Consider the following 51022-nt stretch of genomic DNA (forward strand, 5'->3'; position numbering starts at 1 on the left):
GCCGTCGGCACCGCCCGCGCCGGGACCTGCGGTGCCCGGACCACCGGTGCCGGGCTCCTCGCCGTCGCCGGGCGGCGTCGGCAGCCCGCCGGCGGCGACGACCGTGAACGGCGCGGAGAGCACCTCGGCGCCGGTCGCGCGGGCCGTCACGCGGATGCGGTGCACACCGGGGGCGGTGTCGTCCGGGAGCCTCGTCGTGAGCTCGAACGCGCCGTCGGTGCCGGCCGTGGCCGTCCCGAGCGGGGCCGGCCCGGCGAGCAGCGCGACGTCGTGCCCGGACCCGGGCGCATGGCCGCGCCCCCGCACGACGAGCGGACCGCCGGGCACGAGCGGCTCGTCGCCGAGGACCACGCCCACCTCGGGGACGTCGCGCTCGTCGATCTCGACCGTGACCTGGACGCCCTCGCCGGACGGCCCGGGGTCGCCCCGGTCCTGGGCAGCGACGGCGGTGCCGGTCGTCGTGAGGGCGGCGGTGAGCAGCGCGGCGGCGAGGAGCCGTCTGGTGGTCGTCACGCGGTGAACCTTGTCGTCGAGCCCGGAGGGCAGCCGTGGGCCCCCCGGTCCCGACTGGACGGCCGTCCAGTCGGCGCTCATCCTGCCATGGCGGCACCGCCCGCGCACACCCCCGCGCGAGGGTCTTCCGCGCGCTCACCTGCGACGACGAACGCCCGGCCCGCACCCCCACAAGGGGGCACGTGCCGGGCGCTGTCCGGGCGTCGAGCGTCCGGGAGTCAGCCGCAGGCGAGCGCGTCGAACGCGCTCTCGCGCGACGTCGTCACCTCGGTGCCGTCGACGGTCGCCACGCCGGTGACGGTGACGTTCCCCGCGGGCGCCGACGTCGAGCGCACCGCGAAGGCGTGGTACGCCGACCTCCCCGGCGCGACGTCGTCGAACGTCCGGGTCCCGTACGGGGTCTCCAGCGTGACGTCGACCGGCACGTCCTCGCCGTGCGTCGCGCGGACCGCGACGTACGCCTTGCCGGCGAGGCAGCGCGGCGACACCTCGACGTCGACCGCCAGCTCCGGTGCCGGCTCCTCGTCGCCGTACGCGGCGAGCAGCGCGGCGTGCTCGGCCGCCGTGATCGGCAGCACCGTGCCGTGGCGCGGGCTGCTGGGCAGCTGCGCGTCGACGGACGTCCACACGCCGGACTCCAGGTCCGTGGACTCGAGAGGCATGTAGCCCTGGCCGCCGTGGTAGCTCGGCTGGTCGACGAAGAGGTACCACTTCTCCTCGGTGTTCGACTTGAACACCGTCGGGCCCTCGCCCGCCGTGAGGGTGCCGCCCCACGGGTTCGGCTGGCCGTAGCCGATCTTCTCCGCGATGAGCTCCCAGTCGGTCGAGCGCAGGTCGGTCGACTTCTCGAGGCGCGGGATCATGTACGCCTCGTCCTTGGTGAAGCGGTAGTACGTGCCCTCGTGCTCGACGATCGACGAGTCGATCATGCCGAGGCCGTTGCCGCGCTTCTCGTCGATCCACACCTGCGGCTCGCTGAACGTCACGAAGTCGCGCGTCGTGGCGTACATCATGCGCTGGTAGGAGTCGGCGATGCGGCGGTTCGTCGTGTCCGTCGTCGGGTAGAGCGCGGAGGCCCAGTAGACGATGTACTCGCCGCGCTCGGCGTCCCAGAACGCCTCGGGCGCCCAGGTGTTGCCCGCGTACTCGCTCGAGACGGTGACCATGCGCTGCTCGGACCAGTTCACGAGGTCCGTCGACTCCCAGATCATGAGTGCGCGCGAGCCGCGCTCCTGCGCGTTGGCGAAGTTGTTGCCGCCGTAGATGCGCAGGTCGGTCGCGAGCAGGTAGAACCGGTCGCCCTCGGGCGAGCGGATGATGAACGGGTCGCGCAGGCCCTTCTCGCCGAGCGAGGAGGTGAGCACCGGCTCCGCGTCGTTGAGCTCGAGCCAGCTCAGCGGGTCGTTGCCCTCGCTCACGCTGAAGTAGACGGACTCGCCGTCGGGCGTGCTCTCCCCCTCGAAGTACGGGAAGAAGTACCCCTCGTAGTCGGCGTCCGCCGGGCTCGGGAGCACCGTCGCGTCGTACGTGTGCGTCGCGGTCGCGCCGTCCTTCGTGGCGGTCACCGTGAGCTGCACGACGACGGCCTCCTCGCCGTGCGCAGGGCGCGTCACCTCTCCCGTGGCCGAGACGGTCGCCGCGTCGGACGTCGCCCAGCTGAGGGACGAGCCGTTCTCCCCGGTGGCCGGCAGCGTGAGGTTGCCGCGCACGTCGTCGAGGTGCGGGATCACCACGTGCTCGGCGTCCCACTGCGCGGCCTCGGCGGGCTCGAGCTGCGCGAGCACGGTCACCGCGAAGGTCGCGGTCCGGGTCACGGCGCCGCGCGTCACCGTGGCGGTGAGCGTCACCGTCGCGTCGTCCGCGCCGGCCGCGGGCCGCGTGACCTTCCCGGCCGTGGAGACCACGGCCTCGTCGGACGAGGTCCACGTGATCGCCGAGCCCTGGGCGCCCGTCGTCGGCAGCGCGAGGTCGGCCGTGACCGCGCTCGTGTCGCCCAGGTCGAGCGCCGCGACGTCGGCGTCGGCCGCCGCCGTCGACGTCTCGGCCGCGAGCTGCGAGGCCTCGGCCGCGGTGACCGCCCGGTCGTAGAGGCGGAAGTCGCGGACCTGGCCCTTGAGGTACCGGTCGGCCGAGTACAGCGAGCGCCCGACGTAGTTGGCGGTCGTCTGCCCGCCGCCGATCTGGCCGGGGTCGGTCGTGACGTTCGTGGCCTGGCGGACCTGCACGCCGTCCTCGTAGAGCGTCGCCGTGGTGCCCGAGAGCGTCCACGTGAGCGTCTTCCAGACGCCGCGCGTGAGGTTCGAGCCCTTGGTGACGGTCTGCTCGGTGGACCAGTTGCCGGTCGCGATCGACGTCCGGTACGCGTTGCCCGTCGTGAACAGGTAGCCGTTGCCCGCCGTGCCGCTCGTGTTCCCCAGCCCGTAGACGAAGTACGGCGTGCCCTGGGTCGGGTCGACGAGCACGTCGAGGCTCACCGTGGCGTCGGTGATCCCGGCGAGCAGGTGGTCCGGCAGGTCGACGTAGTCGTCCGTGCCGTCGAGCGCGAGGCCGTCGGGGGTCGCCGTCGCGCCGTGCACAGTGGCCGGGCCGAACGTCGATCCCTCGGCGAGGTTCGCCGTCGTGCTGCCCGTGGTGCTGGCCGCGTCCAGCGGGTACCACGCGACGAGCCCCTCGTCCGTGGGGCCGCCCACGTCGGCGGCCGCCGGCGCGGTGGCGGCCGCGAGCATCGTCGCGGTGAGCGCGCCGACGAGCCCGACGGCGATGCCCGCCGTCCGGCGCCGTGGGGCGCGGGTCCTGAGTCCTGTCATGTCGTCCTTCTCCTCGTCGAGATGGGAAACCGTGCGGTCGTGGACCGCGAGATAGAGGTTTCGCGCCGAGGTAGAGGGATATCTCCCTCTACCTCGGCGGAAGCCCTCTATCTCGCGTCAGCAGGTGGCCGCGTCGTACGCGACCTCGTACTCGGTGGTGACGGGCTTGCCGTCGAGCACCGCGGTGCCCGTGACCGTCGCCGTGCCGGCCGCGACCGACGCCGCGCGGACCGGGAACGACTGGTACGCGGACCTCCCCGGCGCGACGTCGGCGACGACCTTCTCGCCGAACGGCGTCGTGAGCGTGACGTCCGCGGGCACGTCGCCCGCGTTCGTCGCGCGGACCGCGAGGTAGACCTTGCCGGCGAGGCACCGCGGGGCAGCCTCGACGGTGAGCTCGACCTCGGGCTGCGGGGCGACGTCGACCGGGTCGACGCTCTCGAGCGTCGGCGTGACCGTCTCGATGAGGCCGTCCTCACCGAAGGTCAGGCGGTCGATCGTCGTCTCGCGGTTGGTGCCGTTGCCGCCGGGGATCGCGAAGCGGTGGTACGCGATGTACCAGTCGTCCGTGCCGGCGACGTTGAGGATCGAGCTGTGCCCGGTCCCGAGGATGCCCTGCGACGGGTCCTTCTCGAGGATGACGCCGCGGTAGGTCCACGGGCCCTCCATGCTCGTCGCCGTGGCGTACCCCACGCGGTAGTTCGGCGACCCGGTGTCGTCGATCGAGTACGTGAGGTGGTAGATCCCGTCGCGGAAGTTCACGAACAGGCCCTCGCGGAAGTCCGTCAGCCCCGGGATGCGGCGCAGCGTGTCCTGCTCGATCGACGTCATGTCGTCGGACAGCTCGGCCATGACCGGGCCGTTCGACGGGCCGCCGTTGCCCCACAGGAGCCAGTACTTCCCGGTCTGCGGGTCGTGGAACGCCGCCGGGTCGATGGCCTGGCCCGAGGCGATCGCCTCGCCGTTGGTGATCATCGCCGTCGGCTCCGCGGTGAACGGCCCCTCGGGGCTGTCGGCCACCGCGACGCCGATCGTCTTGCGGTTGTACGTCGGGTTGTGGCCCGAGAAGTAGAAGTAGTACTTCCCGTCCCGCTCGATGATCGTCGGCGCCCACGCGTTGCCGGTCGCCCACGGGACGTTCCCGTTCGCGCCGTCGAGCGTGAGGAACGGCTCCTCCGAGCGCTCCCAGTCGACGAGGTCGGTGGACTTCCAGACGTAGAAGTCCTTGCCGCCCCAGCCGGGCGTGCCGTCGGTCGTCGCGTAGAGGTAGAACGTGTCGCCGAACTGCGCGATGTTCGGGTCCGCGTACCTCCCCGGCAGGACCGGGCTGTTCATCTCCTTCGCCTGGACCGTCCACGTGCGCGACGACCCGTCCGGCCCGGTCACGGTGTACTCGACCGGCGCGGTGAAGTCGTGCGTCGACCCGTTCTCCGGCGACACCGTCGCGCGCGGCGAGACGGCGAGCACCGGCGCGAGCGCCGTGAGATCCGTGCCCGGCTCGACCGGGAGCGTGACCGTCGAGCTCGCCCCGTCGACGATCGCGGGCACCTTGAGCGCGTCGAGCTCGGCGCCCGTGACGGCCGTGTGGTCGGCGCCGACCTGGAACACCTCGTCGGCCGTGAGCGCGCGGTCGTAGACCCGGAAGTCGCGCACCGAGCCCTTGAGGTACCGGTCGCCCGAGTACAGCGAGCGGCCGATGTAGTTCGCGAGCGTCGACCCGTTCCCGATGTCCTCGGGGTCGATGGTGACGTTCTGCTGGCGGGCCACCTCGACGCCGTCCTCGTAGAGCACGGCGGTCGTGCCCTCGAGCGTGTACGTGAGGTGCTTCCAGACGCCGCGCTGCAGGTCGGCGTTCTTGCTCACCGTCTGCTCGGTGTTCCAGTTGCCCGTCGCGATGGACGTCCGGTAGGCGTTGCCCGTCGTGAAGAGGTAGCCGTTGCCCGCCGACCCGCTCGAGTTCCCGAGGCCGTAGACGAAGTACGGCGTCGCCTGGTCCGTCGCGATCTTCACGTCGAGGCTCACGGTGATGTCGGTAAGGCCGGCGAGCAGGTGATCGGGCAGGTCGACGTAGTCGTCCGTGCCGTCGAGGGTCACGCCTTCGCCGTTCCCGCTGAAGGCCGCGCCGCCCATGAGCGTCGCCGCGCCGATCCTGGCGTCGGGCGCGGAGTTGGCCGCCGTCGTGCCGCTCGCCTCGTCGAGCGCGTACCGCACGACGAGGCCCGGGATCTCCTCGGTCACCTCCACCGCGACGTACGCGGTGCGCGACCCGTCGGCCGTCGTCGCGGTGACCATGGCGTGGCCCTCGCCGACGCCGCTGACGAGGCCGTCGGCCGAGACCGTGGCGACGGCCTCGTCGTCGGACGCCCACGTGATCGCGCGGGCGCTCGCGTTGGCCGGCGTGACGGTCGCGGTGAGCTGCCGCGTGCCGCCGACCCCCACCTGGACGGACTCGGGGGTGACGCTGAGACCCTCGACCGGCACCGCCTCGTCCGTGACCGTGACGACCGCGCGGGCGCGCACGCTCACGCCGCCGCCCAGCGAGCCGCCGACCTCGAACGTGCCGGGCTGCGCGTACGACGCCGGGTCGACGGCGTCCCACGTGACGTCGGCCGGGCCGGTGGACCCGTCCGCGTAGTGCGCGGTGACCTGCGCGGGCAGGACCGGCTCGGAGCCGGTCTCGACCGTGACCGCGACGTCCTCGACGGACTCGACGAACGCGTCCGGCTGGTACGCCTTCAGCAGGCGGTCATACTCGGCCTGCGTCACCGGGAGCACCGTGCCGTGGCGCGGGCGCGAGGGCATTTGGTAGTCGGTGGACATGGTCCACTCCGCCGCGTCGAGGGAGGTCGACTCGAACGGCACGTAGCCGCGACCGCCGAACTCGTCGATGAACAGGTACCACTTGTCCTCGGTGTTCGACCTGAAGATCGTCGGGCCCTCGCCCTGGTTGATGCCGCCGCTGATCGAGTTCGCCTTGCCGATGCAGTCGGTGACGTACTCCCAGTCGGTCGAGAGCAGCTCCTCCGAGCGCTCCGCGAGGATGAACTTCGAGCACGGCGTGGAGGACGTGTTGTTCCGCTCGTCCTTGGTGAACCGGTAGAACGTGCCGTCGTCGTCCTGCGCGACGGTCGAGTCGATGACCGAGTAGCCCGGGTCGACCCACACCTTCGCCTCGGAGAACGTCACGAAGTCGCGCGTCGTCGCGTACATCATGCGGTTGTAGCTGTTCCCGGTGTGCTGCGGGTCGTCCTCGGCGTAGAGCTTCGACGCCCAGAACACGACGTACGCGTCGATCGACTCGTCGTAGTACGCCTCCGGCGCCCACGTGTTGCCCGCGGTCTCCGGCGAGACCTCGACGAGGCGCTGGTCGGTCCAGTTCACGAGGTCCGTGGACTCCCACACCATGATCGACCGCGAGCCGTGCCGCTGCGCCGCGTCCCAGCCGTTGCCGTCGTAGATCCGCAGGTCGGTGGCGATCTGGTAGAACTTGTCGCCCTCGGGCGAGCGGATGATGAACGGGTCGCGCAGACCCTTCTCGCCGAGCTCCGACGTCAGCACCGGCTGGTTGTCGTTGAGGTTCCGGTACTTCAGCGGGTCGTTGCCCTGGCTCAGGCCGAAGTACACCTGCTCGCCCGTGGCGGTGCCCTCGCCGACGAAGTACGAGAAGAGGTAGCCCTCGAGCTCCTCCTGCTGCGGCAAGGGCGGCACGTGGGCCGTGAGCTCGCGCGTCGCGGTCGCCGCGCCGACGGTGGCCGTCGCGGTGAGCGTGACGGTCTCGGCGTCCTCGCCGTGCGCGGGGCGCGTCACCTCGCCGGTCGGCGTGATCGTGCCCGACGACGACGCCCAGCTCACGCTCGCGCCGTGCAGGCCGGTCGTGGGCAGGGTCAGGTGGCCGCGCACGTCGTCGAGGTTCGGGACCTCGACCGCCGCGACGGCAGCCTCCGCCTTCGCCTGGTCGCCGTCGCCCGGGAGCACGGTGACCTCGAAGGCCCGCGTCGCGCTCGCGCCGCGCAGCGCGACCGTCGCGGTGAGGGTCGCGGTCGCGGGCTCCTCGTCCGCGGCGGGACGGGTCACGGTGCCGTCGGCCGCGACGACGCCGTCGTCCGACGACGCCCACGTCACGGCGGACCCGCCGACGCCCTTCGCGGGCAGCGCGAGGTCCGTGACGACGGCGCTCGTGTCGCCGAGGTCGAGCGCCGCGGCGTCGGCCTGCACGGCGTCTGCCGCGCCGTCGGCGGCGAGCCCGGCGACCTCCTGCGCGGTGAGCGCGCGGTCGTACAGCCGGAAGTCCTTCATGCGGCCCTTGAAGAGGTTGTCCGCGGCGTACGCCGACTTCCCGAGGAAGTTGGCAGTCGTGGTGCCGCCGCCGATCGCACCCGGCGTGATGGTGACCGCGGTGTTCTGCCCGATCTGCGCGCCGTCCTCGTAGAGGCGCGCGGTGCCGCCGGCGAGCGTGTAGGTGATGGTCTTCCACACGCCGCGCTGCAGCGCGCCGGCCGGGGCCTTCGCCGTGTTCTGCTCACGGCCCCACGCGAGGTCGGAGATGCTCGCGCGGTAGTTCGCGTCGCCCGTCGAGAACAGGTAGCCGTTCCCCGACTGCGGGGTGCCGACGGCCGGGTTCCCGAGGTTGTAGAAGAAGTAGTTGCCCGAGAGCGACGGGTCGACCCAGACGTCGGCGCTCACCGTCACGGCGTCCGTGCCGGCGAGCAGGTCGTCGGGCAGGTCCACGTGGTTGGTCCCCGCGAAGGCGAGCCCCTGGCCCTCTCGCCAGCCGCCCCCGCTGCCGGCGAGGGTGGCGTCGAGCCCGTTGCCGGACGCGTCGCGCGCCACGGTCCCCGAGGTCTCGTCGAGCGGCAACCACAGGCGGAGCCCGTCGGCGGGTGCGGCCGCGACCACGTCGGCGGCGAGCGCGGAGGTGGCCGGCCCGGTCGTCGCGGTGGCGTGCGCGGCGGTCGCCAGCGGCGCGACCAGGGCGAGACCGAGGGCGCCGGCGAGCGCGCGCCGACGGGCGCGCGGCGCGGGCCGTCGGACGGGTGGAGGTGCATGGCGTGAGGTCATCGATGACTCCTCGTCGTCGTGCCCCGGCGACGTCGCCGGGCGGCGCGGCCCGTCGTCGGACCGGTGGATGTGAACGCTAACAGGACCGCACAGGAAGGGACAGGCCGCGGCCCGGAGCGATCAGGAACGAACGGTGGGCCCGTGCCGTCCGGCCTCGTGGCCCGTCGGACCGGCCGCGAGGGTGAGGTCAGGTCCCGCGAGGGAGAGCCGCCGGCTGCGGCTCCCCCTCCCGGGCGGCGTCAGCCGCAGTCGAGCGGGTCGTAGGCCACGTCGACGCTCGCCGTGACCTCCTCGCCGTCGACCACCGCGGTCCCTGTCACCGTCGCCGAGCCCGCGGGCGCGGTCGTGGCACGCGCCGGGAACGACTGGTACGCGTTCCGGCCGGGCGCGACGTCGGCGAACACCTTCTCGCCGTACGGCGTCGACAGCGTCACGTCGACCGGCACGTCCTCGCCGTTGGTCGCCCGGACCGCGACGTACACCTTGCCCGCGAGGCAGCGCGGCTGCGCCGTGACCTTGAGGTCGAGCGCGGGCGCCGTCTCCTCGACGTGCAGGCGGACGAACGTGATCGAGTGGGCGGGGAACTCGTACGAGAACTCCTCCCCCACGCCGCTCAGCGTGCGCTCGACCGGCACGACGTGCTCCGGGTCGGCCTTCGTGTTGGTGTCGGACGGCGCACCCACCATCTCGGTGACCGTGGCTTCCTCGCCGATGCTCGCGCCGGCGGCGAGACCCTCCACGTGCACGTCGGTGCGGGCCGCGGTCGAGGTCGGGTTGACGACCTTGACCACGACGTCGCCCGTGTCGTCGTCGCGCGTGACGACCTGGTAGAGCGACTTGGTCGACGCCTGCTCGTACGACATCTGGAGCTCGCCGTCGAGGTACAGCTCGATGGTCGAGCCCTCGACGACGACCTTGACGCGGTACGGCTGGCCGTCCTCGATGCGGTGGTTCTCGACCGCCTTCACCTCGTTCGCGCTCCCGCCCGACGCCCGCTGGAGGGCCTGGCGGGTGTTGTTCCAGCCACCGAGGTTCCACCAGTAGTAGTCGTTCGGCCCGCCGGCCGCGAAGCCGATCAGGAAGCCCTCCGAGCCCGCCGTCTTGCGGGCGTCGAGCTCGAGCGTGTAGCTCGACCAGTCCTTGGCGTACGCGCCGGAGACGATCGAGCGCGCGTCCGTGACGTCCGTCGCGGACTGCACGTACGCACCGTCCTGCGCGGCCCACGTGCCGGACTGCGGCTCCCACTGCTCCGCGCCGTCGGCGAAGTCGTCGGAGAACAGGACCTCGCCCGTGGCGTTGTCGGTGACGCGGACGTTGTCGTACTGCGCCGCGGTGTTCCACGTCGACAGGAAGACCCCGCCGTCGAGGACCGCGTCCGCCGGCGCGGGGCCGGAGTGGGTGCTCGGGACGACCTGGTCCCCGACGTTCTCGGAGAACATCTGCTGGACGTAGTAGTTCACCGAGCCCCACGACTCGTCGTTGTCGAACCAGATCGCGTCCGGCGACCACTGGACGTGGTCCTCGTTGGCGAGCAGCGGCGCGTACGACGCGAGCTCGACGACGTCGGAGTTGCGCTCGAGGCCCGTCATGAACGCCGCCTCCGCGAGCGCGTTGGCGAACGTGTTGCCGCGCGACGCGTACTCGCCGAGGAACACGTGCGGTCCCTCGCGGTCGTAGGAGTCGTAGCGCTCGTCGTTCTCGAGGAACCACTGCGGGTCGTTGTAGTAGTGCTCGTCGACCATCGCGACGCCCTGCTCGCGGTTGAACTCCCACAGCTCGTCGAAGCGCGCGCCCGTGTCGTCCGGCCCGGAGTTGGAGATGATCGTGACGTCCGGGTGCTCCGCCGCGATCGCGTCACGGAAGGCTGGGAAGTTCGCCTCGAACGTCTTCGTGTTCTCCTCGTTGCCGAGCCCGATGTACTTCAGGCCGAACGGCTCCGGGTGGCCGAGCTCGGCGCGCACCGCGCCCCACTCGGTGTCGGTGCCGCCGTTGGCGAACTCGATGAGGTCGAGCGTGTCCTGCACCCAGCGCTGGATCTGCACCGGGTCGGTCATCTCGGGGATCGTGCTGCCGCAGCCGTTTGCGCCGACCGACACCACGGGCAGCGGCGTCGCACCGAGGTCCTCCGCGAAGAGGAAGTACTCGAGGTAGCCGATGCCGTACGACTGGTTGTAGCCCCAGAAGTTCCAGTTGGTGGCGCGCTCCTCGACCGGGCCGATGGTCTCCTTCCACTGGTACGTGCGACGACGGTCGGTGAAGCCCGACTCCTCGTACGTGCGGAACGTGCCGACGTTCGTCACGCAGCCGCCGGGGAACCGCAGGAACTGCGGGTCGAGCGCCTCGATCTTCTCGGCGAGGTCCTTGCGCAGCACGCTGGGCCCGTTGACCGGCCCGACCCACGTGTCCTGCGGGAAGAGCGACACCATGTCGAGGCTCAGCGTGCCGGCGGCCCCCGCGAGCACCGCGAGACGGCCGGCGTTGGTGGTCGCCGACGCGTCGAGCGTCACCTCGTACTTCTTCCACGTGTCCGAGCCGTCCACGGCGACCTCGCCGGTCGCGTACGCGGTGGTCCCGGAGGCGTCCTCGACGCGGACGGTGAGCGTCTGGGCGGTGGCCGACCGTGCCCACACGGAGAAGTCGTAGGACTCCCCCTCCTCGACGAAGACCCCGGTGTTGTACCCGGCGTTGCGCACGCCGGCGCCCGCACCCGTCGTGGTGACCTGCAGGTAGTTGCGATTCGTCGCGTTGAGACGACCGTCGTCGTCGACGACCTGCGTCGCCGCCGTCGCGCCGTCGCGGTTCGCGCCGCTCCACGCCGTCATGCCCGTGAAGGACGCGTTGTCCTGGGTGTTGAACTCGAACGAGCGGTTGCGCACGAGCTCGGCGTACAGGCCGCCGTCAGCGGCGTAGTTGATGTCCTCGTAGAAGATGCCGTAGAGCTCGTCGCTCATCTCGGTGCGCTCGCCGGCGAGGTCGACCGTGAGCTCGTGGTCGGCGACGGCGGCGGGCGAGACGGTGAGCTTCGTGGCGGTGTCGCGCGGGCCCAGGACGAGCGCGCCGTCCTCCGCGCGCAGCCCGACGTGCAGCGCGGGGTCGGCCGCGGAGCGCAGCCAGACCTTCCCGCCGCCGGCGTCGGTGAGGCGCAGCGGCACCGCCTCGGCGCCCGGGTCACCCAGGGCGAGCGCCGAGCCGGTCACGACGACGGGACGGTCGCCGACGGCGAGCGTCACCGGGGCGACACCCTCGGCGGCCTCCCCGGCCGGCGAGGCCTGCAGCACGACGGTCGTCGCGGGTCGCTCGTCGTCGAGGGCGAGCCCGTCCTCGGTCGCGACGAGGTGGCGCGCGTCGCCCGGGCCTGCGAGCGTGAAGCCGCCCTCGGGCACCTGGTCGGCACCCTCCGCCGCCTGGAGCGCGACGTAGTCGAAGGTCGCGGTGTGGCCCGTGCCGTCCTGCGCGGCGAGCGCGTAGACGCCGACCTGCGTGACGGGGAAGTCGACGTCGACCGAGCCCGCGGGCTGCCACGCCGTGCCGTCCCAGTAGGACGTCGCGATCGTGTCGCCCGTGCGCTGCATGCGCAGGGTCTCGCCCGTCGAGCCCGGGCGGTCGGTGAACGCGTTGGCGGCGAACGTGCCGCCGCTCTCCACGTCGTTCTCGATGGCGCGGCCGGACGGCGACAGGCTGCCGACGAACGTCAGGCCGGACCGGACGTAGTTGTCCATGTCCTGCCACGCGATGAGGCCCGCGCCCTGGTAGACGCGGTCGACCGGCGCGTCGACGCGCGTGACGACCGTGAAGTCGCCCGCGGGCACGTCGAGCATCACGACGTTCTTCGCGCTGTTCGCGGTCTGCCAGGTGTCGCCGGCCTGCGACGTGAGCGTCAGCGCGCCGTCGGCGACCGACAGCGCGGACGGCACGGGGTTGACGACGGTCCAGTCGTCGCCGAGCGACGCGCCGTCGAACGTGTCGACCCAGGCACCGTCCGGCAGGTCGGGCTCGGCAGCCGTCGCCGAGCCGGCGACGGGGACCGTCGCGGCGAACGCGCCGACGGCCCCCATCGTCAGGGTGAGCAGCGCCGCCGGGACCGACTGCCGTCGGCGACGGTGGCTGTCCCGAGACCGGGACGTGCTGAGGGGACGTTCCATGGACTTACCTCTCCTCGTCGAGAGACCCAGGCGCTCACACGACCGTGTGAGCGTTCACAACAGGCACCACCGTAGTGTGAACGCTCACATGCCGCAATGGCCCCGTCCTCGGCTCCCGGAGCACGACGATGCCCGGGTACGACGACGCCCGGGTGCGACGACGCCCGGGTGCGACGACGCCCGGGTGCGACGACGCCCCGCCCGGCCGGGCGGCCGAGCGGGGCGTCGTGCGGGGGCCGCTGCGGGCGGACCCGCGACGGCCGGCGTCTAGCGTCGCCGGACGACCAGCACGCGCTGCAGGATGACGAACACGAGGAGCAGCGCGCCGATGACGATCTTCGTCCACCAGGACGACAGCGTGCCCTCGAACGTGATGATCGTCTGGATGAGCCCGAGCACGAGCACGCCGAGGACCGACCCGAGCACGAAGCCCGTGCCGCCGGTGAGCAGCGTGCCACCGATGACCACGGCGGCGATTGCGTCGAGCTCCATGCCGACGCCGGTCAGCGAGTAGCCCGACCGGGAGAACATCGCGAACAGCAGGCCGCCGATCCCGGCGCACGTGCCGCTCACCACGTAGACCAGCACCTTGGTGCGCGCCACGGGCAGACCCATGAGCATCGCGGACTGCTCGCCGCCGCCGATCGCGTACACCGTGCGGCCGAACTGCGTGTAGTGCAGCAGGTAGAACGCGATCGCGACGACGACGAGCGCCACCACGACGGCCGTCGTGACCCGCCACTCGGGGCCGAGCTGCTGGCTCCAGCTCGCGATGGACACGAAGGTCTCGTCGGTGATCGGGATCGACTCGAGGCTGATCACGTAGCACAGGCCGCGCGCGAGGAACATCGCGGCCAGGGTCGCGATGAACGGTTGGATGTCGAAGACGTGCACCATGATGCCGACGACGAACCCGAGCACCGTGCCGATGAGCACGACGAGCGGGATGACGACGGCGGCCGGCCAGCCGGTCTGCAGCAACGACGCGGCGGTGATGCCCGACAGCGCGACGACGGCGCCCACGGACAGGTCGATGCCGCCCGTGAGGATCACGAACGTCATGCCGACGGCGAGCACGATGAGGAACGAGTTGTTGATGAACAGGTTGGAGATGACCCGCCCGGACAGGAAGTTCTCGTACCGGCTCCCGCCGACCACGAGCATGAGCGCGAGGACGACGAACGTGCCGACGACCGGCAGGTAGCGGCGGTCGAGCCGGATCCGGGTGGCGAACCGCTGGGCCATCCCGGCGGTCGTGCCCCCCGCGGTGCTCGGCTCGTTGCCGGGCTCGTGCGGGGAGGTGGGCGTGGGGGTCTGGACGGTGGACATCAGGCGGTCACCTCCGCGGCCTGGGCGGGCGTGCGCGCCGCGCGACGTCGACGTGCCGCGACGACGTCGCGCACCTTCGGGGACTGGGCGAGGCAGACCGCGATGACGACGATCGCCTTGAACAGCGGCGTCACGGACGGCGAGATGCCGAGCATCGTCACCGTGAGCGTGAGCGTCTGGATGACGAGGACGCCGACGAGCGTGCCGGACAGCGAGAACTTCCCGCCCGCGAGGGACGTACCGCCGATGACGACGGCGAGGATCGCGTCGAGCTCGATGAACAGGCCCGCGTTGTTGGCGTCCGCCGCCATGACGTTCGAGCTGATCATCAGGCCCGCGAGGCCGGCGAACAGCGCGCTCACCGCGTACACGGTCCACGTGATGCTGCGCGCCCTGACGCCCGCGAGGCGGCTCGCCTCGGGGTTGATGCCGACCGACTCGATGAGCATCCCGAGCGCGGTGCGCCGGGTCAGGAGCGCGACGGCGGCGAACACGAGGCCGGCGAGCACGACCGCCACCGGCAGGCCGAGCCAGAAGCCCGAGCCGATCGCCTTGAACGGCGCGCTGTTGACGGTCGTGATCTGGCCGCCCGTGATGAGCATCGCCACGCCGCGGCCCGCGGTCATGAGCACGAGCGTGGCGATGATGGGCTGGATCCCGAGCACCGAGACGAGAAAGCCGTTCCACACGCCGAGCACGAAGGACAGCGCGAGGGCGATGCCGACGGCGACGAGCACCGTCGTGAGGCTGCCCGGGTCGGGCGAGGACGCGATGAAGCTCAGCGCGACGGCGCCGGCGATCGCGACCACCGCGCCGACCGACAGGTCGATGCCGCGCGTCGCGATGACGAGCGTCATGCCGAGCGCGACGAGCAGCAGCGGCGCGCCGTTCTTCAGCAGGTTGACGAGCGACCCGAACAGGTGGCCGTCCTGCACGCGGATCGACAGGAAGCTCGGCCGGTTGATCGTGTTGGCGGCCAGCAGCACCACGAGCGCGACGACCGGCCAGAAGAGCCGGTGGTGGAGCACGCGCTGCCAGGGGGACGTCGTGGCGGTCATGACGTGGGGCCTCCGCTCGCGATGAGCTCGACGACGTCATCCACGGTGACGCCGTCGTCGTTGGGGATCTCGGCGACCTTCACGCGGTCGCGCAGGACGGCGATGCGGTGGCTGAGGCGCAGGACCTCCTCGAGCTCCGCCGAGATGAACAGGACGGACATGCCGTCCTGCGCGAGCTCGGCCACGAGCTTCTGGATCTCGGCCTTGGCACCGACGTCGATGCCGCGCGTCGGCTCGTCGAGGATGAGCAGCTTCGGCGCCGTGGCGAGCCACCGCGCGAGGAGCACCTTCTGCTGGTTGCCGCCCGAGAGGTTCTTGATGAGGGCGTCGGGGTTGGCCGGCCGGATGGCGAGCGCCTTGATGTACTTGTCGACGAGCTCGTCCACCTGCTTGCGCGGCAGGCGCCGGGCCCACCCGCGGTCCGCCTGGAGCCCGAGGACGATGTTCTCGCGGATCGTCAGGTCGCCGACGATGCCCTCCGCCTTGCGGTGCTCGGACGAGAACGCGATCTTCTGGCGCATCGCCGCGCGCGGGGTGCGCAGCCGCGAGACGGCGCCGGCGATCCGGGTCTGCCCGGTGTCGGCGTGGTCGGCGCCCGCGAGCAGGCGCGCGAGCTCCGTGCGGCCGGAGCCGAGCAGGCCGGCCAGGCCCACGACCTCGCCCGGGTAGACGTCGAGGTCGAACGGCTGGATCGAGCCCTTGCGCCCGAGGCCGACGGCCTGGACGAACGGGGTCGTGCCGTCACGGTCGGCGACGGCGCGCTTGGGAGCCCCCTCGAGCTCGGACAGGACGTCGAGCGACGTGCCGATCATCTTCGACACGAGCTCGAGGCGCGGGAGCTCCGCGGTGCGGTACTCGCCGACCAGCTTGCCGTTGCGCAGCACGGTCATGCGGTCGGAGATCTCGTAGACCTGCTCGAGGAAGTGGGACACGAAGAGGATCGCCACCCCCTCGTCGCGCAGGCGGCGCACGACGGCGAAGAGCTGGGCGACCTCGTCGGCGTCGAGGCTCGAGGTCGGCTCGTCGAGGATGAGCACCTTGACGTCGACGACGAGCGCGCGGCAGATCGCGACGAGCTGCTGGATCGCGAGCGAGTGGGACGACAGCGACGACGCCGGGTCGATCCGCAGGTTGAGCCGGGCGAGCATCTCGCCGGCGCGGCGCCGCGTGGCCCGCCAGTCGATCGCGCCCAGGCGGCGGACCTCGTGGCCGAGCATGATGTTCTCCGCGACGGAGAGGTTCTCGCAGAGGTTGACCTCCTGGTACACCGTCGAGACGCCGGCGGCCTGCGCCTCGCCGGGGCCGGAGAACGTGTGCTCCGTGCCGTCCACGAGGATGCGTCCGGAGTCGATGGAGTAGACGCCCGTGAGCGCCTTGATGAGCGTGGACTTTCCGGCGCCGTTCTCGCCCATGAGGGCGTGGACCTCGCCGGGGCGCAGGGTGAGGTCCACGCCGTCGAGCGCCTTGACGCCCGGGAACTCGATGGAGATCCCGGTCATCTCGACGACGGGCGCGCCGTCCGGGCTGGGGCTTGTCATCGCTGACCTTCCGTACTGCGGTCGACGTGCGGCGGGCGACGGCTCACGACGGACGCCCGACCGGCCGCACCTGATGGCGGCCGCGCGCCGGGGCCTCGAGGGCACCCGGCGCGCGACCGGTCCGCGGGGGCGGTGGAGCGCTGCGCGCTCCCCCGCCCGAGGGGTGGCGCCCCGGGAGGGGCGCCGTCCGCCGGATCAGTACTCGCGCGTCGGCAGGGCCTCGATGGCCTGCTCCTGCGTGAAGGACTGGTCCTCGACGACGATGCGCTTCTCGACCTCCTCGCCGGCGACGACCTTCTTGATGACCTCGGCGAGGTCCGGGCCGAGCAGCGGGTTGCACTCGACGATGAAGTTGATCTTGCCGTCGGCGAGCGCCTGCATGCCGTCCTTGACGGCGTCGACCGTGACGATCTTGATGTCCTCGCCCGGGACGAGGCCCGCGGCCTCGATCGCCTCGATGGCGCCCAGGCCCATGTCGTCGTTGTGCGCGTAGACGAGGTCGATGTCGTCGTGCGCCTGGAGGAAGCCCTCCATGACGGTCTTGCCCTCGGACCGCGTGAAGTTGCCGGTCTGGGAGTCGATGATCGTGACGTTCGGGTTGTCCGCCGTCGCGTCCTCGAAGCCCTTCTTGCGGTCGATGGCCGGGGCCGCACCGGTGGTGCCCTGCAGCTCGACGACGTTGATCGGCTCGGTGGCGAGGTTCTCGCTGACCCACTCGCCGGCCATCTCGCCCTCGAGGACGAAGTCGGAGCCGATGAACGACTCGTACAGCGTCTCGTCCTCGGAGTCGACCGCGCGGTCCGTGAGGACGACGGGGATGCCGGCCTGCTTGGCCTCCTCGAGCACCGAGTCCCAGCCGGACTCGACCACCGGGGAGAACGCGATGACGTCCACGCCCTGGGCGATGTACGAGCGGATCGCCTGGATCTGGTTCTCCTGCTTCTGCTGCGCGTCGGAGAACTTCAGGTCGAAGCCGTTCTCCTCGGTGAGGGTGTCCTGGATGGACTTGGTGTTGGCCGCGCGCCAGCCGGACTCGGCCCCCACCTGCGAGAAGCCGACGGTGATCAGGTCGCCGCCACCGCCACCGCCCTCGCCGCCGGCGGTGTCGCCACCGCCGTCGCCGCCGCTGCTGCACGCCGCGAGTGCGAGCACCGCCGCGCCGGCGAGGACACCAGTCAGACGCGTGCGCGCCTTGGTCGTGCTGAACATGCTCTCCTCCTTGAGATGCGGTGCCCGGCGCCGTGCCGGGTCCGGTAGACCCGACAGGCAGCGGTGCCTGTTGAGTCTTGTTGGTACGTGTTCAGATGTGTCATTGTCTAGCGTTGTCGGAGCCCCGAGTGCAAGCCCCGCACCGCTGCGACGCATAACTCTTCGGTAACTCCCGCCGCCGCTCACGCGACCCGGCCGGAGGACGTTCGCCGGCCGGGAGTGTGTGAGCGATCACACCGACGTCCGTGTCGATGTTAGCGCTCACACGACGTCGCGGGAAGAGTCCCGCGGTCACGGTCCGGTCACGACGTCGGCGTCGGCGTCGCGCGGACCGGGGGCGGTGCCGGGCGTGCCTCTCGCCGCGGGGCGAGAGGCACGCCCGTGCATGTCAGAGCCCCTGGGCCAGGCGGTAGTACACCTGGTTCCAGCGCACCTGGTCGCGGAAGCCGCGCCGCGTCGTCGACTCGTCGATGACCAGCAGCTCCGTGCCGGCGATCTCGGCGAAGACCTCGAACGCCTCGACGCCGGCCGCGGTCGACAGCACCGTGTGGTGCGCGCCGCCCGCCGTCAGCCACGCCTCCGCGGACGTCGCGAAGTCGGGGCGGGGCTCCCAGACGGCGCGCGCGACGGGCAGGTGCGGCAGCGGCGCGCTCGGCGGGACGACGTCCACGACGTTCGCCGTGAGGCGGAAGCGGTCGCGCATGTCCGCGAGGGACACGACGACGCCCACGCCGGGGTCCGCGTCGAACACCATGCGGACCGGGTCCTCCTTGCCGCCGATCCCGAGCGGGTGGATCTCGACGCGGGGCTTCGCCGTCGTCAGCGACGGGCAGATCTCGAGCATGTGCGCGCCGAGGATCTTCTCGCTGCCGGGCGTGAGGTCGTAGGTGTAGTCCTCCATGAGCGACGCGCCGCCGGGCAGGCCCTCGCCCATGACCTTCGCGGCGCGCACGAGCACGGCCGTCTTCCAGTCGCCCTCCGCGCCGAAGCCGTACCCCTTCGACATGAGCCGCTGCACGGCGATGCCGGGGAGCTGGCGCAGGTCGCCGAGGTCCTCGAAGTTCGTCGTGAACGCCTTGGCGCCGACCGACTCGAGGAACGTCTCGAGCGCGATCTCCTGGCGTGCCGCGTAGCGCAGCGACTCGTGACGGTCGCCGTCCTTGCGCAGCTCCGGCACGACGTCGTACAGGTCCTCGTACTCCGCGACGAGCGCGTCGACGTCCGCGTCCGAGACCGCCTCGACGGCCGCGACGAGGTCGTTGACGCCCCACGTGTTCACCGAGACGCCGAACCGCAGCTCCGCCTCGGTCTTGTCGCCCTCGGTCACGGCGACGTTGCGCATGTTGTCGCCGAAGCGCACGAGGCGCAGCTCGTGCGTGGCCGCCCAGCCCGCCGCGCCGCGCACCCACGCGCCGACGCGCGCCGTGACGGCCGGGTTGGACACGTGGCCCACGACGGTCGTGCGGGCGACCCCGAGGCGCGTCGCGACGTACGCGTACTCGCGGTCGCCGTGCGCGGCCTGGTTGAGGTTCATGAAGTCGAAGTCGATGGTGTCCCAGGGGAGCTCGACGTTCGCCTGCGTGTGCAGGTGCAGCAGCGGCTTGCGCAGCTGGTCCAGCCCGGCGATCCACATCTTGGCGGGGCTGAACGTGTGCATCCACGTGACGACGCCGAGCACGCGGTCGTCCGCGTTGGCGTCGAGCATCGCGCGACGGATCGACGCCGAGTCCTTGAGGACCGGCTTCCACACGACGGTGGCGGGGACGTCGGCGGACGCGTCGAGGGCGCGCGCGACCTCCTGCGACTGCTCGGCGACCTGCCGCAGCGTCTCCTCGCCGTACAGGTCCTGGCTGCCGGTGAGGAACCAGATCTCGCGGTCCGCGTAGGGCTTGCTCATCTCAGTCCACATCTCTCGTGTCGGTGGCTGCGGCGGCCGCGTCGGTGCGGGCGCCGGGTGGTCGTGGCCGGGTGTCGCGGTGGCGGCGACCGGCGTCAGCGCGTGGCGGGCTGCTGGCCGTAGACGTTCTGGTAGCGGGCGTACAGCGAGTCGACGTCGGACTGCGCGATGCGCGTCGGCTCGCCGAGCTGGCGGCTGACGTGCACGGTGCGGGCGACCTCCTCGCACATGACCGCGGCCTTGACCGCCGCTCGGGCGTCCTTGCCGATCGTGAACGGCCCGTGGTTGCGCATGAGCACCGCCGGGCTGCGCGACTCGCGCAGCGTCTCGACGATGCCGCGGCCGATCGAGTCGTCGCCGATGAGGGCGAACGGGCCGACGGGGATGTCGCCGCCGAACTCGTCGGCCATCATCGTCAGGACGCACGGCACGGCCTCGCCGCGGGCGGCCCAGGCCGTCGCGTACGTCGAGTGCGTGTGCACCACCCCGCCCACCTCGGGCATGTGCCGGTACACGTACGCGTGGGCCGCCGTGTCGGACGACGGGGAGCGGTCGCCCTCGACGAGGTTGCCGTCGAGGTCGCACACGACCATCGCCTCGGGCGTGATGTCGTCGTAGGACACGCCCGACGGCTTGATGACGAGCAGGTCCTGGCTCCCGTCCTCGGCAGCGGCGCGCACGCGCTCGGAGACGTTGCCCGCCGTCCACACGACGAGCTCCCAGCGGGGCAGCTCGGCGTGCAGCGCGGCGACGCGCTCCTTGGCCGCGTCGACGGCGGCGCGGAGCTCGGCCGGCACGCCGGCGAGCGGGGTGGCGGATCCGGTCGGGGTCGAGGTGGTCATGCTGCGTGTCTCCTTCGTCGGGGTGAGAGCGCGCGTCGGGTCAGAGCGCGGCGGTCGCGGCCCGCTCGACGGCGAGCCCGGCGTCGTAGCGCTCGAGGTAGGTGGCGAAGCCGGCGACGTCGGCCGCGTCGGGCTCGACGGTGTCGAGCTCCGCCGTGGCGAACACGTGCTCGCGCAGGTACGCGCCGAGGTCGGCGGGACCGCGCGCGTCGCCGTCCCCCTTCCCCGCGTCCAGGCGGTCGCGCAGGTACGCGGCGAGCACGGCGATGCCCCACGCGCCGCCCTCGCCGGCCGTGCGGCCCACGGTCACGGGCGCGTCGATCGCGGCCGCGAGCAGGCGCTGGGCGACGCCCGCGGTGCGGAACATCCCGCCGTGCGCGAACATCGCGTCGACCGCGACGCCCTCCCGCGCGAGGACGCGCATCCCGAGGGCGAGCGTGCCGAACGCGCCGTAGACCTGCGTGCGCGCGAAGTTCGCGAGGGTCAGGCGGCTGTCCGGGGTGCGCACGACGAGCGGGCGCCCCTCCTCGAGGCCGGTGATCGGCTCGCCGGCGAGGTAGTTGTAGGCGAGCAGCCCGCCGCCGTCGGGGTCGCCGTCGAGCGCCGCGCGGAAGAACGCGCCGAACACGTCGTCGGGCGTCGCCGTGCTGCCGAGCGCGGTGGCGAGCTCGCCGAGCATCGAGGCCCACGCGCTGAGCTCGCTCGCGCCGTTGTTGCAGTGGACCATCGCGACGAGGTCGCCCGCGGGCGTCGTCACGACGTCGATCTCGTGGTGCACGCTCGTGAGCGGGCGCTCGAGCACGACCATCGCGAAGATGCTCGTGCCGGCGCTGACGTTGCCGGTGCGGGGCGTGACGGACGCGGTCGCGACCATGCCGGTCCCGGCGTCGCCCTCCGGCGGGCACAGCGGCACGCCGGCCTGCAGCGTGCCCGTCGGGTCGAGCCACGCGGCGCCCTCGGGCGTGAGGGTGCCGGCCTCCTCCCCCGCGACGAGCACCTCGGGCAGCAGCTCCTCGAGCTTCGGCAGCGCGCGGCGGGTCGCGACGCGCTCGTCGAACAGCTCGAGCATGCGCCGGTCGTAGCCGCGCGTGGCCGGGTCGACGGGGAACATGCCCGAGGCGTCGCCGACGCCGAGCACGTGACGGCCCGTGAGCCGGCGGTGGACGTACCCGGCGAGCGTCGTCAGGGACGCGACGTCGCCGACGTGCGGCTCGTCGTCGAGGACCGCCTGGTACCAGTGGGCCACGGACCAGCGCAGCGGCACGTTGTGACCGAGCAGCTCGGTGAGCTCGGCGGCGGCCGGCCCGGTCGACGTGTTGCGCCACGTGCGGAACGGCACGAGGAGCCCGCCGCTCGCGTCGAACGCGAGGTAGCCGTGCATCATGGCCGACACGCCGAGCGCCCCGAAGGTCGTCGGGCGCACGCCGTAGCGCCGCTCGACGTCGGCGACGAGGTCGGCGTAGCACTCGCGCAGCCCGGTCTCGACCGCGTCGAGCGAGTAGGTCCACGTGCGGTCGGCGTACTCGTTCTCCCAGGCGTGGCTGCCGCTCGCGAGCGGCGTCCCGTCCGGTCCGACGAGGCAAGCCTTGATCCGGGTGGACCCGAGCTCGATGCCGAGCGCCGTCGTCCCCGCGGTGACCGCTTCCCTGATCGCCGTCACGTCGTCCTGCTGCACCATCGCCGTCTCTCCTCGCCGCGTCGTCGCGTCAAACGTCTCCTGCCGATGTTAGCGCTCACACGCCGTGCGGCCAACCATGCTCGTCGGCCCGGGCGCGGGGTCCGCGGTCAGCGCGACGGGCTCGTCGTGCTCTCGCGCACCACGAGCTCGGGCGGGATGGACACGGGACGCACCGTCGCCCCGGCGAACGCGTCGAGCATGAGCGCGAGCGCGCGCCGCCCGAGCGCCCCGAACGGCTGGCGCACCGTCGTGAGCGGGGGGATGAAGTGCCCCGCGCCGGCGATGTCGTCGAAGCCCACGACCGACACGTCGTCCGGCACGCGCACCCCCGACTCCCAGAAGGCGCGCAGCAGGCCGAGGGCGAGCTGGTCGTTGCCGGCGAAGACCGCCGTCGGGCCCTCGCCCGCCCGCACCGCGCCGGCGAGCTCGCGGCCCACGGCGTAGCCGCGGTCCGACGACCAGTCGCCGGGGACCGGCTCGGGCACGGGCGCGCCGGCGTCCTCGAGCGCCGAGCGCCACCCGGTCTCGCGCTCGCGCGCGTCGAACCAGTCGAGCGGGCCGGACAGGTGCCAGACGGTGCGGTGCCCGAGACCGAGGAGGTGCTCCGCGGCGAGCCGCGCACCGAGCCGCTGGTCGACGGCGATCGGCAGGATGCTGCCCGCGCCGACGGCGTCGGGCGGCGCGTCCTCGGCGACACCCGGGCGGTCGCGCGCGGCGATCATGATGACGGGCACGGGGGCGCGGAAGGAGTCGACCGCGGCGGCGACGTCCTCCTGCGGCGCGATGACGACGATGCCCTCGACGCCCTGGTCCATGAAGTGCTCGAGCACGCGGTGCATGGTCGCGGCGTCGTAGCGGCGGATCGTCGCGACGCTCACGAAGTAGCCCTGCTCGCGCGCAGCCTCCTCCACGGCGATGAGGGTCGACGTCGGGCCGTAGAGCGCCGACCCCGTCGTCACGACCCCGACCGTCGCCGAGCGCATCGTCACGAGCGCGCGGGCGGCGCTGTTGCGCCGGTACCCCAGCGTCGCGATCGCGTCGAGCACACGGTCGCGCGTCTCCGGCCGCACGCTCGGGTGGTCGTTGAGCACGCGCGAGACCGTCTGGTGCGACACGCCGGCGAGCCGTGCGACGTCGGCCATCGCCGGCGGGCGCGTGCGGGGCGACGGCCCGGTCGTGGTCATCCCGCGGTCCCCCCGCCCAGGGTCCGCGCGAGCTCGGCCGAGCGGTCGCGCGCGGCCTCGAGGGCGTCGAGGAACGCGGCGCGCACGCCGCCCGCGTCGAGCCGGCGCAGCGCCGCGACCGTCGTCCCGCCGGGCGACGACACGCGCTCGCGCAGGATCGCCGGGTGCTCGCCGGTCTCGGCGAGCATGGTCGCCGCGCCGCGCACCGTCGCGGTCGCGAGCTCGAGCGCCGTCGCGCGCGTCAGGCCGAGCAGCACGCCGGCCTCCGCGAGCGCGTCCACGACGTAGAAGACGTACGCCGGCCCCGAGCCCGACAGCGCGCCCACGGCGTCCTGGTCCTTCTCCGCGACGCGGACCACGAGACCGGTGGAGGCGAGCAGCCGCTCGACGAGCGCGAGGTGCTCGTCCGTCGCGGCCGCGCCGCCGCTCAGCGCGCTCACGCCCGCGCCCACGACCGACGGCGTGTTCGGCATGACGCGCACCACGGGCGTCCCCGCGGGCAGCCGCTCCTCGTAGAACGCCGTGGGCAGCCCGACGACGACGCTCACCACGACCGTCCCGACGCCGACCGCGTCGCGCACCTCGGCGAGGAGCGCGTCGACGTCCTTCGGCTTGACCGCGACGACGACCACGCCCGCGCCCCGGACGGCCGCGACGTTGTCCTCGGTGACCTCGACCCCGTGCCGGTCGACGAGCTCGTCGCGACGCGCGGCGCGGCGGACCGTCGCCACGACGTCGCCGGGGTCCCACCCGCCGGCGAGAGCGCCGGCCAGGACGGTCTCGCCCATGACCCCCGCGCCGAGGACGGCGAGGCGTGGACGGTGCGGGGTGTCGGTCATGCGTGGTCAGCTCCGATCAGCGGTGGACAGGGCATTCTTGCGCAGATGCCGTCCCCGCGGAACGCGGCGCGTCGTCGCACGGGGTCGTCACATGGGGTACGCGGCGTAGACGTCCTCGACGACGTCGGCGGGGCCCGTCGCCTGCAGGACCGCGGTGCTGTTGCGCCACGTGACCGTGGCCGCGCCGCCCTCGCCCGGGACGACGACCACGGTCCCGACGGTCTCGCCGTCGACGGTCACGTCCTCCTGCGTGGACGGCTCGGCACCGCCCAGCAGGGCGGCCGCGGCGTTCTCCGCCTCCTCCGGCGTGGGCCACTGGCCGGCGACCACGGTGACCGTCGTGGCGTCCGGGCCCTCGCCGTCGGCGTACACGAGCTCGTACGCCTCGAGCGCGCCGGACTCCGTCCACGCGTCGGTCGCGGCGTCGCTGCGCAGCGCGAGGTCGAGGACGGTCGCGGGCAGCGCCTGGGCGAACGGGGTGCTCGCCGTGCGCTCGACCGGCTCGAGCGTCGGCGTCGCAGGGTCCCCGGTGACGGTCACGGTCGGCGCGGGCTCGACCTCCCCGCCCGACCGCGCGAAGCCGGGCCAGACGAACGCGAGCAGCACGACCACGAGCGCCACGACGAGCACGAGGCCGAGCGCCGCGACGAGGCGGCGGCGCCGGTAGACGGACGTCGGGACGGGTCGGGTGTGCCGACGGTCGCTCGCCCCCACCGCGTCCCGCGGCCGGACGGGACCCTGGGGGGTGCGGCTGCTCGTCGGCTCGCCCATCGGTGCTCCTCCTTCGACGGGCGCCAGCCTAGGGCTCGCGGTGCCTCGCGACCGGCATCTCGCGGCGCGCCTCGCCGGTCGGGTGGACCCGGGGACCGGAGCCCGTCGAGGGCGGACGGCCGTGTCGGGGGCCGTGGCTAGCGTGGGGGCGTGACGTCGACGACGAGCGCGCCCGCCCGGTCCGGGTCCGGCGCCAAGCGGACCCGCCCCGCCTACCGCTGCAGCGAGTGCGGCTGGACCACCGCGAAGTGGGCGGGGCGCTGCGGCGAGTGCCAGGAGTGGGGCACGGTCACCGAGGACGCGCCCGCGGCCGCAGGCCCTCGCACGACGGCGGTCGTGCCCACGCGCTCGCCCGCGCGGCCCATCGCGGAGATCGACGTCGAGGCGGCGCGCGCGGCACCCACCGGCGTCGCCGAGCTCGACCGCGTCCTCGGGGGCGGCATCGTGCCGGGTGCCGTCGTGCTGCTCGCGGGCGAGCCGGGCGTGGGCAAGTCCACGCTCCTGCTCGCGGTCGCGAGCAACGTCGCCGCCGGCGCGTCGGACCTGCCCACGGCGGACCGCGGCGCTGCGCCCGGCACGACGACGCCGCCGAAGCGCGTCCTGTACGTCACCGGCGAGGAGTCGGCCGGCCAGGTGCGCCTGCGGGCGGAACGCGTCGGGGCGCTCGCCCCCGGGCTGCTGCTCGCGGCCGAGACGGACCTCGCGACGGTCCTCGGCCACGTCGAGGCGACGGACCCCGACCTGCTCGTCGTCGACTCGGTCCAGACGATCGCGTCCGCCCAGGTCGAGGGCGCCCCGGGCGGCGTCGGCCAGGTGCGCGAGGTCGCCGCGGCGCTCATCGGCGCCGCGAAGGCCCGCGACCTGCCGGTCATCCTCGTCGGTCACGTGACGAAGGACGGATCGGTCGCGGGGCCGCGCACGCTCGAGCACCTCGTCGACGTCGTGTGCCAGTTCGAGGGCGACCGCCACTCGCGACTGCGCCTCGTGCGCGCCGTGAAGAACCGGTACGGCCCCACGGACGAGGTCGGGTGCTTCGACCTCACCGAGGACGGGATCGTCGGCCTCGCGGACCCGAGCGGGCTGTTCCTCTCGCACACCGGCGCGGGCGTGCCCGGCACGTGCATCTCCGTGACGGTGGAGGGCCGGCGGCCGCTCGCGCTCGAGATCCAGGCGCTCGTCGTGCCGAGCTCGCTGACCAACCCCCGGCGCACGACGAACGGCGTCGACGCGAGCCGCCTCGCGATGATCCTGGCGGTCATGCACCGCCACGCCGGCGTGCGCCTCGTCGACCAGGACGTCTACGTCTCGACCGTCGGTGGCGCGAAGGTCGCCGAGCCCGCCGCCGACCTGTCCATCGCCCTCTCCGTGCTCTCGGCGCGCGAGGACACGGCGCTGCCGGCGGGGACGGTCGCGTTCGGCGAGGTGGGCCTCGCGGGCGACATCCGGCAGGTCACGGGCCTCGACCGGCGCCTCGCCGAGGCCGCCCGGCTGGGCTTCACGCGCGCCGTCGTGCCGCGCGGCTCGTTCCCGAAGCCGGTGGACGGCATGACGGTCCTGCCGGCCCGCCACCTCGGCGAGGCGTTCGAGCTCGCCCGGGCCTGACGAGGGGGGTCCTCGTGACCGGATCGTGACGTTCCCACGGTCGAGATCCGCGTGGTCCCGGGCCTCGCGGGGGCCCGCAGCGTAGGATCGCGTCGTGGCCAACTCCCCCGCGCACCCTGACGAGCTGCTCCGGGAAACCCTTGCCGCCGTGGCGCCCGGAACCGAGCTGCGCGACGGCCTCGAACGCATCCTGCGCGGCCGGACGGGCGCGCTCATCGTGCTCGGTCTCGACAAGGTCGTCGAGGGCATGTGCTCCGGCGGCTTCGAGCTCGACGTCGGCTTCTCGGCGACGCGCCTGCGCGAGCTGTCGAAGATGGACGGTGCGGTCGTCCTCGACCACGAGGCGAACCGCATCCTGCGCGCCGCGGTCCAGCTGCTGCCCGACCCGACCATCGAGACCACGGAGTCCGGGACGCGGCACCGCACCGCCGAGCGCGTCGCCAAGCAGAGCGGCTTCCCCGTCATCTCCGTGAGCCAGTCGATGCGGATCGTCGCGCTGTACGTCGGCGGTCAGCGGCACGTGCTCGAGGACTCCGACACGATCCTCTCGCGCGCCAACCAGGCGCTCGCGACCCTCGAGCGGTACCGCGCACGCCTCGACGAGGTCTCCGGCACGCTGTCGGCGCTCGAGATCGAGGACCTCGTCACCGTGCGCGACGTCTGCTCCGTGGTGCAGCGGCTCGAGATGGTCGCGCGCATCTCCGAGGAGATCGCGGGCTACGTCATCGAGCTCGGCACCGACGGCCGTCTCCTCGCCCTGCAGCTCGACGAGCTCATCGGCGGGATCGGCTCGGACCGCGAGTTCGTGATCCGCGACTACGTCGACCTCGCCCGCAAGGACCGCTCGCTCGCCGACGTGCAGAAGGCGCTCGGCGGCCTCGACTCGACGCAGCTGCTCTCGAGCTCGTCGACGAGGACGTCCTCGGGGAGGCCGACCAGGTGGCGGGCCTGGTGCGCCTGGGCGGCGCCAGGGCCGTCGGGGTGCGGGAGCGGGGGGAGCGTGGTCACGAGCGCCTCACACGTCGGTGCGGTGGAAGTTCTGCCAGGAGCGCGACGCCGTCGGCCCCCGCTGCCCCTGGTAGCGCGAACCGTACACGCTCGCCCCGTACGGGTTCTCCGCCGGTGACGAGAGGCGGAAGAAGCACAGCTGGCCGATCTTCATGCCGGGCCACAGCGTGATGGGGAGCGTCGCGACGTTGCTCAGCTCCAGCGTCACGTGACCGGAGAACCCGGGGTCGATGAAGCCCGCCGTGGAGTGCGTGAGCAGACCCAGGCGGCCGAGGCTCGACTTGCCCTCGAGGCGCGCCGCGACGTCGTCGGGCAGCGTCACCGCCTCGAACGTCGACCCGAGGACGAACTCCCCCGGGTGCAGCACGAACGGCTCCGCGGCGTCGACCTCCACGAGGCGCGTGAGGTCCGGCTGGTCCTGCGAGGGATCGATGTACGGGTACTTGTGGTTGTCGAACAGCCGGAAGAACCGGTCGAGCCGGACGTCGATGCTCGACGGCTGCAGCATCGACGGGTCGTACGGGTCCAGCTGGACGCGACCGGCGTCGAGCTCGGCGCGGATGTCGCGGTCGGAGAGCAGCACGGGGACACGCTAGCCGACGCCGTCGCGCACCCGGCGCGGGTCTCGCGGCGGGCCCGGGCCTGCCCGCGCGAGCAGGCCGACGCGTCGCTACGGTCGCAAGGGAGCGCACTCCGGGGCCCGGCCCCGGCACACCCGAACGAAGGAGACCACCATGAAGTCGAAGCTCGCCCTCGTCGTCGGGATCGGCGTCGGCTACGTCCTCGGCACCCGTGCCGGTCGCGAGCGGTTCGAGGAGCTCCGCGGCAAGGCCAAGGAGCTGTGGCAGTCGGACGACGTGCAGCAGGCGGTGCACACCGCGCAGGAGAAGGTGACGGCCGTCGCCAAGGAGCAGGGCGCGAAGGTCGCCGGCATCGCGAAGGAGCAGGGCGGCAAGATGGCCGAGGCCGTGAAGAGCCAGTCCTCGTCGTCGGAGTCCTCCGGCTCCTCGGAGGCGGGGCACTCGAACGGCACGTCGCCGGACGCGTCGCGCGACGACTACAAGATCTGAGCGGGCGTCACGCCCGCAGGGGACGGCCCGTCGCGTCGACCGCGTAGCTCCCCTGCTTCGCGGTGAGGTACAGGATGCCCTCGACCAGACCCCAGACCCCCACGGCCGGGGCGAGGAAGCCGAACGACAGCACCGTCAGCAGGAGCATGAGCAGCCCGATGCCGGTGTGCCCGAGGTAGAACCGGTGGATCCCGAAGGTGCCGAGGAGGATGCCGAGCAGGCCCGCCGCGAGGCGGGACTTCGCCGCCGGGTCGAGGTTCGGGTCGTAGCCGCCGGGGTGTCCCGGCGGCGGGTACGCGGACGGCCCGCCCGGCGCGTACCCGTACGGCTGGCCGTACCCGGGCGGGGTGCCGTAGGGCGCCTCGGGCCCCGGTGCGGGCTGCTGCTGGTACGGGTCGTCGGGCACGGAGCCTCCTCGGGAGCGGTTCGGACATCCCCGGCGACGTCCGCTATGATCGGGGCGCGCGCTGGTTCGCCGCGATCCTCCCAGAGCGATCAGGGCGAGCGCCACCGGCGCCGCGCGGGTGTAGTTCAATGGTAGAACTTCAGCTTCCCAAGCTGACAGCGCGGGTTCGATTCCCGTCACCCGCTCAGCGCACGAGAGCCCCGCACCACGAGGTGCGGGGCTCTCGTCGTCCCGGGCGACCACCCCTGGAGCGGCGCCCCGGCTCAAAGCTCCTTCGCGAAGTGGTGCGCGACGATGCTCATGCGCTCGCGCAGGTAGAACCGGTGGGCGTCGAACCGCTGGACGCCCGAGTCGAGGTCGAGCACCGTGCACCCCGCCTCTCGCGCGCGCCGCTCGAGCTCGCCGAGGAGCGCCGCGCCGACGCCGCGCGAGCGCGCCTCGGGCGCCGTGACGAGGTCGTCGACGTAGAGCTTGCGGACCGCGCTCGTGCACGCGACCACGCGCCAGCCCGCGACGCCGAGGCACACGTCGCCGTCGAACGCCGCGAGGAAGCGCGGGCCGGGCGCGTCGTCCGCGAGCACCTGCCGCAGGAGCTCGGCCGTGAGGTGCGGGCGCAGGGCCTGGAGCACCGGCAGGGCGGCGGCCCAGCGCGGGTCGTCCGCGGCGAGGTCGACGACGTCGGGACGTGCTCCGGTGCGGACGGCGGTGGGGTCGGTGCTCACGCCCGGCACCCTAGCGGCGCGGACGGCTCAGCCGAGGATCCGGCCCGCCGCTTTCGCGGACGCCGCGAGCGACCCGGTGAGGGGCAGGTCGGGCAGGATCACGGCCTGCGCCGCGTGGTAGACGTCCGGCTTGCCGACCCACGTGAGGCCGCCGGGCCGGTTGTCGGTGTCGAGCTCGTGGTGCCACGACCCGCGCTCGTGGTCGACGAGGAACCGGTCGATCCACGCCCACCAGCCCGCGGCGGCCTCGGCGAACCGCGGGTCGCCCGTGACGCGGCCGAGCACGTCCGCGGCGGCCACGGCCTCCGCCGCGACCCAGTGGTACCGGCGCGGCTCGACGGGCGTGCCGGTCCAGTCCACGGTGTAGACGAAGCCCCCGCCGTGCTCGCCGTCCCAGCCGTCGGCGACCGCGCGGTCGAACAGGCGCACGGCGACGTCGGTGCGTGCGCCGGGCGTGCCCGCGGCCACGTCGAGCTGCAGCAGGAGGCGCGACCACTCGAGGCCGTGCCCCGGCGTCGAGCCGTAGGGCTTGAACGGGTCGCGCGGCCGGTCGGCGTTGTACTCGGGCAGCGGCGTCCACGCGCTGTCGAAGTGCTCGGGGATGCGCCACCCGTTCTCCGCCGCCCAGCCCACCACGCGGTCGGCGATCGACGTCGCGCGGGCGAGCCACTCGGCGTCGCCCGTCGCGTCGTGCGCGGCGAGGAGCGCCTCGACGGCGTGCATGTTGGCGTTCACCCCGCGGTAGTCGTCCAGCCGCGACCAGCCGCGGTCCCACTCGTCGGCGTGCATGCGCGGGCCGGGCTCCCAGAACCGCTGGTCGAGCACGGCGAGCGCCGCGTCGAGGAGCTCGCGCGCGCCGTCGCGGCCGGCGAGCGTCCCCGACGCCGCCGCGAGCACGACGAACGCGTGCGCGTACGCGCTCTTCGTCCCGTCGACCGGCTGCGTCTCGGCGTCGACGACGTCGCCCGGCACCGGCGCGGGGCCGCGGGACGACACCCAGCCGCCGTGCTGCGCGTCGACGAGCACGCTGCGCAGCCCGCGCAGCGCGAGGTCCGCGCGCTCCCCCGCGCCCGGGACGCCGAGGAGCGACGCGAACGCGTAGACGTGGGCCATGCGCGACGTGATCCACGTGTGCACCGGCTGCGACGGGTCCGGACGGCCCGCGTCGTCGAGCCACCACGCCGCGCCGTCCGGCCGCAGCGACGCCTCCCCGAAGCGCAGGAGCTCGGCGAGCTGGTGCCGGCGCCACGCCTGCTGCGTGGCGTCGCCGGGCGTCGGGGGGAGGTCGGTGCTCATGATGTCCTTCTTCGGGGCTGCTGGACAGCGCTGTCAGGGAGTTGAACGTACGCGCGGCCGCCGGTCGTGTCAAAGCCAGCCTAGGTCGCGCGGGCACGCGACGGCCCCCCGCCCCGCCGGGATCACCCGGCGGGACGAGGGGCCGCTCACGTCGTGTCAGCCGCAGGCGAGGGCGTCGTGCCCCGCCTCGACCGTCGCGCGGACCTCCTCTGCGCCGGAGCCGCGGACGGCCTCGACGCTCACGGTGCCCGCCTCGACGGACGCCGCCCGGACCGCGAAGGAGTGGTACGCGGACCGGCCGGGCTCGACCGACGCGAACTCCTTCGTGCCCCACGGCGTGGTGAGGGTCATGGCGAGGGGGACGTCCTCGCCGTTGTCGGCCCGCACCGCGACGTACACCTTGCCCGCGAGGCAGCGGGCGCTCGCCGTGACCTCGACGGCCAGGGCGGGCCCGGCCTCGGTCACGGTCACCGGGACCTCGACCACGGAGCTCGTCCACCCGTCGTCGACCACGACGTGCGCGGTGTACGACCCCGGGGCGGCGTAGGCGTGCGACCCGGAGACCGTGGCGCCCGCCCCCTCCGCGGACACAGTGCCGGCGACGACGTCGGACCCGTCGCCCCAGGTGATCGCGGCCCGCAGGTCCGCACCCTCACGACCGCCGGCGACCGTCGCGAGGACCGCCTCCGCCTCCTGCCCGACGGCGAGGGTCACGCCGTCCGCCGGCGTCACCTCGAGCGGGCTCTGCTCGGCGAAGGTGCCGTCGTGTGCGACCGCGAACACGTGGATGCGGCCGTCGCTCGAGAGCTGTCCCGGCTGGTCCGGCAGCGTGAGGCTGACGACGCGCTTGCCGTCCGGCAGGTCGACCGGCGCCGTGGCGAAGATCGCCGCGGGGGTGCCGGTCTGCGGGCTGCCGCCGCGCAGGCGGTGGTCCGTCACCGCGACGGGGATGTTCCCGAACACGGGGTTGCGGGCCGCGCCCGACCAGTCGCCGAAGCTGAGGTCGATCGCCTGCGTCGAGCCGTCGTCGAACGTCAGCGTGCCCGAGGCCTGCTGGTTCTTCTCCGTGCCCGTGCCGACGACCGAGAGCTGCTCGGCGTCCGCGGGGACCTCGAGCTCGATCGTCTGGCCGTCCCCTGTCGCGTTGTCCGGCTCGCCGGCGGCGACCGCCGGCACGTCGAACCGCAGGTCGGTGCCCGGGACCGTGAGGCGCTCGCCCTGGACGAAGCCCTTGTCCTCGAGCTGGCCGCGGTCGAAGAACACGCCCTGCCCGTCGCACGAGCCGACGGACGTGCCCGGGTCGCCGATGCACACGTTGTCGTACGCGCCGACGAGCGAGCCCTCGCGCAGGAGCGCGACGGACACGTGCGACGTCGCCGTGACCGGCTCCGCGCCCTCGGCCGTGGCCGTCACCGTGACCGGGTAGACGCCCGGCGTCGTCCACGTGTGCGCCGCGCGCACCGCGTACGAGCCGAAGGCACCCGGCACGAGCGTGCCCGCGACCGGCTCGCTGCCGTCGCCGAACGACACGCGGACGTCGACCGCGGCAGGATCGCCCTCCACCCCGGTGAGCGTGGCGAACGTGCCCGAGACCTCGCGGCCCGTGACGCCGTCGCCGTCCGCGACCGCGGTGAGCGTGAGCCCCTCCGCGCCCGGGTCGGACGGGTCGGCGAGCAGCTCCACCTCGGCGAGCGACAGGTCGCCCTCCCCCGCGGCCCCCGTGACGACGAGCCGGTAGTGCGCGTACGCACCGGGCTCGGCGACCGTGAACGGACGGGTCTGCAGCGCCCAGCGGAACTCCTCGCCCGAGCGCTCGTCGAGCGTCGTCCAGGTCTCGCCGTCGTCGGAGCCCTCGAGCGTCCACGCGGACGGCGACGCCGTCCCGCTCGCGCCGGAGGTCAGCGTGTAGGTGCCGACGGTCGGCCGGATGCCGGCGCCCGCCCACGTGACCGTGGGCGTGCCGGTCGCGAACGTCGTGCGCGTCGCCGACGTGTTGTCCACGAGCGCCGCCGCGGAGGTCGACGCGTCGCCGTCCGCGACGGTCGTCGTGCCGAGGCCCGGCGTCGTCGCGTCCTTCACGGGCTCCGGCGCCTCGTCGCCCTCGGTGAGCGACGGCGGGGCGTCGGCCTCGCCCGTGCCCCAGGCCGACGGCTCGGGACCCATGACGAAGTCGAGCGTCGCGCCGCCGGAGAGGTCCTCCTGCGACAGGGACGTCGAGGTGCGCGGCTCGCCGTCGACGGCGAGGGACTGCACGTAGACGTTCTCGACGGAGTTGTTCGCCGCGTTGACGACGAGGTCGCCGCCCGGCAGGTGGACGGTCGCCCTGTCGAACAGCGGCGAGCCGACCGCGTACTGGTCGGACCCGACCTGCAGCGGGTAGAAGCCGAGCGCGGCGAAGACCCACCACGACGACATCTCGCCGTTGTCCTCGTCGCCCGGGTAGCCCTGGCCGATCTCGCTGCCCACGAACAGGCGGCGCGTGACCTCGCGGACGATCTCCTGCGTCTTCCACGGAGCGCCCGCGGCGTCGTACAGCCACGGGATGTGGTGGGACACCTGGTTGCTCATGCCCCACTGGCCGAGACGGATGTCCCGGGCCTCGCGCATCTCGTGGATGACGCCGTTGTACCCGCCGGTGTGGGTCGCGTCCTCGGGCGTCGCGAAGAACTCGTCGAGCTTCGCCTCGAGACCCTCGCGCCCGCCGTACAGGTTCGCGAGGCCCTGCGGGTCCTGCGGCGCGTGGAACGCGAAGTTCCAGCCGCTCGTCTCCGTGTAGCCGCCGCCCCAGGTGCGCGGGTCGTAGTCCTCGGGCGCGTTGAGCCACGTGCCGTCCTCGTGCCGCGGCTGGAAGAAGTCGATCGCCGGGTCGAACAGCTCGACGTAGTGCGTCGCCCGCTCGAGGAAGTACGCCGACTCCTCGCGCAGGGTCTGCCGGCGCTCCTCCGGCGTGGCCGGGTCCTCGGCGAGGGCCGCGGCCATGTTGCCGATGCCGAAGTCGTTGATCAGGCCCTCGAGGCCCCACGACACCGACTCGTGCGTCGACTCCGGCGTGAAGCCGAGGAACGGCGACGTCTGCAAGCCCTTGCGGCCCACCGCGTTGTTCGGCGGCGCGACGGTCGCGTTCTTCAGCGCCGCGTCGTACGCGTCGAGCGCGCGGTCGGTGGGCAGCGAGCCCTTGAGGTAGGCGTCGGCGAACGCGACGTCCGAGCTCGTGCCCGTCATGAGGTCGGCGTAGCCCGGCGAGGACCAGCGCGCGACCCAGCCGCCGTCGCGGTACTGCTGGACGAACCCGTCGACGAGCTCGCTCGCGACCTCCGGGTAGAGGAGCGAGTACGCCGGCCACGCGGTGCGGTACGTGTCCCAGAACCCGTTGTTGACGTAGATCTTGCCGTCCACGACCTTCGCGTTGGTCTGCGTGTCGGTCGCGCTGCCCGTCGTCGGGGACACGGGGCTCGCGTAGCGCCACACCGGCTCCTCGGCCGTGCCCGTGTTCTCGTGCTGCGCGTTCGGGTAGAGGTTCAGGCGGTAGAGGTTGGAGTACAGCGTGACGAGCTGGTCCTCGCTCGCGCCCTCGACCTCGATCACGCCGAGGCGCTCGTTCCACGCGTCGGTCGCCGCCGCCTTGACCTCGGTGAACGACCTGCCCTCGACCTCGAGCGCGAGGTTCTTGCGCGCCTGGTCGAGGCTGAGGAACGACGTCGCGACGCGCAGCTCGACGGTGTCGTCCTCGGCCGTGTCGAACGTCGCGTACCGCGCGTCGGCGCGGTCGCCCGCCGCCGTCCCGACCGCCGTCGGACCGCGGTCGAACGTGCCGGCGACGAACATGCGCGTACGGCCCACGGAGAGGCCGGACCCGTTCTCGACCCACCCGGACAGCGTGCCCGTGGCCTGGTCGAACGAGAGCTCCGACGTGCCGAGGACCTTGTCCACGAGCACGTGGCCGACGTCGCCCGGGTACGTGAAGCGCAGCACCGCGGCGTGGTCGGCCGGGGCCACCTCGAGCGCGGTGCCGTTCGTGAACGTCACCCCGTAGTAGTCGGGGCGGGCGGTCTCGTCGTCGTGGTCGAACTCGAGCCCGCGCTGGTCGAGCGTGCCCGTGGGCGCGCCGGTGGCCGGCCCCGCCGCGGGCAGGAACGCGAGCTGGTTGCGGTCACCCATCCACGGGCTCGGCTCGTGCGAGATGCCGAGGCCCTCGAGGACCGGCTTGTTGTTCGCGTTGTTGGCCTTCTGGTACTCGTACAGCCACCGGTCGGAGGCCGCGTCCGTCATGGGCACCCAGAAGTTGAAGCCGTTCGGCACGGCCGTCGCGGGGATGTTGTTCCCGCGCGAGAAGCTGCCGGTGGACAGCGTCCCGCGGCGCGTGTCGACGTAGTTCGCCAGGCTCGAGCCGTCGATCGTCTCCGGCTGGGCCGTGAGCGCGACGTCGTCGAGCCACCCGGCGAACCGCGTGCCCGCGTCGCCGCCCGGGTTGTCGTAGCCCAGCAGCACCTGGTCGACCGTCTTGCCCGCGGCCACCTCGCCGAGGTCGACGCGCACCGAGTTCCACTGGTCGCCGTAGAGGATCTTGCCCTCGCCCTGCGCCTGCGCCGACGCGACGGTCCCGTGCGCGTCGCGCGCGCCGAGGTCGGACAGGTACGTGCCGTCGGTGAAGAGCAGGTCGACCGCGGCATACGTCGACGGGTACTGCAGGTCGTCGAGCAGCTCGGGGAAGATCACGTAGCTGAGGCGCGTGTCCTCGCCGACGAGCACGTCGACGTCGTCGTAGAGCACGTTCGTCGCGTACGCCTCGCCGTCGCCCGCGTGGGCGCCGTCGTAGCGCAGCGAGTGCGTGCCGGTGAACCCGACGCGCGGCTTGCTGGTGAGGTCGACGTCCGGGCCCGAGCCGACCGCGGTCGTCATCGGCGCCTCGGCCGGCGGTGCGTCGAGGTCGGCGGACAGGTCCCAGTCGCCGAGCTGGACGATGCCGTCGCCGGAGTTCGCCGTGACGTTCAAGCGGTAGAACCGGTGCGCCTCGGTCGGCGCGTCGAGCTCGAACACGCGCTGCTGCAGGCGCTGCGGGAAGTCCTCGTCGGTGCGCTGGTCGACGGGCGTCCACGTCTGGCCGTCGTCCGACGCCTCGATCGTCCAGGTCTTCGGGTCACGACCGGCCGCGTCGTTGGCCGACGTCATCGCGTACGCCTCGACGGCGACCGGCTCGGCGAACTCGTAGACGACCCAGCCGGTGCGCGCGAACGCGAGCCACTTGCTGCTCGGGGAGCCGTCGGCGAGCTTCTCGGCGCCCTCGTTCGGCAGGTTCTGCGCGCTGGCCGTCACCGCGGTGAGGCCGCCGAGCACGCTGCCCGGCAGGCCGGCGGTCCCGGCGGCGATGTTGTGCTGCCAGGGCGCGCCGTCGCGCTGGGCGACGGTCGTCTCGAGCGGGGCGGCGTCGCCCTCCTCGAACGACGACGCGAAGTCGCCCGGCTCCGCGGCGGCGGCGGGGAGCGCCGTCGTGACCGCGAGAGGGACGACGAGGGCGGCGGCGACGGCCATGCCGAGCGGCCTGCCGCGCGCGGCGGAGCGTCTCCGCGGCGCGGTACCTCGGGGGGAGTGCAGGGTCATGACGCGCGATCTCCTTCGATCGATCGGACAGCGCTGTCAAATGTCAGGTCGAACCTACGGGGCGCCCTGGCCCTTGTCAACGGTCCGGGCGACCCCGCGAGAACCCTGCCGAGCCGCGTCAGGACGCGGGTCCGGGCACCTCCCCCGTGCCCCGCACGACGAGGTGCGTGGGGACGACCACGAGCCGCGGCGGGAGGTCCGGGTCGTCCGCGCGCGAGACCGCGAGCGCCGCCGCCTGACGCCCCATCTCGACGACGTCGTACCCGACGACGGTGACGTCGAGCAGGTCCGCGAGCTCGAAGTCGTCGAACCCCACGAGCGCGACGTCCGGCGCCGCGCCCGGCGACGCCGCCAGGTGGTCGCGCAGGGCGTGGAGGGCGCCCACGGTGATCTTGTTGTTGGCGGTGAGCAGCGCCGTCGGCGGCTCGGGCTGGGCCAGCAGCTCGGCGACGAAGTCACGGGCCAGGTCGGCGTCGTGCGCGCCGGCGCGCACGTAGCGGCCGGGGTCGGCGACGCCCGCCTCCTGGAGCGTCGCGACGAACTCGTCGCACCGCTCCTGGAACGTCCACAGGCGCGACTCGTCGCCGACGAGCGCGATCCGCCGGTGGCCGTGCGCCAGCAGGTGCTGCACGGCGGCGCGCACCCCGCCCCGGTTGTCGATGACGACCGTGTCGGCCTCGATGCCCTCGGCGGGGCGGTCGACGAAGACGACGGGGGTGCCGCCCTCGATCTCGGGCTGCAGCGCGGAGTGGTCCGTCGCGGTCGGGGTGACGACGAGCGCGCCGACGCGGCGCTCGACGAGCGCCTCGGTGAGCGCGTGCTCGCGCGCCGGGTCCTCGTCCGAGCTCGTGGTGATGAGCTGGAGCCCGTGGGGGCGCAGCTCGCGCTCGATCCCGCTCGCGAGGGCGGAGTAGAAGGGGTTGGCGAGGTCGCCCGTGACGAACCCGACGAGGCGCGACGAGCCGCCGCGCGCCAGGTCCGCCGCCACGGCGTTGCGCCGGAAGCCGAGGCGCTGCGCGGCGTCCTGCACCTTCGCGCGCGTCGCGTCGGCCACGTTCGGCTCGTGGTTGAGCACGCGCGAGGCCGTCTTGAGGCTCACGCCGGCGAGGTCCGCGACGGCCGCGAGCGTCGGCCGCCGACCGCTGCGCGCGCCCCCCGCGCGCCTGGTCGTCGCCCCGGCCGACGCCGCGACGTCCGCCCCGCCCTGCATCACCATGTGTCAGATCTCCCGTCGGCCCCGGATGAGCATGTCGACGACGATAGCGAGCAGGAGCACCGCTCCGGTGGCGATGTAGCGCGTCGCCGTGTCGAGGTTGAGCAGCGTGAGCCCGTTGGCGATCGACTGGATGACCAGCACGCCGAGCAGCGCCGACCACGCGCTGCCCCGCCCGCCGAACAGGCTCGTGCCGCCGATGACGGCGGCCGCGATCGCCGTGAGGTAGGTGTCGGCGGCCCCGGTCCCCTGGTTCGCCGCCGCGAGCCGCCCGGCGGCGAGCACGCCGCCGAGCGCGGCGAACGTGGAGCACGCGACGAAGCACGAGACGACCGTGCGGCGCACGGCGACGCCGGCGAGCAGCGCCGACCGGCGGTCGCCGCCGACGGCGCGCACCGAGCGGCCCCAGCGCGTGCGCCGCAGCAGCACGTCGACGACGACGACGAGCGCGACGAACAGCACGACGGTGTACCCGACGCCGCGCGCCGTGCCGAGGTAGGCGACGGTCGCGACGAGCACCGCGGCGAGGACGGCGGTGCGCGCGGCGATCCACCCGATCCCGGTGCCGGGCCCGCGGAGGCCGGCGCGCACGCGGCGCACGTGGTCCAGCGCGTGCAGCGCCGCGTAGCCCACGACGACCGCGACGACGAGCGCCCACGCCACCGGCGTCGGGAGGAAGCCCTGCTGCACCGTCCGCACGAGCCAGGACTCGAACGGCAGGTTGATCGACCCGTTCGGGCCGAGGACCACGAGCTGGACCCCGGCGAGCACGAGCAGGCCGGCGAGCGTGAAGACGAAGGACGGCAGCCCGAGGCGCGTCGACAGCGCGCCGTACCCGAGGCCGACGACGACGCCCACCGACAGGGCGACGAGCACCGCGAGCCACGCCGGCCAGCCGAGGCTCACCGTCCCGACGGCGAGCAGCGCGGCCGCGAGCCCGCTCACGGACCCGACCGACAGGTCGATCTGCCCGACGAGCAGCACGAGCACCACGCCGAGCGCGATGACGCCCACCGGCACGCTCTGCAGCGTGAGGTTCACGAGGTTCTCGGCCGAGAGGAACGCGGGGTTGACCACGCCGAGGACGGCCCAGATGACGAGGAGCGCGCCGACGATCGGCACCATGCCGAGGTGCGCGCCGCGCACGCGCTGCAGGACCGACCCCGGCAGCCCGCCGGGGGCGGACGGCCCGAGCCGCGTGGCCGTGGGGCCCGGGACGCTCATCGCCGCGCCACCCCCGCCCCGCCGGCGTGCCGCGCGCCGTGCGGGCGAGCGTCGTGCGCAGCCCGCACGGGCCGCACCGCCCCGGTCATCGCCGCGAGCAGGTCCTCGTACGACGCGTCGCCGGCGAACTCGCCGTGGACGCGGCCGAGGCGCAGGACGAGGATGCGGTCGGCCACGGCCTGCAGCTCGCCGGCCTGGTGGCTGACGAGCACGACGGCGTGGCCGCGGGCACGCAGGCGCTCGATGAGGTTGAGCACCTCGGCCGACTGGCGCACGCCGAGCGAGGCTGTCGGCTCGTCGAGGACGATGACGCGGGGCGACCCGAGCAGCGCCCGGGCGACCGCGACGACCTGACGCTGCCCCCCCGACAGGGCCTGCACCGGGAGCCGCACGGAGGGCACGGTCGCGGCGAGCTGGTCGAGCAGGGTCCAGGCCTCGCGCTCCATCGCGACCTCGTCGAGGAACGGCCCGCGGCGCGTCTCGCGGCCCAGGAAGAGGTTCTCCACGACGTCGAGGTCGTCGACGAGCGCCAGGTCCTGGAAGACGGCGGCGATCCCGTGCGCGCGGGCGTCCTTCGGCGAGCCGAGCACGACGGGCTCGCCGTCGACGAGGAGCTGCCCCTCGTCCGGGCGGAAGGCCCCCGCGAGGACGCCGGCGAGCGTGGACTTCCCGGCGCCGTTGTCCCCGACCACCGCGAGCACCTCGTGCTCGTGCACGTCGACGTCCACGTCGACGAGCGCGCGCACCCCGCCGAAGCTCTTCGACACGCCGCGCACCGCGAGGACGGGACGGTCCGCGCCCGCGGTCACGAGGCCGCCTCCAGCACGCCCGTGCGCAGGCACGCGTCGACGTAGTACCGCGTGCAGACCTCGTCGGCGGAGTGCACGCCGCCGTCCACGATCACGCGCCGCACGTCGTCGGGCCCGACGGCGCGCGGCGCGAGCAGGAGGCTCGGGACGCCGTCGATGACGGCCGTGGCCTGCGGGTCCTGGCCGCGCAGGAGGCGCACGGCGAGCTCGGCCGCGGTGCGCGCCTGCTGGGTGGTCGCCTTGTAGACCGTCATGTACTGGTCGCCGGTGAGCACGCGCTGGACCGCGGCGAGCTCGCCGTCCTGGCCGGTCGTGGGCGGCACGGGGTCGAGGCCGGCGGCCTTCATCGCCGCGATCGCCCCGCCGGCGATGCCGTCGCTCGCGGCGAGCACGCCGTCGACGCGCCCGGGGTACTGGGTGAGCTGCCCCTCGACCCACTCGGTCGCCTTGTCGGGGCTCCAGTCGGGCGTGTCGTACTCGGCGAGCACGTCGATGTCCTCTCCGTCGAGGGCGCGGTGGGCGCCGGCGGCGAGCGCAGCAGAGTTCGGGTCCGTCGGAGACCCGTGGACGAGCAGCACCCCCGGCCGCCGGCCGTCCGGGGGCGGGTCCTCCTCCGCGCGCGCCAGGACGGCGCCGACGAGGGACTCTCCCATGAGATAGCCGATGAGCTCGTTGTCGAACGACACGTAGTAGTCCGCGCCGGCGACGAAGCGATCGTAGGCGATGACCGGCACGCCGAGGCGCTGCGCCTCGGCGACGACGCTGGCCGCCGCGGTCGTGTCGACCGCGTCGAGCACGAGCACGTCCGCGCCGCGCGCGAGCATGGACTCGGCCTGCTGCTGCTGGTTCGCGGCGTCCTGCGCGGCGTTCGCGTACAGCACCTCGCACGTCGGGCAGCGGCGCTCCACGACGCCGACGAACGTCGGCCGGTCCGTGGTCTCGTACCGCGCGGTCTTGGCCTCCGGCAGGAGGAGGCCGATCGTCCCCTCGGCGTCCGCGGCGGACGCCTCCCCCGAGCCCGTGGCGCAGCCCGCGACGAGGGCGAGCGCGGCGAGGGCCGCGGCCGCCCGGCCGCGGCGCACGGACCGGCGCCGTGCGGCCCCTGGCGTGTGAACGTTCACGCGCTCACCCCCAGCGCGCCGCTGACGCGCGCGGCGTCGAGCGCGACGGCGAGGGCCCCGCGGACCTCCGCGGCGGCGCCGAGCTCCGAGGGCACCACGGTGACGGGCCCCGACGCGCTCGGCACGGTGCGCTGCTCGAGCACGGTGCGCAGCGGGGCGAGGAGGATGTCCCCCGCCTCGGCGAGGTCGCCGCCGACGACGACGACCTCCGGGTCGAGGAGGTTGCACAGGTTGGCCGCGGCGACGCCGAGGTGCTGGCCGGCGTCGAACAGGACGCGGCGGCAGCCCGGGTCGCCCTCCTGGGCGCGCGTGATGACGTCGCGCAGCGTGAGGTGCCCGCGGCTGCCCGACAGCATGCCGAGCAGCACGTTCGCCCCGACGAACATCTCGAGGCACCCGCGGTTGCCGCAGCGGCAGATCGGCCCGTTCTCGTCGATCGTCACGTGCCCGATCTCGCCCGCGACGCCTCCGCGGCCGTGCACGAGGCGCCCGCCGAGCACGAGGCCGCCGCCCACGCCGTGGGAGACGCGCAGGTAGACGACCGGGTCGTGGCCGGCCGCGGCGCCGAACCGCGTCTCCGCGAGCGCGCCGAGGTTGGCGTCGTTGTCGACGCTCACGGGCGCGTCGAGCTCCGTCTCGAGGACCTCGGCGACCGCGACGCCGTCCCACCCGCGCATCATCCCGACCGTCGAGATCCGCCCGCTGCGGACGTCGACGGGCGCCGGCACCCCCACCCCGACGGCGAGCAGCTCGCCCGGCGCGGCGTCGACGGACGCCACCATCTCCTCGACGAGCATCGCGGCGCGCTGCAGGCCCGTGTCGGCCCGGTGGTCCGGCGCGAGGGGCATGCGCTGCTCGGCGAGCACGCGCATCGAGGCGTCGGCCAGCGCGACGCGCAGGGACCGGGTGCCGAAGTGGACGCCCGCGACGAGGCCCAGGGTGCGCGCGAGCGTGACCTGGAGCGCGCGCCGTCCGCTGCGCGTCGAGGGCGACGTGTGCAGGACGCCGGCGCCGGTGAGCTCCTTGACGATGTTGGACACGGTGGCCGGGGACAGCCCCGTGACGCCGGCCAGCTCGATCTGCGTGAGGGAGCCACGCTGCTGGACGGCGCTCACGATCCGAGCTCGGTTGGCCTCACGCAGTGAAGTCTGCGAGCCCGGGGTCACCCGGTCAGCGCGCACAGCCGAAGGATAGACCTGCTCTCGCCGGGAACCGGGGGAACGGCGGGCCTGCCGTGTCCCCGGAGCCGCTTGGAGGGCCGCCTCGGCACGGTCTTCGCCCAGCGTGGATACAGGACGTGACCCGTACATCACGATCGGGCGTCGCTTGCGTTCACTTCTTGACACCAACGTCGCCGCGACCGTTGGATGGGCACCGGGTTCGAGGGTGCACCGATGCGCCCGGCCGGCGAGCGGGGGCTCCCCACCCCGCCGGTCCCCCACGACCGAAGAAGGCGTAGGGAAAGACACGATGCGACTCAATCGCAGGACGAGCGCGACGGTGGCCGGTGCCGCCCTCGTGGGTCTCGCACTCGCCGCGTGCGGCAGCGGCGGCTCCGGTGACGGCGGCACCGACGGTGGCGACGGCGGCGGCAACGAGGTCGAGGTCTTCACGTGGTGGGCCGCGGGCTCCGAGAAGGCCGGTCTCGACGCGCTCGTCGGCGCGTTCAACCAGCAGCACCCCGACATCGAGTTCATCAACGGCGCGGTCGCCGGCGGCGCCGGCTCGGCCGCCAAGGACCTGCTGCAGTCCCGCCTCCAGGCGCAGGACCCGCCGGACACGTTCCAGGCGCACGCCGGCGCGGAGCTGCAGGACTACATCGACGCCGCGCAGATCGAGGACGTCTCGGACCTCTACGACGAGTTCGGACTCACGGACGTCTTCCCCGCCGACCTGGTCGAGCGCGTCACGGCCGAGGACGGCGCGATCTACTCGATCCCGTCGAACGTCCACCGCGCGAACGTCGTGTGGGCCAACCCGACGGTGCTCGAGGCCAACGGTATCGACCCGGCCGCCCAGTACGCCGACCTCGACGCGTGGATGGCGGACCTGCAGAAGCTGCAGGACGCGGGCGGCGTCACGCCGCTGTCGGTCGCGACGACCTGGACCCAGGTCCACCTGCTCGAGACGGTGCTCCTCGCCAACCTCGGCCCGGAGGCCTACAACGGCCTCTGGGACGGCTCGACGGACTGGGAGGGCGCCGAGGTCACGGCCGCCCTCGAGGACTTCGAGACGCTCATGAGCTACACGAACTCCGACCGTGACGGGCTCGACTGGCCCGAGGCGACCCAGATGGTGATCGACGAGCAGGCCGCGTTCAACGTCATGGGCGACTGGGCCGTCGCGGCGTTCGAGGAGCAGGGCAAGGCGCTCGGCACCGACTTCCTCGCGTTCCCCGTGCCCGGTACCGACGGCGTGTTCGACTTCCTCGCCGACTCGTTCACCCTGCCGGTGGGCGCGCCGAACCCCGAGGGCGCGAAGGCGTGGCTCGAGACGGTGGGCTCGCTCGAGGGCCAGGTCGCGTTCAACAAGGCCAAGGGCTCCATCCCGGCCCGCACGGACGCCGACCCGGCGGAGTTCTCCGAGTACCAGCAGACGGCGATCGAGTCGTTCGCGCAGGACACGATCGTGTCGTCCCTCGCGCACGGCGCCGCCACGCCGGTCGCGACGCTCAACGCGATCTCCGACGCGACGAGCAAGTTCACCTCCGGCGGCTCCGACCTCGCGACGTTCCAGTCCGAGCTCGCCTCCGCCGCACAGAGCTGAGCCGGCGCCACTGGCGCGGCCGCGCGCCGTCGGGCAGGTCCCGACGGCGCGCGGCTGCGCGCCCAGCACCCGGGAACCGCTCGGCCACCAGGAACCAGGCGCACCGCGCCCAGGACGGGAAGACCACCATGCTGAAGTCACTGCGACGAGCGGGGCCACCCCTGCTGCTCCTCGCCCCCTCGATCGTCCTCGTCGGCATCTTCGTCTACGGCCTCATCGGGGCGAACTTCCAGACGTCGATCACGGACAACCACACCGCCGCCCAGGCGACCGGGCAGCAGCCGTCGGTCGTCGTGTGGTTCCAGAACTACGTCGCCCTGCTGGGCGACGAGGCCTTCCAGCACTCGCTGAAGAACCTCGTGCTGTACACGGTGGTGTTCCTCGCCGGGACGATGCTCATGGGCTTCGTCTGGGCGTGGCTGCTCGACAAGCCGGTCCGCGGCGAGGGCATCTTCCGCTCGATCTACCTCTTCCCGATGGCCGTGTCGTTCGTCGCCTCGGGCGTGGTCTGGCGCTGGCTGCTCAACTCGAACCAGGGCGAGTCGGCGAGCGGCCTCAACCGGCTGTTCCAGATCATCGGCCTGGACGCCCTGCAGAACAACTGGTGGAACAACGTCACCGTCGGCATCGTCGCGATCGCCATCCCCGCCATCTGGCAGCTGTCGGGCTACGTCATGGCCCTGTTCCTCGCCGGGTTCCGCGGCATCCCCGAGGAGCTGCGCGAGGCGGCGCGCATGGACGGCGCGAGCGAGTGGAAGCTCTACCGCCACGTCCTGTTCCCGCAGCTGTCGCCCATCGCGCTCTCGGCGCTCATCATCATCGGCCACATGTCGCTCAAGGCGTTCGACCTCATCATGTCGATCTCCAAGCCCGCGAACTACCAGACCAAGGTGCCGGCCGTCGACATGTTCGTGTTCAAGTCGAGCTTCGACTACGCGAACGCCGCGGCCGTCGGCTCGATCCTGCTGATCATCGTCGCCGTCGTCATCGTGCCGTACCTGGTCCGCACCAACCGTCAGGAGAAGCGATGACCACCACCTCGACCCCGGCGGTCCCCACCCCTGACGTCGTCGGCACGCCGCGCGAGGTGCGTCCCGAGCGCACCCGGAACCGGTTCGGCCTCGCGCGCACCCTGCGGTACGCCGCGCTCATCCTCTTCGTGCTCGTCGTGCTCGTCCCGGTCTACGTGCTCTTCGTGACGAGCTTCAAGGGCGCGGGCGACGCGTCCCCGGCGCGCGCGTGGGCACTGCCCGAGGTGTGGACGCTCGACAACTGGCGGGCCGCGTGGGACGCGCTGGCGCCCGCCATCGCCCGCACGCTCCAGATGGTCGTGCCGTCCGCGGTCATCGCCGCGTTCCTCGGCTCCCTCAACGGCTTCGTGCTGTCCCGCTGGTCGTTCAAGGGCGCGAACCTCGTCTTCACGCTGATCCTGTTCGGGATGTTCATCCCGTACCAGGCCGTGATCATCCCGCTGAACCAGCTCGTGCTCGACCTCGGCATCCCGAGCGGCATCCCGACGCTGATCCTGCTCCACGTCATCTTCGGCATCCCGATCACGACGCTGATCTTCCGCAACTACTACATGACGGTGCCGCACGAGCTCGTCGAGGCCGCGCGCGTCGACGGCGCGGGCATGCTCCGCACGTACTGGTCGATCGTGCTGCCGATCTCGATCCCGAGCTTCGTCGTCGTGCTCATCTGGCAGTTCACCTCGGCGTGGAACGACTTCCTCTTCGCCGTGTTCTTCTCCTCGAGCCAGAACGGCCCCGTCACGCTCGCGCTGAACAACCTGGCCAACGGCGCGCTGCTGCAGAACTACGGCGTCTCGATGGCCGGCGCGCTGTTCGCGTCGCTGCCCACGCTGGTCGTCTACATCATCCTCGGCAAGTACTTCGTCGGCGGTCTGATGTCCGGCTCCGTCAAGGGCTGACGCCCGGCGGCGCCCGCGCCGTCCCCGAGCAGGGCCCTGGTCGCCCGAGGCATCGCCTCGGCCACGACCGGGGCCCTTCCTCGTGGGCGGGGCCGGCCGTGGGGAACGCCCTCGCCCGCCGGGGCGACGCCGTCGGCCGCAGATACGCCGCTCGGGTGATCCGCACCGCCCGGCCGGCGTGGGATCGTGCGCGACATGGGCGACTCCGACGACCTCGACGACCTCGACCACCCCGACGACCCCCAGACCCCCGCCGGCCGGCCGCTGCGCCTGCGGCCGCCGCAGCACCGGGTGGACCCGCGCGCGGTGCGCTGGTGGGTGCTGCGCGGCCTGCTGTCGGCCGGCCTCGTGACCGTGGTGCTCGGCGTCGTGGCGTGGCTGTGGGAGCCGGCGCGCGTGTGGCTCCTGCCGCTCGTCGCCGCCGCGGCCGTCTGGACGCTCGCCCGGACCCTCGTCGAGCCGCGGTGGCGCTACGCCGTCCACCGCTGGGAGACCACGGACCACGCGGTGTACGCGCTCTCGGGGTGGGTCGTGCGCGAGTGGCGCGTCGCGCCGCTGTCGCGCGTGCAGACCGTCGACGCGGTCCGCGGTCCGCTCGAGCAGGCGCTCGGCCTCGCGACGCTCGCGGTCACCACGGCGTCGTCGAGCGGCGCGGTACGGATCCGGGGGCTCGACAAGGACGTCGCGGCGGACCTCGCGGAGCGGCTCACGCTCGTCACCGAGCAGATCCCCGGCGACGCGACATGACGGGCGAGCCGCTCCCGGTCGGCACCGACGAGGTGGAGGCGGACGCCGTCGACGACGCCGTCCGTGAGGCCGCCGAGCCCGCCGGCCGCGACGACGTCCCGTGGTCGCGCCTCGACGCGCGCATGATCGCCGTCGACCTCGCCCAGACGGTCCTCTCCCTCTCGCCGACGGCGATCGCCGTGTGGGTCTTCGGCGTCGACGCGAGCTGGGACAGCCTGTGGCCGCTGCTGCTCGCCGGGGCCTTCGGCGTGCTCGGGGCCGTGCGCAACGCGCTGCGGTGGGCGTTCACGCGGTACCGCGTCACGGAGGAGTACGTCGAGCGCCGCACCGGCATCTTCGTGCGCCGCTACCGGTCGGTACGGCGCGACCGGATCCGCAGCGTCGACACGACCGCGCGCCTGCGCCACCGGATCGCCGGGCTGCGCGTCGTGCTCGTCGGCGCGGGGCAGCAGCTCGCCGCCATGGAGTCCGCGCTCGCGCTCGACGCCGTCTCCCGGCGCGACGCGGACGCGCTGCGCGCCACGCTGCTCGCCGCGTCGCCCGTCGCCGAGGGTGCGGAGCCGCCGGCGGAGGAGGTCATGGCGCGCTTCCGCCCGTGGTGGGTCGTCTACAACGTGGTCGGCGTCTGGTCGTTCTTCACGGCGGCCGGCCTGCTGTGGGGCGCGTACGGGCTCGCGTCGACGTTCGGGTTCGACGCCGCGGGCTGGGTGGACGACCTCGTCGACCGCGCGGACCTCGGGACGGCGGGGACGGTCGCGGCCGCCGTCGGCGTCACGGCGGTCGTCGGCGCGGTCGGCATGGGCGTCACGTTCCTCACGACGTCGTGGGGCTTCGAGCTCGCCCGCGTGCCGGGCGAGCACGGCACGCAGCTGCGCACGCGCCAGGGCCTGCTCACCACGCGCGAGGTCAACCGCGACGACCGGCGCCTGCGCGGCGTCCAGGTCTCCGAGCCCGTGCTCTGGCGGTGGATGGGCATGGCCGACACCCAGGTCGTCACGACCGGCCTGTCGATCATGTCGGCGTCGCAGCCCGCGTCCGTCCTGCCGCGCGGGCCCGCCTCCGTGGCGTGGCCGGTCGCGAGCCGCGTGCTCGGCGCCGACCCGGACCCGCTGCGTGCGCCCCTGGCCCCGCACCCGCGCCCCGCGCTGCGCCGCCGCCTGTGGTGGGCCACCGCCACCGCGGGCGTCGTCACCGCGGCGCTCGGCTGGCTCGTGGCCAACGGCGTGCTGCCGGCCGAGGTCCTCTGGGTCGGAGCGGGCCTGTGGGCGGTCGGCCTGGCCGGCGCCCTCGTCGCATACCGGGCCCTCGGCCACGCGATCTCCGGCGCGTTCCTCGTCGTCCGGTCGGGCTTCCTCAGCCGCGCGACGACCGCCCTGCGCCGCGACGCCGTGAGCACGGTCGCGCTGCGCGAGTCCTTCCTGCAGCGCCGCCTCGGGCTGCGCACCGTCTCGCTCATGACCGCGGCGGGCTACGGCGTCTACGAGGCGCCCGACGTCGGGGCCGACGAGGCGCTCGCGTTCGCGGTCGAGGCCGCGCCCGGGCTGCTCGACCCGTTCCTCGAGCCCGTCCCGGAGGACCGCGACGCCGCACCGGCCTGACGCGCGTCGCCCCCTCGTGGCCCGGGCGTCCCGTCCCGTTCACCTGCGGCGTCTACCGTGCCCGGATGCTCGACGTGCTGGTCCTCGGTGGTTCCGGAGTGCTCGGTCGCAAGATCGCGGCGGAGGCGGCGTCGAGGGACCGCTGGCGCGTCGTGGTCGGTGACCGGGTCGCCGACCGGGGCCGGGCGACCGCCGCGTCCCTGCCCGGACCGGCCCGGTCGGCCGTCGTCGACGTCCGGTCGGCCGAGGACCTGGAGCGCGCCGTCACCGCGGCCGCCCTGGTGCTGGTCGCCGTGGAGCAGGACGGCGCGCTCGTCCAGCAGGTCTGCCGGACCGCCGGCGTGCCGTGCGTCGACGTGTCCACGTCGCCGCGGACCCTCGCCGACGTGGAGGACCTCGGGCCGGGCTCGCCGTCGCTCGTCATGGCGGGTCTCTTCCCCGGGCTGTCGGGTCTGCTCCTGGACGAGCTCACCAAGGGCCTCGACGAGGTCCGAGCCGCCGACGTCGTCCTCGTGCAGAGCGCGAACGCCCACGTCGGCGGATCGGGCACGGCGCGCATGCTGCAGATGCTGGCCGGGTCGGCGCCGACCTCCGGCCCGGCCCCGGGCGTGGCCGGCGTCGACGTCCGGGTCCTGCCCCTGCAGCACCCCGAGGGGCCCGCCGTCGGGCACCCGGAGGCGCGGTACTGGACGGGGTGGGACGACGGGCGGCTCACGGCCACGGTCGCGATGCTCCGCCGGACCCGTCTCCTCGGGCTCGTCGCCACCCCGCGCGTGGCGTCGCTCGTCCGGCACGACCCGCGTCGCCCGGAGGCCGTGACCCTCGCGGTGCGGGTCCAGGGCACCCTCGACGGGGCGACGGTCCGGCGCGAACGGGTGCTCCGCGCGATGTCGGACTACGGCGCCACCGCGCGGCTCGCCGTCGTGCTGGGCGAGCTGGCGCTCGAGCGGACGGTCGCGGACCCGGGCCATCCGGCACGGTTCGCGTCGGCCGGCGAGGTGCTCGCGCGCTGCGGCGACGACGTGGTGCGCGCGTGGCTGTCGTGACCGGCGTCAGGCCGCGCCGACCACGGCCCGGCCGAGCGCGCGGTACCGCCAGCCGGCCGCCGTCCACCGCTCGCGGTCGAGCGCGTTGCGCCCGTCGACGACGACGCGCCGCGCCGGCCGCAGCGCCGCCGGGTCGAGCGCGGCGAACTCGTCCCACTCCGTGAGGTGGAGGACGAGGTCGGCGTCGGTCACCGCCTCCTCGACGGACGTCGCGTACCCGAGCGTCGGGAACGTGCGCGCGGCGGTGCGCGCGGCCTGCGGGTCGTAGACCCGCACGTGCGCGCCCTGGAGCTGGAGCTGCGCGGCGACGTTGAGGGCGGGCGAGTCGCGCACGTCGTCGGTGCCGGGCTTGAACGCCGCGCCGAGCACCGCGATCCGTCGCCCGAGCACGCTGCCGCCGCACTCCTCCACGGCGAGCGCGACGGTGCGCGACCGGCGCCGCATGTTGATCGCGTCGACCTCGCGCAGGAACGTCAGCGCCTCGTCGACGCCGAGCTCCCCCGCGCGGGCCATGAGGGCGCGGATGTCCTTCGGCAGGCACCCGCCGCCGAACCCGAGCCCGGCGCTGAGGAACTGGTGGCCGATGCGCGGGTCGTGCCCGATCGCCTCGGTGAGCGCGACGACGTCGCCGCCCGCCGCCTCGCACAGCTCCGCGACCGCGTTGGCGAACGAGATCTTCGTCGCGAGGAACGCGTTGGCCGAGACCTTGACGAGCTCGGCGGTCGCGAGGTCGGTCACGAGGAACGGGACGCCCGCGTCGACGAGCGGCCGGTACAGCTCGCGCAGCACCTTCTCGTGCCGCGGGTCCGTGACGCCGACGACGAGGCGGTCGGGCCGCAGCGTGTCCTCGACCGCGCGGCCCTCGCGCAGGAACTCGGGGTTCCACGCGACGCCGACCTCGACGCCCTCGGGCGCGAGCGACGTCGCGAGGTCCTGCAGCGCCCGTGCCGTGCCGACGGGCACCGTCGACTTCCCGACGAGGAGCGCGTCGTGCCGCAGCCCGGGCACCAGCGCGCGCACGGCGGCGACGACGTGGCTCGTGTCCGCGGCCATGGAGTCGCGGCGCTGCGGCGTACCCACGCACACGAAGTGCACGTCGGCGAACGCGGCGGCCTCCGCGGCGGACGTCGTGAAGCGCAGCCTCCCGCTCGCGGTGTGCCGCTCGACGAGCTCGGCGAGCCCGGGCTCGTAGAACGGCACCTCGCCGCGACCGAGCGCCTCGACCTTCGCGGGGTCGGTGTCGAGGCCGAGGACGTCGTACCCGAGCTCGGCGAGGCACGCCGCGTGCGTCGCGCCGAGGTACCCGGTGCCGACGACGGTCGCGCGCGGGCGGGCGGTCTCGCCGGAGGCGGTGGTCGGGGTGTCGGTGGTGCTCATGCTTCCTCCAGGAGGGTCGGTCGGCGGGTGCCGTCGAGGACGGCGTCGAGCAGTCGTCCCGGCACGTCGCCGGGTGCGGGGCGGAAGGCGTAGACCGCGACGAGCCGCGCCCGCGCCGCGGTCGCCCACGCGGGCAGCGCCGGGAGCACGTGGTCGGCCGGTCCGTAGCCGTCGAGCACCGCCCGGGCCACGACCGCGGCGCGTGCGGCCGTGCACACGCCTTGGAGGGCGCGCAGCTCGAGGTGGACGAGCAGGTTCGCGAGGTCGAGCGCCGGGTGCGCCGTCGTCGCGAGGTCGAGGTCGAGCAGGCCGGCCCGGTCGGGGAAGCGCTCGTCCACGAGGAGCTGCTTGTCGTGCAGGTCGCGGTGCGTGGGCACGGGCGCGGCGGACGGGGACGCGGCCAGCGCCGCGTCGACGCGGGTGAGCACGTCGTGCGCGACCGACGCCGCTGCCACCTCGTGCGCCACGGCCCACGACCACCACCGCCCGACGACGGCCAGCTCGGCGTCGGTGTCGTGCCGGGCGGCACCGTCGGCACCGTCGGGCCGGTCGTCACCGGGACCGTCGTCGCGTCGTGCGTCGCCCGGCCGGTCGGCGGCCTGCAGGAGCCGCAGACCGCGCCCG

The 51022-nt window shown here is 73.6% G+C and carries 34 protein-coding genes, 1 tRNA gene and 1 pseudogene; 10 read left to right on the forward strand and 26 right to left on the reverse strand.

What is annotated here, in order from left to right; all coding sequences use genetic code 11:
• From JZ5iCDA_RS01330 to JZ5iCDA_RS01395, 14 genes and pseudogenes are all read right to left on the reverse strand, one after another.
• Window positions 1-513, reverse strand: a pseudogene (locus tag JZ5iCDA_RS01330) (hypothetical protein); the annotation flags it as partial.
• Between the two features lie 218 nt (window positions 514-731).
• Complete coding sequence (locus JZ5iCDA_RS01335) at window positions 732-3320, reverse strand: immunoglobulin-like domain-containing protein (protein WP_069385477.1); 2589 nt, start codon at window positions 3318-3320, stop codon at window positions 732-734.
• A gap of 117 nt (window positions 3321-3437) precedes the next feature.
• Window positions 3438-8378, reverse strand: a complete 4941-nt coding sequence (locus JZ5iCDA_RS19550) for a family 43 glycosylhydrolase (protein WP_069385478.1) — start codon at window positions 8376-8378, stop codon at window positions 3438-3440.
• 239 nt (window positions 8379-8617) lie between these two features.
• On the reverse strand, window positions 8618-12520 hold the full coding sequence (locus JZ5iCDA_RS01345) for an alpha-L-arabinofuranosidase C-terminal domain-containing protein (RefSeq protein WP_139122903.1): 3903 nt from the start codon (window positions 12518-12520) through the stop codon (window positions 8618-8620).
• Between the two features lie 267 nt (window positions 12521-12787).
• Window positions 12788-13765 (reverse strand): galactofuranose ABC transporter, permease protein YjfF, encoded by a 978-nt coding sequence (yjfF, locus tag JZ5iCDA_RS01350; RefSeq protein ID WP_069385501.1) that lies wholly within the window; start codon window positions 13763-13765, stop codon window positions 12788-12790.
• A gap of 83 nt (window positions 13766-13848) precedes the next feature.
• Window positions 13849-14907, reverse strand: coding sequence for an ABC transporter permease (locus JZ5iCDA_RS01355; protein ID WP_069385480.1), 1059 nt, complete (start codon window positions 14905-14907; stop codon window positions 13849-13851).
• Entirely contained in the window at window positions 14904-16445 is a 1542-nt protein-coding gene (locus tag JZ5iCDA_RS01360; protein ID WP_069385481.1) for a sugar ABC transporter ATP-binding protein, read from the reverse strand. Before JZ5iCDA_RS01360 ends, JZ5iCDA_RS01355 begins: the two co-directional genes overlap by 4 nt.
• Window positions 16446-16640: 195 nt before the next feature.
• Window positions 16641-17654, reverse strand: a complete 1014-nt coding sequence (locus JZ5iCDA_RS01365) for an ABC transporter substrate-binding protein (RefSeq protein ID WP_069385482.1) — start codon at window positions 17652-17654, stop codon at window positions 16641-16643.
• Window positions 17655-18042: 388 nt separating this feature from the next.
• The gene (gene araA, locus JZ5iCDA_RS01370) at window positions 18043-19551 is read right to left on the reverse strand and encodes an L-arabinose isomerase (protein WP_069385483.1); all 1509 of its coding nucleotides are present in this window, start codon (window positions 19549-19551) and stop codon (window positions 18043-18045) included.
• Window positions 19552-19646: 95 nt separating this feature from the next.
• The gene (locus JZ5iCDA_RS01375; RefSeq protein WP_069385484.1) at window positions 19647-20393 is read right to left on the reverse strand and encodes an L-ribulose-5-phosphate 4-epimerase; all 747 of its coding nucleotides are present in this window, start codon (window positions 20391-20393) and stop codon (window positions 19647-19649) included.
• Window positions 20394-20433: 40 nt separating this feature from the next.
• Window positions 20434-22071, reverse strand: coding sequence for a xylulokinase (locus tag JZ5iCDA_RS01380; RefSeq protein ID WP_069385485.1), 1638 nt, complete (start codon window positions 22069-22071; stop codon window positions 20434-20436).
• A 107-nt stretch (window positions 22072-22178) separates the two neighbouring features.
• A complete protein-coding gene (locus JZ5iCDA_RS01385; RefSeq protein WP_253181904.1) occupies window positions 22179-23255 on the reverse strand; it encodes a LacI family DNA-binding transcriptional regulator in 1077 nt (358 codons plus the stop codon).
• Window positions 23252-24094: a pyrroline-5-carboxylate reductase gene (gene proC / locus JZ5iCDA_RS01390; RefSeq protein WP_069385486.1), complete on the reverse strand. Its 843-nt coding sequence runs from the start codon at window positions 24092-24094 to the stop codon at window positions 23252-23254. Before proC ends, JZ5iCDA_RS01385 begins: the two co-directional genes overlap by 4 nt.
• 87 nt (window positions 24095-24181) lie before the next feature.
• Window positions 24182-24865 (reverse strand): hypothetical protein, encoded by a 684-nt coding sequence (locus JZ5iCDA_RS01395; RefSeq protein WP_069385487.1) that lies wholly within the window; start codon window positions 24863-24865, stop codon window positions 24182-24184.
• A gap of 150 nt (window positions 24866-25015) precedes the next feature.
• On the opposite strand from JZ5iCDA_RS01395, the gene radA reads away from it, so the two are divergent.
• The gene (radA, locus tag JZ5iCDA_RS01400) at window positions 25016-26467 is read left to right on the forward strand and encodes a DNA repair protein RadA (RefSeq protein WP_069385488.1); all 1452 of its coding nucleotides are present in this window, start codon (window positions 25016-25018) and stop codon (window positions 26465-26467) included.
• A gap of 94 nt (window positions 26468-26561) precedes the next feature.
• On the forward strand, window positions 26562-27593 hold the full coding sequence (gene disA / locus JZ5iCDA_RS01405; protein ID WP_253181905.1) for a DNA integrity scanning diadenylate cyclase DisA: 1032 nt from the start codon (window positions 26562-26564) through the stop codon (window positions 27591-27593).
• Here the strand turns inward: disA and dcd are convergent.
• Window positions 27483-28058, reverse strand: a complete 576-nt coding sequence (gene dcd, locus JZ5iCDA_RS17810) for a dCTP deaminase (RefSeq protein ID WP_083259531.1) — start codon at window positions 28056-28058, stop codon at window positions 27483-27485. The two genes, disA and dcd, sit on opposite strands and share 111 nt — an antisense overlap.
• Before the next feature lie 151 nt (window positions 28059-28209).
• Between dcd and JZ5iCDA_RS01415 the strand changes: the two genes are divergently transcribed.
• Complete coding sequence (locus JZ5iCDA_RS01415; protein WP_069385490.1) at window positions 28210-28545, forward strand: hypothetical protein; 336 nt, start codon at window positions 28210-28212, stop codon at window positions 28543-28545.
• Between the two features lie 7 nt (window positions 28546-28552).
• Here the strand turns inward: JZ5iCDA_RS01415 and JZ5iCDA_RS01420 are convergent, their stop codons facing one another.
• Entirely contained in the window at window positions 28553-28951 is a 399-nt protein-coding gene (locus tag JZ5iCDA_RS01420) for an NINE protein (RefSeq protein ID WP_069385491.1), read from the reverse strand.
• Window positions 28952-29065: 114 nt separating this feature from the next.
• Here JZ5iCDA_RS01420 and JZ5iCDA_RS01425 point away from each other — a divergent pair.
• Window positions 29066-29136, forward strand: a tRNA-Gly gene (locus JZ5iCDA_RS01425).
• 78 nt (window positions 29137-29214) lie between these two features.
• Here the strand turns inward: JZ5iCDA_RS01425 and JZ5iCDA_RS01430 are convergent.
• The 8 genes from JZ5iCDA_RS01430 to JZ5iCDA_RS01465 form a co-directional block, all read right to left on the reverse strand.
• Window positions 29215-29673: a GNAT family N-acetyltransferase gene (locus JZ5iCDA_RS01430; protein WP_069385503.1), complete on the reverse strand. Its 459-nt coding sequence runs from the start codon at window positions 29671-29673 to the stop codon at window positions 29215-29217.
• A 27-nt stretch (window positions 29674-29700) separates the two neighbouring features.
• On the reverse strand, window positions 29701-30969 hold the full coding sequence (locus tag JZ5iCDA_RS01435; RefSeq protein WP_069385492.1) for an AGE family epimerase/isomerase: 1269 nt from the start codon (window positions 30967-30969) through the stop codon (window positions 29701-29703).
• A 156-nt stretch (window positions 30970-31125) separates the two neighbouring features.
• A complete protein-coding gene (locus JZ5iCDA_RS01440; protein WP_253181906.1) occupies window positions 31126-36567 on the reverse strand; it encodes a GH92 family glycosyl hydrolase in 5442 nt (1813 codons plus the stop codon).
• A gap of 118 nt (window positions 36568-36685) precedes the next feature.
• Complete coding sequence (locus JZ5iCDA_RS01445) at window positions 36686-37783, reverse strand: LacI family DNA-binding transcriptional regulator (protein WP_216093379.1); 1098 nt, start codon at window positions 37781-37783, stop codon at window positions 36686-36688.
• 3 nt (window positions 37784-37786) lie between these two features.
• The gene (locus JZ5iCDA_RS01450; protein ID WP_083259532.1) at window positions 37787-39004 is read right to left on the reverse strand and encodes a sugar ABC transporter permease; all 1218 of its coding nucleotides are present in this window, start codon (window positions 39002-39004) and stop codon (window positions 37787-37789) included.
• Complete coding sequence (locus JZ5iCDA_RS01455; RefSeq protein WP_069385493.1) at window positions 39001-39813, reverse strand: ATP-binding cassette domain-containing protein; 813 nt, start codon at window positions 39811-39813, stop codon at window positions 39001-39003. Before JZ5iCDA_RS01455 ends, JZ5iCDA_RS01450 begins: the two co-directional genes overlap by 4 nt.
• Window positions 39810-40934 (reverse strand): substrate-binding domain-containing protein, encoded by a 1125-nt coding sequence (locus JZ5iCDA_RS01460; protein WP_216093380.1) that lies wholly within the window; start codon window positions 40932-40934, stop codon window positions 39810-39812. The genes JZ5iCDA_RS01455 and JZ5iCDA_RS01460 overlap by 4 nt, the downstream gene beginning before the upstream one ends.
• Window positions 40931-42049 (reverse strand): ROK family transcriptional regulator, encoded by a 1119-nt coding sequence (locus JZ5iCDA_RS01465; protein ID WP_253181907.1) that lies wholly within the window; start codon window positions 42047-42049, stop codon window positions 40931-40933. Before JZ5iCDA_RS01465 ends, JZ5iCDA_RS01460 begins: the two co-directional genes overlap by 4 nt.
• 355 nt (window positions 42050-42404) lie before the next feature.
• Here JZ5iCDA_RS01465 and JZ5iCDA_RS01470 point away from each other — a divergent pair, with 355 nt between their 5' ends.
• The 6 genes from JZ5iCDA_RS01470 to JZ5iCDA_RS01495 all read left to right on the forward strand — a co-directional run bounded on the left by JZ5iCDA_RS01470 (window position 42405) and on the right by JZ5iCDA_RS01495 (window position 49021).
• Window positions 42405-43700 (forward strand): ABC transporter substrate-binding protein, encoded by a 1296-nt coding sequence (locus JZ5iCDA_RS01470; RefSeq protein WP_069385496.1) that lies wholly within the window; start codon window positions 42405-42407, stop codon window positions 43698-43700.
• A 128-nt stretch (window positions 43701-43828) separates the two neighbouring features.
• The gene (locus JZ5iCDA_RS01475) at window positions 43829-44731 is read left to right on the forward strand and encodes a carbohydrate ABC transporter permease (protein WP_069385497.1); all 903 of its coding nucleotides are present in this window, start codon (window positions 43829-43831) and stop codon (window positions 44729-44731) included.
• On the forward strand, window positions 44728-45630 hold the full coding sequence (locus JZ5iCDA_RS01480; RefSeq protein ID WP_069385498.1) for a carbohydrate ABC transporter permease: 903 nt from the start codon (window positions 44728-44730) through the stop codon (window positions 45628-45630). Before JZ5iCDA_RS01475 ends, JZ5iCDA_RS01480 begins: the two co-directional genes overlap by 4 nt.
• A 195-nt stretch (window positions 45631-45825) precedes the next feature.
• Window positions 45826-46377, forward strand: coding sequence for a PH domain-containing protein (locus tag JZ5iCDA_RS01485; protein WP_083259533.1), 552 nt, complete (start codon window positions 45826-45828; stop codon window positions 46375-46377).
• Window positions 46374-47975, forward strand: coding sequence for a PH domain-containing protein (locus tag JZ5iCDA_RS01490; RefSeq protein WP_083259534.1), 1602 nt, complete (start codon window positions 46374-46376; stop codon window positions 47973-47975). The genes JZ5iCDA_RS01485 and JZ5iCDA_RS01490 overlap by 4 nt, the downstream gene beginning before the upstream one ends.
• Window positions 47976-48040: 65 nt before the next feature.
• Window positions 48041-49021 carry a saccharopine dehydrogenase NADP-binding domain-containing protein gene (locus JZ5iCDA_RS01495; protein WP_069385499.1) on the forward strand — a complete coding sequence of 327 codons (981 nt, stop codon included), beginning with the start codon at window positions 48041-48043 and terminating at the stop codon, window positions 49019-49021.
• A 6-nt stretch (window positions 49022-49027) separates the two neighbouring features.
• Here JZ5iCDA_RS01495 and JZ5iCDA_RS01500 read toward each other — a convergent pair whose 3' ends face one another.
• Window positions 49028-50398: a UDP-glucose dehydrogenase family protein gene (locus JZ5iCDA_RS01500; protein WP_069385500.1), complete on the reverse strand. Its 1371-nt coding sequence runs from the start codon at window positions 50396-50398 to the stop codon at window positions 49028-49030.
• Window positions 50395-51022: phosphotransferase (locus tag JZ5iCDA_RS01505; protein ID WP_171905263.1), on the reverse strand; the 628-nt coding region annotated here is incomplete at its 5' end. The genes JZ5iCDA_RS01505 and JZ5iCDA_RS01500, both read right to left, overlap by 4 nt.

It is taken from the genome of Cellulosimicrobium cellulans, assembly GCF_001722485.1.
In the GTDB taxonomy this organism is placed as follows: domain Bacteria; phylum Actinomycetota; class Actinomycetes; order Actinomycetales; family Cellulomonadaceae; genus Cellulosimicrobium; species Cellulosimicrobium cellulans_A.

Bases quoted from the DNA above. Each gene is read 5' to 3' on its own strand.
- JZ5iCDA_RS01435 (WP_069385492.1), bottom strand. From the start codon at position 30,969: ATGAGCACCGACCTCCCCCCGACGCCCGGCGACGCCACGCAGCAGGCG.
- JZ5iCDA_RS01380 (WP_069385485.1), bottom strand. From the start codon at position 22,071: ATGGTGCAGCAGGACGACGTGACGGCGATCAGGGAAGCGGTCACCGCG.
- JZ5iCDA_RS01445 (WP_216093379.1), bottom strand. From the start codon at position 37,783: ATGGTGATGCAGGGCGGGGCGGACGTCGCGGCGTCGGCCGGGGCGACG.
- JZ5iCDA_RS01475 (WP_069385497.1), top strand. From the start codon at position 43,829: ATGCTGAAGTCACTGCGACGAGCGGGGCCACCCCTGCTGCTCCTCGCC.
- JZ5iCDA_RS01480 (WP_069385498.1), top strand. From the start codon at position 44,728: ATGACCACCACCTCGACCCCGGCGGTCCCCACCCCTGACGTCGTCGGC.
- JZ5iCDA_RS01415 (WP_069385490.1), top strand. From the start codon at position 28,210: ATGAAGTCGAAGCTCGCCCTCGTCGTCGGGATCGGCGTCGGCTACGTC.
- JZ5iCDA_RS01490 (WP_083259534.1), top strand. From the start codon at position 46,374: ATGACGGGCGAGCCGCTCCCGGTCGGCACCGACGAGGTGGAGGCGGAC.
- JZ5iCDA_RS01470 (WP_069385496.1), top strand. From the start codon at position 42,405: ATGCGACTCAATCGCAGGACGAGCGCGACGGTGGCCGGTGCCGCCCTC.
- JZ5iCDA_RS01485 (WP_083259533.1), top strand. From the start codon at position 45,826: ATGGGCGACTCCGACGACCTCGACGACCTCGACCACCCCGACGACCCC.
- JZ5iCDA_RS01450 (WP_083259532.1), bottom strand. From the start codon at position 39,004: ATGAGCGTCCCGGGCCCCACGGCCACGCGGCTCGGGCCGTCCGCCCCC.
- JZ5iCDA_RS01355 (WP_069385480.1), bottom strand. From the start codon at position 14,907: ATGACCGCCACGACGTCCCCCTGGCAGCGCGTGCTCCACCACCGGCTC.
- JZ5iCDA_RS01385 (WP_253181904.1), bottom strand. From the start codon at position 23,255: ATGACCACGACCGGGCCGTCGCCCCGCACGCGCCCGCCGGCGATGGCC.
- JZ5iCDA_RS01495 (WP_069385499.1), top strand. From the start codon at position 48,041: ATGCTCGACGTGCTGGTCCTCGGTGGTTCCGGAGTGCTCGGTCGCAAG.
- araA (WP_069385483.1), bottom strand. From the start codon at position 19,551: ATGAGCAAGCCCTACGCGGACCGCGAGATCTGGTTCCTCACCGGCAGC.
- JZ5iCDA_RS01335 (WP_069385477.1), bottom strand. From the start codon at position 3,320: ATGACAGGACTCAGGACCCGCGCCCCACGGCGCCGGACGGCGGGCATC.
- yjfF (WP_069385501.1), bottom strand. From the start codon at position 13,765: ATGGCCCAGCGGTTCGCCACCCGGATCCGGCTCGACCGCCGCTACCTG.
- JZ5iCDA_RS19550 (WP_069385478.1), bottom strand. From the start codon at position 8,378: ATGACCTCACGCCATGCACCTCCACCCGTCCGACGGCCCGCGCCGCGC.
- proC (WP_069385486.1), bottom strand. From the start codon at position 24,094: ATGACCGACACCCCGCACCGTCCACGCCTCGCCGTCCTCGGCGCGGGG.
- JZ5iCDA_RS01395 (WP_069385487.1), bottom strand. From the start codon at position 24,865: ATGGGCGAGCCGACGAGCAGCCGCACCCCCCAGGGTCCCGTCCGGCCG.
- JZ5iCDA_RS01345 (WP_139122903.1), bottom strand. From the start codon at position 12,520: ATGGAACGTCCCCTCAGCACGTCCCGGTCTCGGGACAGCCACCGTCGC.
- JZ5iCDA_RS01500 (WP_069385500.1), bottom strand. From the start codon at position 50,398: ATGAGCACCACCGACACCCCGACCACCGCCTCCGGCGAGACCGCCCGC.
- JZ5iCDA_RS01375 (WP_069385484.1), bottom strand. From the start codon at position 20,393: ATGACCACCTCGACCCCGACCGGATCCGCCACCCCGCTCGCCGGCGTG.
- JZ5iCDA_RS01365 (WP_069385482.1), bottom strand. From the start codon at position 17,654: ATGTTCAGCACGACCAAGGCGCGCACGCGTCTGACTGGTGTCCTCGCC.
- JZ5iCDA_RS01440 (WP_253181906.1), bottom strand. From the start codon at position 36,567: ATGACCCTGCACTCCCCCCGAGGTACCGCGCCGCGGAGACGCTCCGCC.
- JZ5iCDA_RS01360 (WP_069385481.1), bottom strand. From the start codon at position 16,445: ATGACAAGCCCCAGCCCGGACGGCGCGCCCGTCGTCGAGATGACCGGG.